The sequence below is a fragment of the Streptococcus parasanguinis genome (assembly GCF_032163505.1).
Classification (GTDB): domain Bacteria; phylum Bacillota; class Bacilli; order Lactobacillales; family Streptococcaceae; genus Streptococcus; species Streptococcus parasanguinis_V.
The window spans coordinates 267843-325513 of record NZ_CP134147.1 but is presented as its reverse complement, the minus strand read 5'-3'; the positions used below and the strand labels follow the sequence as shown (position 1 = coordinate 325513).

The following is a 57671-nucleotide window of genomic DNA, read 5'->3' as shown; positions in this document are numbered from 1 at the left end:
AGTGGCAGGTTTGGCATATCCTGCTACCAAGAAAGAGTTAGTTGTCTATTCGACCTTCTTATTCTATCAAGATTTCATCTTTCTGTCAAACACTTATGTTTCCTTTGAGAGGAGCTTTTCACTTTTCTAAAAAGAACCTTGGGAATTTGGACAGTTTGATGGATCATTCTTCAAGCAACTTATTCAAAAAGACAAATATCTTTTGGGATATTTGCCTTTTATCGGTATGAAGCTTATTTCTCTTTCCGTTTACCACGCAAGAGCAAAGCCAAAGCAAAAATTGCTAAGAGTGCACCGAGTATGGTCAACCCGTAAGCAACAACTTCACCAGTTGATGGAAGAATTTTTTTCTTTCCTTCTTTTGGTGTGGTTGGAGTTTCTGGTTTTTCCGGTGTGCTTGGCGGCGTTGTTGGTGGTGTCGTCGGTGGCGTTGTAGGAGGTGTTGTTGGCGGTGTCGTTGGTGGGGTTGTAGGCGGTGTCGTTGGCGGTGTCGTTGGTGGGGTTGTAGGCGGTGTCGTTGGCGGTGTGCTTGGTGGTGTGGTAGGAGGTGTTGTTGGTGGCGTATGACGGTTGGTTACCGTGAAACCATCAATGTTGCTTGTATAACCTGCTACTGGATCCTCTGTAATCGTGTAGGCAATCTTCTTACCTTCCTTGTATACGGGTAGATCCGTGAAGCTTGCCTGCCAATTATCAGTAGCTGTGATTTCTTTTACAGCTACTTCTTGACCATCCGCAAGGAGACGAACTGTGATTTTTTCAGGACGAAGATCATCTTTATTGTCTGCATCATCCCAGATCTTCTTGACCGCTACTTCTGTTACTTCTGGTGTGCGGCTATTGGTGATCACTACATTTCCCTTGTTACTGTCATCGACCGTACTAGTATAGCCTTTGACTGTCCCAACTTCTTTCACTTGGTACTGAATCTCTTTGCCTTTCGCTTTTAGAGGCAAATTGCTAAAGGTATGGGTCCAGTTATTTTTAGCAGAAAGTTCCACTTCTTTTCCTTGAGCTTTGCCATCTGCATAGAGCTGTACCTTAATGGCGCTTGGACGTTTGCCATCTTGGTCATTGTTGTCTTCCCAACGTTTTGTAACAGTAACGCTGGTTTTACCTGGCTTGTAGCTATTGGTAATGGTTGTTCCATCAATCGCAGCAGAGTAATTGGCTACTGTGTCTTCTGTGACTGTGTAGACAATTTGTTTGCCGTGATTGTATTTTGGAAGATTGGTAAAGACTGTCTTCCAATCAGTCGCTGCACTTAGCTCTTGGCTAGCTACTTCTGTACCATCTGCAAGGAGACGAACAGTGACCTTGTCAGGACGAACGCCATCTTGGTTATCATTGTCTTTCCAAACTTTCGTTACTGGAATCTCAACAACTTCTGGTGTCCGACTGTTGGTAATATTGGTTCCTTCAATAGTCGCTTCATAGCCTTCAACAGGTTCTTCTGAAACAGTGTAGGCAATGACATTGCCAGCATCATCGACCACATCGAGATTATCAAAATGATAAGCCCAAGTTCCTGTAGCATCTGGTTTCACTTCTTTAGAAGCAACTTTAACTCCATTTGCTAGGAGGTTGACGGTGATTTTTGATGGACGCTTGCCATCTTGGTTATCATTATCATTCCATGTCTTTTGACCAGCAACGCTTGTTTTTTCTTTTTGGTTTACGACATCACGAGAAATCGCGAGGTCATTTCCAAAATCATCCTTGCTGATCTTGATAGGTTTTTCAGAGAGCACATAGCCTGTCGGAGCTTGAATTTCTTTAACCGTATAAGCTTGTTTGATCAAACCAGTAATGGTGCCAACACCATTCTCATCTGTCGTAATGGTTCCCACTTGCTCACCTGTATCATCTGCTGTCACAGCAAAGACAGCACCTGCAAGAGCCTGACCATTTTCACCTTTTTTATGAATAGTGAAGGAGTATTTCTCACCATTAAATTTTCCATCAAGGAACTGATACAGAATATCTGCAACCTTATTTTGCTCCTTGATTTCTGTAGCTGTCATGCTAGCATTGTTTTTGTAGGATGTATTGATGGCTGGGACCTTGTCCAAATAAACATCATAACGAATCGTCATTCCTTGTTCTGGAGCTAGATCTCCAATATGAACCGTTAGAGAACGACCATCGGCACTGACAACAGGGGAATAATTCTTCGTGACATTTGTGGTGTCTCTTAAGTGATAGGCGCCATCTTCGTTATCGATCTGCCAAGTTCCAGTATGGATGTTGATAGAATCTGCTTTGATTTTTCCATCTGTAAAGGCCAATTGGTCTTTAATATCAATATTATGAAGAGCTGTGTGACCTTGATTGATGTTCAAGGTATAGGTCAATTTTAATTTATTATCTGAGTTGGTCCAGCCCCATTTGCTAAAGACTTCCGGAGTAGGAGGATTTTCACCCGGATTGACCCCTTTGTAATCGATATTCCCACCTGAAATCACTTTCTTATCGATCGTAAGAGTAAAATCAAGTGTCTTTTGCCCTTTGACGACTTGGTGGTCTACACGCGCAAAGAAACGCAGTTTCCCTGTCACATTGGCCATTCTTTCAGGATAATCCGTGTAGGTTACAGTGATGACTTTTCTTTGATCATCTACCGTTGCTGTCGCAACTTTTTGACCACTTTGATCCAGCAGGTCGATGGTGTCCGTTTCAAAGACCTTAAAGTCATCTCCAAGTTGGATAACAGTCTGATCTCCCTTTTTTACACGTCCATTTGGCAACACAAAGTTTGCTTCAACTTGAAAACTTTCCCAAACACCGAGTGGATCTGTAATGGCCCCACCAGTTGATTTCGAGATGTTTACAGATGTCACAACATCATTGATCGTATCTGCATGGACTTTAGCCGGACTATTGGGTTTGGCAAATCCTAAAGCCGCTAGTAAAAATAGGGCAACTGTTGTCACAACAGAATAGAGCCACTTTTTCATAAACGATTTTTCTCCTTTTTCTACGTTTACTAGATAAGGTATGTGAGTCGAAAAATTATCACTACATATTGTGATTTTATGCACAACCCATCTTTTTTCATTATAATCGATTTACTTTGAGAAGACAAGCTATTATATATGCTTTTTTGTATTTTAAGTACATTTTTTTGATACAAAAAAATAGAGAGTGGGACAGAAATCGGTAATTCGTTAGAATTCGATTTCGTCGTCCCACCTCCGCACAGTTGAGTAGGGCTGTAAAAGCTGATGAAATCAGCGTAGTAAAGCCCACTCAACCACTGCGTCTTGCTCGACAATCCAAATACAATTGAGAGGCTAGGACTTTTGTCCCAGCCTCTTGGTTTTTTGCTTATAAGGGAACTCCGAAGACCTCTAGGGACTTGAGTTCAGAAGGTTGGAGTCTCCGCCACTCCCCCAATTCAAGAGTTGGATCTAGCGTTAGAGGACCCATAGAGATCCGCTCTAAATCCACCACTTCCTTGCCACAGGCAGCGACCATGCGCTTGACCTGATGGAATTTTCCTTCTGCAATTTCAATTTCGACATAGGAACTGGCGCTGGCCTCATCCACCTCTAAGATCTGCAATCTCGCAGGCAAAGTCGTGAAATCTTTGAGGGCAATGCCTGCTTCAAAACGGGCTACATCTGTCTCATCCATGATCCCATCCACCTGGGCACGGTAGATCTTCGACACATGCTTCTTCGGCGAAAGCATGGCATGAGCGAGCTTGCCATTATTGGTCAAAAGGAGCAAGCCATGGGTATCGATATCCAGGCGCCCGACAGGAAAGACTTCCTTGTGACGGGCTGTCTCATCCAATAAATCCAGCACAGTTTGGTGGTGATCATCTTCAGTCGCTGAGATGACTCCAGCTGGTTTATGAAGCAGATAGTACACAAAGGTTTCATGGACCAGATTTTCCCCCATAAAGGTCACCTGATCCTTGTCTGGATCAATCTGTAGCTTCCCTGCTGTCTCTTTTTTTCCATTCACTGCGATTTTATTTTGCTTGAGAAGCTGCTTGACCTCGGTCCTACTCCCCACGCCACAATCCACTAAAAATTTATCTAGCCGCATGATGTCTTCCCGCTCTTTCGCACAATCCAAAGGCTAAAAAAGGAAATCAGGATCATGAGGATACCAGAAAATCCAAAAATAAAGGCAGGAGTTGAGGAGACAGTTCCTAAGAGGCTGAGAACAAAGGTCGTTGCGATCGAACCTGCACTACACCCCAACACCGCAATGGATGTTGCCTGACTTAATACTCCAGCTGGCATCTGATCAGATAAGACATTATAAACAGTTGTAAGAGCTACACTGTAGGCGAAGCCTGCAAGGATGGTCACAATGGCGAGCATCCAGAGATTGGTAGAAACCCCGATCAACAGTTGGGTCAAGCCATAGGCCACTCCCGAAACTACCAACAAGCGATCGCGGAAGAGCTGGGTTAATGGGGAGAAGGCTAATCCTGCAAGGATTCCGACAAATTGCATAGCTGCTAAAATAAGCCCTGCAGTTTGGGCAGTGCCATGACCAACTTGCTCCACTACACTTGGAATCCGGATGGTTATCATGACATTAGACAAGACGATTGACGCCGCGACGACTGCTAGGCCAAGCGCTGTCCGCCATTGACTAGCTGTCATTTGATCATTCCGATGTTTCTCCTCTGCATCCACTGTTTTCGAACCATAAGGGACAAATAAGAGATACAAGAGCAAGATAGGAATACTGATTCCATAGACGAGAAAGGCAGCCTGCCAGCCAAAGCGGATCAAAAGGCTAACCCCAAAGGTCAGAACTGCTGTCCCGACAACTTCTGCAGAGCCACGAATGCCAAGTGTTTGGACACGTTCTTTTCCTTTATAGCGCTCACTGATAATGGCAATGGCAGAAACATTGAGTAAGCCAACCGCCATCCCGAAAATAATCCGAGACAAAAAGACAACCGGATAAGCTGGACTGATTAAGGGAATAAAGCCACATAGAGCGTAAGCGACTAGGCCTATCACAATCATCTGACGCTCTGAAAATAGTCGCCCAATCCATTTATTGAAAATGAGTGAAACCATGATCCCTGCAGAAGGAAGCGAGACCAAGAGCTCAATCATGCTGTGAGGAATTTCCTTGTAATAGGCAAACATGGCCGACTGCGCACTCGAAATCGAAAACGAGGTCGTCAAAATAAATGAAAGCGCGAGAATACTCACTTTCTCCATGATTCTTTTCATTATTTTTTCCTTTAAACTAATCTTTTTTTCACACTCCTCCTATAATAACACGAGCTAGTGACAGGACGCAATAGATTGAATTAAAAAAACGAAATGATTTCTCCATCATTTCGTTCGTGCTAGTAATTGTGAGGCGAAGACTCCTGTTAGGAGCATCAAAGCACCAATCCAGACAAAGAGCAGATGATTGGAAGGAGCTAGTGGCGTCACCAACTGGATGAAGAAAGAAGAGACGGCTGATCCGAGATTGCAGCCAATCAAGACAAGCGAGGTCGCAAGATTCAGGAGATTAGTCGGAATTTTTTCAGATAAGTGATAGAAGATACTGGTGACCCCCGTACTGTAGGTAAATCCTGCCAAGAGGGTTCCTAGAACCAGGCTCCACAGCTGTCCAGACAAGCCAATCAAGGCTAAAGCTAGACCGAAACCAAAGCACATGATCATGAGCAAGTTCTTTTTGAAAACATGTGTCAAACTAGCAAATCCCACTCCCGCTACAATCCCTGTCAATTGCATCAGACTTAGGACTGTTCCAGCTGTTGTCGCCGTTCCCATACGAGCGTCAACAATGATATCCGGCACGCGCAGGCTAATGATAGAATTGAAACAAATGATGATACCAGCAATCACGGCTAGCATCAGACTAAAACGCCATTGAGGGGAGCGAAGGCGTGCGGAACCTTTCTTTTTCTCCTTCAAGCTAGCCTGTTTTTTCCCCTTAGGATAGGGGACAAAAAGGATATAGAGGAGTAAAATCAAGTAACCACCTCCATATACGGCAAAGATCGCTGGCCAGCCTAGGGGTAAGAGTTGTCCAACAATAAAAGTCAAGATGGCAGAGCCCACCACTTCAGCAGACCCCCGATAGCCCAGCATCCGAGTCTTGTCATTGCCTGAGTACCGTTCACTGATAATCGAAATAGCCTTGGCATTGATCATTCCTGTCCCCAAACCAAAGAGAATACGACTCAGAAAGATGAGAGGATAGTCCTGCACGACCAAAGGCACAAGGCCGCTAGTTGAAAAGAGCAAGAGCCCTGCGACAATCATCTGGCGCTCACTCATCCACCGCTCGATCAGGCTATTTAAAAAGAGCATGACCACAACCGCAAAGGCCGGCAGGGAAACCAAGAGTTCCACCTGGCCTGCTGAATATCCGAATTGGCTAAAATAGGCCTTCATAGCTGGCAAACCGGCTGTAATTGAAAAAGATGAGATCAGCATGAGCGACAAGCTCAAGAGACTGATTCTTTCCATTGTTTTTTTCATTTTTTTATTTCCTACACTTTACTGGTAACATTTGACTTTACTATTTTTTTAGAAAAGATTCAAACTAGTATTTTCAATAGAATCCTAGTATAATCAATTTAGAAAGAGAAAAATAGGACATTTGTCCTATTTTAGGAGATTGAGATGAAAAAAATTTCCCCATCTACGAAACTCATGGAGATCATCACTGATTACCAATTGGATCAGATCTTTCCAGGTGACTGTCTTAGTCAGCTGGACCTCGTTCTCTATCAGGCTGGAGAGTATATCTGCCGCCAGGGTTCTGACCAAGATGTCATTCCTTATTTTCTCAAAGGTCGGCTCAAGATCGTCCACAGTCTTGAAAATGGTAGCGACACCATCCTTGAAATCCAAGAAAAACCTGGACTGTTAGGAGAGATTGAGCTCCTGCTCGATCGGGTCTGTATCACATCGGTCATTACAGACCAAGACTCACTAGTCGTCCAGCTCTCTGCTCGGCATTTCAAGGACCGCCTCCTGCTGGATCCCACCTTTTTGCGCTCTACGGCCAAGACCTTGGCTGAGAAATTGCACCAGATCAACTATTTGGCTCCTGCTAACTTTCATTATTCGGTCAAGGAGCGCCTCGCTACACATTTTTTGGAACATGGTGATGAAAACGGGATCCTCAAGCCCAAGATGAATCAACTGGCCCTGCGTTTTGGGATCAGCTACCGCCACCTTAGCCGCGTGATCAAGCAGATGATTGACGAGGGGTTGATCCAAAGAGAAGGGCGGGTCTATACGATTTTAGACCAAAAAAGAATGGGCGACTTGTCCATCAAACACACGGAAACAACTGACAGAAAACTTTAATTTCACGTTCTTTTGTGTTATCATGGAAGGTAGAAAGAAAGTGAGAGTAAGACAATGAAAGCAATTGAAAAAGTTACAAGAGCATCCCATTTGATTGATATGGATGACATCATCCGCGAAGGAAATCCAACACTTCGAGCTGTTGCGGAAGATGTGACCTTCCCTTTGTCTGATCAGGAAATTATCCTGGGTGAAAAAATGATGCAATTCTTGCACCATTCTCAAGACCCTGTTATGGCTGAAAAACTTGGCCTCCGTGGAGGAGTGGGACTCGCTGCTCCTCAGCTGGACATCTCGAAACGCATTATCGCTGTTTTGGTGCCCAATCCAGAAGATGCCGATGGCAACCCACCAAAAGAAGCCTATAGCCTTCAAGAAGTCATGTACAATCCAAAGGTTGTTGCCCATTCTGTGCAAGATGCGGCACTTGGAGATGGGGAAGGCTGTCTCTCTGTAGACCGCAACGTCCCAGGCTATGTGGTTCGACATGCCCGCGTGACGGTTGAGTATTTCACAAAAGATGGGGAAAAGAAACGCATCAAACTCAAAGGCTACAACTCCATCGTCGTTCAACATGAAATCGACCACACCAACGGCATCATGTTCTATGACCGCATCAACCCAAACAACCCATTTGAAATCAAAGAAGGCCTTTTGATATTAGAATAGCGTAACCGACAAAAATACCTAACTGAGAAAACTCTCGGTTAGGTATTTTTTTGTTATTTTTTGCCTTGCTTTTTATTCGAAAACTTACGCATGATGGTACGCGCTATGCTAATGAAGAAGTCCAAGACGATTCCTAGGGTAATCATTCTGACAAACCACACTAATAAAATTGGTCGTCTTACCTTTGCATCAGCATATCCTAAATGATCAAGTGCTACAATTATCAATAGATAGCTCACTATTTCTAACGGAATACGAAGTTTAGCTTTTTTCAGACTGAAGCCTTTCAACCAATTCCATAGTAAATCCCACAACGTCGGATTATTCTCAGGTTCATCCTCCCAGTATTCCTTGCTTTTTGTTTTCAAATACAAAAGGTAGCCCACTTCTGTCAGCAACTGAGTAAAGGCGTAACTGAATAGTATGCTTACGGATACTCCTAGCACCACTCCATAATAGCCAGTAAGGGCCGCTCCTATCATGGAGCAGACGAAGATGATCGTTAGGGCATTGCTACTGTAACTACTTGATTTTGCGAAATAATTTCCCAAGGTTCTAGTTGGTGAAAAGCCAATCTTTAACTGCTTCTTAAGCCAAAAATAATGATAAATAAAGCCCAATAAGGTACAAATCACAAGAAAAGGAATGACGATGAAGCCATATTTTGGGAAACCTACCTCAAATTCTTTATTTGCCAGAGCAGAAACAATGATGAGCAAGCCCATGACTTGGAGCGATAAAAACATTCCTGCATAGGTGAATAAGAGTAGAGTCGTTGACAACACTTGTCTTCTATATATAAATGCCCCCATTAACGACAAGAAAAATGCAATGATATGGTAAAGACAATAGATGACAAGGATATCAAAAAACCAATGACTAAATGGTTTTATACCTTTCGATACATCATACGAATAAAAACAAAGGATTTCAAATGCGAACAGTAATACGCCTGTCCACGAATTGATCATCATAGCCGCTGAAGCGCGTGTATTGGCTAAACTTTTAAAGTAGACTTTGTTCGCCTGCTCAATATCGACTTTCTTTTCGTTTTTCATGACATGCTCCTTTCTAAAAAATTGTTTTAAGGTCCAAAAGCAGATGGACGCTGCTCTTACTTCTGAATTTCACTTGACTGGATCTACTTGACTTTAGCTTTGAAAGAGATAATTGGGGAATAAAAAATTAAATTCCCAGAGATAAAAAACAGAAATGATGAGATTAATAGACCAAAATGTATTATAAAATTGGGCTCAAAGTTTATTAAAATTGCATAACATACTGCAATGAACATGACTATAAGAAAAGTTACATATATTAAAAGTAATAGTATGTTTTTTATATATTCAGGAAAGCAATACACTTTTCGAGGTGTTTTATCTGCCACAATTTCCTGCATCCCTTCCCCTCTACCCATCCAAATCCGAAGTCCCACTACAAAAATTAAAATCAACATCATCAAGGATAGATTAAGCAAGTGAGAGGTAAAATTGAGGTATTTTTCTATTGGAAACGCCCTTGCCAATAGCATGGAGGTTACACCTAGACCAAGGGATGTCTTCCCAATTTTGTTATTCACTAAACTCTGACGCTTCTTGTCTCGTTCAAATACTTTTGGAGCTATGGTTTCTACTTCATCCTCGGTAAGTTGATAGGCTTTATGAGGGATAAAATAAACAAACCACGGAAGAAAATAGGTAATGATAATCGGCCGATCGACTTCCATCAAATACCACTCTCCATCAACTTTTAATAAATGGTAACGAAAGTTCATTTTGGGCAACCGTTCGATTTTTGCTGGTTTAAACATAGATTGATCTTTCTTGATAGTTATAATTTTCAGCAGAGAAACAAGTCCTTACTGAATATTATTTTTCCTATTTTTTTATTTTTACCTTATAATCCTCGCCTGGAGCATATAAGCCTAAAATAGCTGATGCTAAATACATAAATGAAGTAATAAATAGGACCATATGAACAATTAAATTTGGTTTAATTTTACTCAAAACTGAGTAAATCATTGCACTTGACAAAAACAAAGGAACTATCAACAATAAAAGATTTCTTAGTACTATCCTAAATTTTACGGGGCGACAATAGATTCTATTAGCTTTTTGAGAAGCTATCATTACCGTCTCTATTTTCCTAGTACTCAGCCAAATACGAAGTCCAATAACAATACATAGAACAAGGATCATTAGCACTAGATTAAGTAGATGGGAGCTAAAATATAAATAATCCTCTATTGGAAAAGCTCTGCCTAGTAAAACTGCTAAGGAACCAGCACCAAGAGCTGAAATCCCTGCTTTAGTCTGACTTGAAAGTATGTTCTTATCTCTTTCAAGCACTTTTGGAGCTATTGTTTGTACTTCATCCTCTGTCAGCTGATAGGCTTTATGAGGGACAAAATAGGTAAACCATGGGAGAAAATAACTTGTCATAATTGGCCGATCGACTTCCATTAAATACCACTCATTCTCTACTTTTAACAAACGATAGCGAAAATTCATTTTCGGCAAATACTCGAGTTTTACTGGTTTAAACATAGATTGATCTTACTTTCTATACTGTTTCATTCTTAGACGGAGAAACTAAACTAACTTTTCACCAGTCTACCACAGCCATAATTATCTTATTTAATCATAACAGAACATACCTTCCATCATACCTGATTTTACTTTGATGATCAAGTTTTGACTAAAAAAGAGGTTGGAAGATTTCCAACCACTCTATCTGTTTTAGCAAGTTAAACCTAGCTTCCTCTTTCCCAGAAGATGGCTAATAAAATCATGGCACCGAGAATCGATGGGATAATTGCTGTACCGTTTAGGCTTGGTCCCCAAGCACCAAAGAGTAATTGTCCTAAAAAGGCACCAATCCAGCCCAGGAACATTTTCCCAAAACATCCCATGCGTTCGCCACGATTGGTGATAGCTCCAGCTAGAAGTCCGATCAAAAGACCGACAAACATACTTCCAATCATAGTTTCTCCTTAAATTGCCCAATCTCCATTACGGAAGAGTGGTACGCGTGTTCCATCCTCACGGATACCGTCGATATCCATTTGGCTTGAGCCGATCATGAAGTCGACGTGGACGTCTGATCGGTTGAGGCCGGCTGCTTCGAGTTCTTCTTCTGTGAACTCTGCACCACCTTCTACACTAGTTGCATAGGCTGCTCCGATGGCCAAGTGGTTAGAGGCATTTTCATCAAAGAGGGTGTTAAAGAAGGTAATGCCTGATTGGGAAATTGGACTTGGATCTGGTACGAGGGCACATTCACCCAAGGCACGCGCTCCCTTGTTTTTGAAGACCAAATCTTTCATAACTTGATCGCCTTTTTCTGCTGTGATATCTACGATTTCTCCACTTTCAAAGGTCACTTTGATGCCTTCGATGATGTTTCCATTGTAGCTAAGCGGTTTTGTAGACGTTACATAGCCTTCTGCGCGACGGAAGTCAGGAGCTGTGAAGACCTCTTCTGTCGGCATGTTTGGCAAGAAGCTTTCACCTTGGGCATTGATGGCTCCGGCAGATTCCCAGACGTGGTTTTTCGGCAAGCCAAGAGTCAAATCTGTACCAGGCGCTGTGTAATGAAGGGCTGAGAATTGTTCCTTATTCAGTGTATCTGCCTTGCTCTTGAGAATAGCAGCATGCTCTTCCCAAGCCTTGACTGGATCTTCCTCATAGACTCGGCAAGTCTTGAAGATTTGATCCCACAGGAGATCCACTGCTTCTTCATCGCTCGCCGCATTTGGGAAGACCTTTTTCGCCCATTCTAAACCTGCTGCTGCAGCCACGGTCCAGCTGACCTTGTTAGATTGAGTAGCGATGCGCATTGGTTTCATGGCTATACCCAAGGCCTTGGCAGAGGCAGAAAGCTTCTCTGCATCAACACCATTTAAGGCACCTGGATCAGACGAGCGCACACCCAAACGACTAGCCTTGTGGTCTAAGAGGTAGTTCATTTCCGCGATCTTATAGTCTGGCACATTGTCCAAACGATCCATCGGTGCATGGAGGAATTTTTCCCGGGTAGTAAAATCATCTGCCCATTGGACAATCACTTCGTGCGCCCCCAATGCATAGGCTTCCTTCACAATCAAGTGGGCCAATTCTCTTTGTTCCACATCAATGTTCAAGACCAAGGTATGACCAGGTTGCACGTTGATACCGTTCGCCACCAACAATTTGGCATATTTTTCAAGGTTCTCTTTAAAATTTGGTAAAACCATTTTTTTCTCCTTCATAAGTGTATGATCTCCTCCTAGTATACCATAAGTTCATGCAAAAAGAGAGCGGGACAGAAATCGGTAATTCGTTAGAATTCGATTTCGTCGTCCCACCTCCGCACAGTTGAGTAGGGCTGTAAAAGCTGATGAAATCAGCGTAGTAGAGCCCACTCAACCACTGCGTCTTGCTCGACAATCCAAAAATAATTGAGAGGCTAGGACTTTTGTCCCAGCCTCCTTTTTCTTGTTCCTTCTAGCTTAAGGAAGAACATAGCCTTGATCATCCACGGTATGGGGTTGCTCTGAACTGCTATTCTCTCTCAAAGCTTCCAAATCTTGATCCAAAATGGAATTGTAGTCTGTACTACCTTCACGGGTTACCCGAGTTGATACTTGGCGCAAGAGTTTTTCATTGAGATTGCGGACCCAGCGACCATTACTATGGTCATTGGCACGCATATAATTCCCTTTCACAATCTCTCCATAAAGGGCTTCATTGACCTGGTAACCTTGCTTACGCAATCCCAACAAACCGATCTCCACGATCTCATCTGGGCTGTAGTCTTCAAAATCAAATGTAGTTGGGATCCGGCTTTGTAGACCTGAATTGACCTGCAAGAAGTCGTGCATCTCTTTCGTGTAACCAGCAAAGATAATAACGATATCGCGGCGGTGGTCCTCCATAAATTTGAGGACTTCGTCCAAGGCTTCTTTCCCAAAATCGTCATTTAAACCGGTATAGAGCGTATAGGCCTCATCGATAAAGAGGACTCCACCCAGTGCACTTTCTAGGACTTCGCGCGTCTTCAAGGCTGTTTGACCTTGGTAGCCTCCAACCAGATTGCTCCGGGATACTTCGATGAACTTCTTCTGCTTGATAACCCCCTTTTGGAAGAGGATATTACCCAAAATGCGGGCCACAGTCGTTTTCCCTGTACCGGGGTTTCCAAGAAAGAGAGAGTGCAAGGTCGTATCTTCAACGATGCCACCTTGTTCAGCCCGTTTTTGGTTGAACTCAGCCATGGCCACGAATTGTTCAACTTGCTCTTTCACCTTAGCAATTCCAACCAATCGGTTGAGGGCAGCCATCCCATCTTCTTCCTTGTCGGCTCCTGCTTGATACTTGCCTTGGTTAAGGACAGCATCGATGTCGCTATTGAGGATGGTCTCAATATCGTCAGAACCTTGGGCCACCACCCGATCTGCCATGGTCTTGGTCAATTGCTCATCCAGGTTACGGATCCAGCGACCATTGCTCTTATCTAGCGAGCCATCATAAGCCCGTTTAACATGCCGCGCATAGTAATCCCGGTCTTCGAGTTTGTAGTCACCTTTGCTCAGGATCATTTCACCTAGTTGGACAATCTCATCTCCTGTGAAATCTTCAAAGATGAAATTATTTGGTACCCGAGAACGAAGGCCTGGATTGGTCTTTAAGAACTCCTCCATTTCCTTGGTATAGCCGGCAAAGATAATCATGATGTCGTCACGATTGTCCTCCATAAATTTGAGAATGGTATTGATCGCCTCGATCCCAAAGTCCGCACCGCTGTCCTTTTTATCCAAGCTATAGGCTTCATCAATAAAGAGGATGCCTCCTCGCGCTTTTTCAAGCAGGGCTTGGGTCTGTTCAGCCGTTCCTCCAATATTCGAAGAGATCAGATCGGACTCCGTTGCTTCCACGAAACGGAATTCCTCCCCTGAGAGAACACCTGCATCAAAAAGCACTTGTCCCAATAGACGTGCCACAGTGGTTTTCCCTGTACCAGGATTTCCCATAAAAGCAGCGTGCAAGGTTTGCTTTTCAGGTGCCTTGCCACTGGCGATTCGTTTCTTGTTAAATTCCACCATGTTGATCATTTTCTTGATCTCATGTTTGACTTTTTCAAGACCAATCAGGCTATTGAGTTCTTGAAGAGCATCTTGTTTCTTCTCTGGACCAGAGTCTCTTGCGGTGGTTGGAGCCACCGTTGCATCCGTCGCTTGTCCCGTAGGAACGACTTGCGCATTGCCCTTGGCCACTTCTCTACCGACAAGATAATCACAGTCATCCTCAATTTCCTTGGTCAGATCACGCGCATCCCCTTGCTTATAGGTCATGGTGCCCACCTTCGCAAAGGCTCCACCTTGAAGCCGTATATTAGGATCCGCAATCTTATGACAAATCATATGCTCAGCCATCAGCACACCATCATCAAAAACGCCAAATGAAATGGTTTCGGCATTCTCATTCAAGAAGGTTGTTTCTCCAGTCAGGGAAGCAAAGGACTCTTCATAGACGCATAAAAATTCTGTAAATGTAGCCTGGTGAGCTCGGATCATACTATTGAATGAATTGAGGGAGGTGATACGATCCGAATCCGAATTGAATTGAACATTATTGTCAAGACAGACTCCAGTTCCAGTAGGCAACTCAATTTTACAGTTTTCAGACTCCCAGATGACATTCCTCAACCAAACTGGTGGAAAATCCTTTTCCAGATCCCCGCCTGTAATCGTTGAATTTTTTGCGATCACTTCTGAGTCCTTGGCATGGATCGTATTATTCCCAAATTTTTCAATATGGACATTTTCTAAGGTCAATTTAGATCCTTCTGACAGATCAATCTTAGAAAAAATCGTTGAATTGCGAATAGTCAATTCCGAAGCGGACATACCGATGGCACTTTGGTGTTTTTCCGGAACCTTCATCCCGACTCCTTCCAGTGTCAACTTCGAATGCGTATCCATATAGATAAAAAATTCACTATTTGTCGGAGTGGTTGCTTCAAAATAGACCTGTTTACAGGTGATATCTGAGCTATTCCATAAGAGCAAGGCAGTATAATTCCCACCAACTTTAAACCACAGATCTTCAAATGTCACCTGAGCTCCCTCTACAAATCGGAAGGAAGCCTCAATGATGTTGTTAAACATGCGCCCATTGCCATTTGGATTTGGAACCACATGCCCCACAAAATGAAGGTTCTTGTCGATCTCGATCACTTTATTTGTCGGCCATTGAAAGACATACCCATTTTCAAACTCGATGGTATCCCCATCCTGCGCTTTTTCAATCGCATCCATAAAGTTCCAACTATTGTTGTAAGGCCCTACTAAATATCTTGCCACGCGCATTTCCTCTGTTTCATCTTTTCTGTTTCCTTGTTATAAACACTTGTCACTAAAAATTGTAACACAATCTAGTGCCAAAGAAAACACTTATCAGATCTGAAAGGACTGAAAAACCTCTATTTTCAACAGGAAAATAGAGGCTATCAGTTAATCTTTCAAGGCTGAAAATAAGCCGGCTAGAGCAATCGCTCCTGAGATCATGGCGGTGGAAAGGAGCAGCACATTGTCTGCCACTTCTAGCTTGTAGACAAAGACTTTTTCAGCTGGTTTGTCTTCCGCAAAAATGTCAACCTTTATGTTCTATTCCTTTGTTTCTAGAACAAATCATCAAAGAGGCTCAACTGGTTATCCTCTGGCATATTGCCAAGAATGCCCATCTCATCCATCTTTTCAACTAGGGTAGACGAAACACCGCCGCGCTTCCGGAGCTCGGTCTTAGAGAGGAATTCTCCTTCTTCACGCGCCCGCACGATTTGCTTGGCAACGTTCTCTCCCAGACCATCCATAGCAACAAATGGCGGAATGAGGGTATCTCCATCGATCAAGAATTCTGTTGCCTGACTGCGATAGAGGTCTAGCTTGCCAAACTTGAAGCCGCGCTCCCACATCTCATTGACAATCTCAAGGGTGGTGTAGAGATCGATCTCTACGTTAGAAGCTTCGTTGTTCTTGCGTTTTTCAGCAATGTCCTTCATCCGCGCTTTCACGGCCTCAAGGCCTGCCCCCATAGTCTTGATGTCAAAGGCCTTGGCCCGAATCGAGAAGTAAGCACAGTAGTAATAAAGTGGATGATGCACCTTAAAGTAGGCCACACGAAGGGCCATCATAACATAGGCCGCCGCATGGGCTTTAGGGAACATGTACTTGATCTTCCCACAGGACTCGATGTACCATTCAGGAACATTGTTTTCCTTCATGGCTTGGATGTAACCGTTGCGCTCTTCTTCTGAGATCTTGAGCCACATCCCTTTCCGCACGCGCTCCATGATGGTAAAGGCCATCTTAGGCTTGAGTCCCGCGTGCATGAGGTAAACCATGATGTCGTCCCGACACCCGATAACGGTCGATAGATCGGCAATGCCCGCCTTGATCAAGTCTTGGGCATTTCCCAACCACACGTCGGTACCGTGAGACAGACCAGAAAGCTGAAGTAACTCTGCGAAGGTCGTCGGATGGGTCTCTTCGACCATGCCCCGAACAAAGTTGGTCCCAAACTCTGGAATCCCCAACATCCCTGTCGGTGTTCCGATCTGCTCGGCTGTCACCCCTAGCACTTCTGTCCCAGAAAAGAGGGCCATGACCCCTGGATCATCCATAGGGATATCATTTGGATCAATACCTGATAAGTCCTGGAGCTTGCGAATCATGGTCGGATCATCGTGTCCCAGGACATCAAGCTTGAGGACGTTCTCATCAATATCATGGAAGTTAAAGTGAGTGGTCTGCCATTCAGCTGTCACATCATCTGCTGGGTACTGAACAGGAGTGAAATCATAGACGTCCATATAGTTTGGAATAACGACGATTCCCCCTGGGTGCTGACCGGTCGTCCGCTTGACCCCAGCGGCACCTTGCGCCAGACGTTCTACCTCTGCATCCCGGTAATACTTGCCGTAGTCTCGCTCATAGCCTTTCACAAACCCATAGGCAGTCTTGGCCGCAACTGTACCTACTGTTCCTGCCCGGAAGGCGTATTCTTCCCCAAAGATATCACGGACATCCAAGTGGGCACTCGGCTGATCCTCCCCTGAGAAGTTCAAATCGATATCGGGTACCTTGTCCCCATCAAAACCAAGGAAGGTCTCAAAGGGAATGTCTTGGCCGTTTTTGCTGAGCTTGTGGCCACAGTTTGGACAATCCTTGTCCGGCATATCAAAACCAGATCCATAAGAACCATCTGTGATGAACTCACTGTACTGGCACTGGCTGCAAACATAGTGAGGCGAAAGCGGATTGACCTCAGTGATCCCGATCATGGTCGCGACAAAGCTAGATCCAACAGATCCACGCGATCCAACCAGGTAGCCCCGCTCATTAGAACGGTGCACCAGCATTTGCGATGCCAGATAAATCACGGCAAAACCATTCCCCAAGATAGAGGTCAATTCCTTTTCAATCCGCAAATCGACAATATCAGGAAGTGGATTACCATAGATCTCAAAGGCTCGCTTATAGGTCAATTCCGCAACCGTTTCTTCGGCCTTGTCGATAAATGGCGTATAGAGGTCACCCTTGACCACTTCGACCGGCTCAAAGGTCTCTGCGAGTGCATTGGTGTTTTCAATAACAATCTTGCGCGCCAAGTCTTCTCCCAAAAAGGCGAATTCATCCAGCATTTCATTGGTAGTTCTAAAATGCGCTTTTGGCAGAGGCGCTGGCTGGGCATCTTCTCCGTGCCCAATGGTCCGGTTGATCATAGCCCCTTGACCGAGACTACGGACAATGATCTCCCGATAAATCTCATCTTCCGGCTCCAGATAGTGGACATTTCCTGTCGCAAGAACAGGCTTGCCGAGACGATCTCCCACTTCGATCAAGCTCTTGATAATGGTCTGGAGCTCGTCCATGTCCTTGACCTGCTCCTTGGCAATGAGGGGCGCATAGATAGCCGGTGGCATAACCTCGATAAAGTCGTAATACTTGGCCACTTCGACTGCTGCGTCAACTCCTTGAGAGACAACCGCATCAAAGACCTCTCCTTCAGAACAAGCCGATCCCAGGATCAAGCCCTCGCGGTGGGCGTCCAGCACGGTCTTGGGAATTCGTGGGACTCCTTCGAAATACTTGGTCCCAGAAAGTGAGACTAGTTTAAACATGTTCTTAAGGCCAGTCTGATTCTTGACATAGAGGGTCGCATGCTTGACTCGGGCCTTCTTATAAGAATTCTCATCGATCAAATCGATATTCAAATCCTTGAGATTAGTCACCCCGTGCTTTTCAGCAACATCTTTGATGAAGATAAAGAGCAGACGCCCCGTCGCTTCCGCATCGTAGTTGGCCATGTGGTGGTGTTCCAAACCTACCCCAAAGCGCTTGGTCAATGGCCCCAAGCCATGCCGTTTAAAATCTGGATAGAGGTTGCGGGCAAATTCCAGGGTATCGATGACTGGCTGGGTGATCTTAGGAAGACCATGACGCTCGTAGTTGACATTCATGAAGCCCACGTCAAAGGTGGCATTGTGGGCGACGAGAACCGTTCCCTCACAGAAGGCCTGAAACTCCTTCAAGACCTGTACCAAGGGCTTAGCCCCACGGACATGCTCATTGGTAATCCCTGTCAATTGGGTCGTAAAGGCTGACAGAGGATGGCCTGGATCGATAAACTCATCAAACTCCTCAATGACATTGCCCTTGTACATTTTAGAAGCAGCGACCTGGATCAAGTCATTGTAGATGGCTGAAAGTCCCGTCGTTTCCACGTCAAAGACCACATAAGTCGCTTCATTGAGGTCTAGATCCACCTCGTTATAGGTGATAGGTACCTTGTCCTCTACGATATTGGCTTCCATCCCATAGATCAGCTGGATTCCAGCTTTCTTGGCTGCTTTAAAGCCATGCGGGAAACTCTGCACATTGCCATGGTCGGTGATGGCCACCGCCTTGTGGCCCCACTCAGCTGCCTTAGCGATCAGTTCTTCTACTTCCGGCAGGGCATCCATAGTCGACATATTGGTATGCGCGTGGAATTCTACCCGGCGCTCCCCTTCTGGCATCAGGTCTTTGCGGGCATAATGCACAACTTCCTGGATGTCTTGGACATTCATGGTCAAGTCGCGCGTGAAATTGTTCATTTCGATATTTCCCCGCACCCGAAGCCAGCTGTTCTTCTTGATCATGTCAAACTTCTGGGCTTCTTCCTCATTTTTGACCCATTTCTGAAGGGAAAAACTCGAGGTATAGTCAGTCATCTTAAAGCTAATCAAAACCCGACCAGTTCGCGTCACCTTGTGCTCCACGTCAAAGACCACACCCTCAAAGACAATTCGGTTCTCTTCTGTCGTGATCTCGATCATCGGAGTGATCTCAGCCTTGTCTAGCTTCGGTTTAGCCGCAGCTTTCTTAGCCTTGAAATCAAAGGCAGGCTTTTCTTCAACTGCTGGTGGCGGAGCCATCTGGGCCAAGGATTCCATAGCCCGCAAGGTCTCTTCATTGGCTGCTTGGAAGATCTTTTCATTTTCCTCCTCAAAGCGCGCCACTTCTTGCTCTGTCAACTCCTCATCAGACTCCACTCGACAGGTGAAATGCGGAAAACCAAAGGCTTCCAACTGCTTGGCAAGGTTGGGCAAATGGTTCTTACGAAAATGCTCCGTATCAACCGAAGAAGGCCCAGAGATGATCAATTCCTGTCCTTCTGCTCGCACCTGCAAGTCTTGGTAAAGTCCCTTAAAGCCTTGACTAGCACAAGGTCCTTCCTCAAAAACCTCCCGGTAGTAAGCCCGCAATAAATCAGCAGAAAAATCCTGATTGGCCACTTGGATGGTAAAGGTCGCCTGGTTTCCTGTCTTTGAAAATTCGTCCTTCAAGCGCTGGCGCAATTCCTTAAACAAAGTAATGGGCAAGATTTCCGCAAAAGCAAAGCGGAACTCCCAGACCCGACTGACCTTGTGCACCACGACTTCTTGAATCTCCGCATGCAAAAAGGCACTGGAAGATCGCATTTCCAGCGGCATATCCAGCTGATTCATTAAAATTTCAAAGGTGTTGGACATTGTTTCTCCCTTGATATTGATTCTTTTGCTCGCTTTTGAGTGGCCCGCTTCTAAGCAAAAACAGACCAGTCAAAAACATTCGTAACCTTTATTTTATCACAATTTAAGGATTAATTCGAGAGAGAAGTGAAGACAAAAAAATCACCGATAGGACGGTGATTTCTTTTCGTCATTTATTCAGTTAGGGCTGATCTATCATTTATACTTCATCCCCATGATGATGGCCACAACTGCTAAAATAGGCAATAAAATTAACATCCAGATTCCAATCCACATTTGCCGTTTAAAAAGCCTGTCTAGTCCACCATAGCGTTCAACGTATGATTCTTTTGGACAGGCTGGATTATACCAGACCGTCATGGTCGATCCCAGTGGAAAAACATCTTGAAAAAGATTACCCTTTGAGTCTGTAGAATTGGTGTAGATGGTTATCCTTTGCGCCATCAAATCGATGTCGCTAGCCACTTGATTCGTTTTCCAAGGAAGTGTTGCCCGCACCACCCAATAATATTTCAGGCTATTTCGATAGGTCTGACCATCCACTCTATATTCTACAATTGGAGCCGCTACAATTTGTGTCCTCTTACAGCCAACTACCACTCCCTCAACGCTCTTTGACGAGAGGGTCTTAATCCTAACTTCTCTTCTATAAAAATGTCTAAAAAAGAGTACGACAAACAAAGGAAATCCACTAACAGCCACAGCAATGACTAGAAGCATTCTGATATCAGGCATCCCCATCACCTACTTCATCAAAATATCTGTGATACTCAGACTCATCTTCGTTTCATCTGATATCTTCTCTACGATCGAGCTTTGTTCGCTCGTCAAAGGAAGCAACAAGAGAGTCGCTGATTGGGTAGGTAACTTAGGATTGTTCGATAGACTATACTGGACTACTTGATCTTGATAAATCGAGTGGCCATCATAACTCCAGCTAATTTTAAAGGTCGCATCATGGTCAATATTCATTGTCGTTTTGTTGACCAACATAAATACTGCATATTCCTGTTGTTCTACAGTATAGGTGCTCCCTGTATAATATACAGTGATATCCCCTTGATCACCAACTTCCGGATGCTCCTTAACTAACTTCTTCCCCAGTTCCATCAAATCCGATGCCTTTCCTTCAAATTGAGGCGCAACTACAAATTTCAAGCCCTTTTCCTCTTTAGTAGATGAGGAGGCTTTTGTAGTTTGCTCCGTTTTGCTTGCAGTTGCCTCCTTGGCCTCTTTTTTCGGCTGAGCACAGGCTGTTAAAACAAGTACACTCGCCAGCAATACCATCATCTTTTTCATGGAACATTTCCCTTCTTTTGTGATTGAGTGAGATTCAAAAAACATTTTCTACTATCATACCCATACCGAAAATTAGTTTGAAGAGCAAGTTCGTCACTAGGTGGAGAGAGTTGAAGGAATGAAAAAGAGAGAACCGTGGTTCTCTCTTTTTAAGAGTTGGTTTAGCTACTTTCGTTAAAAGAGCATGCTATGCTGGAAAATCATTGAATTGTGAATTATAGAAGTCAATATTTTTTTGACTAATATGTTGTTTATCCAACATTTCTGTCTCACTTTTATTATTTGCAAACTGCTGCAACATACCTCCATCTATAACATGTCCCATTTCATTATCAACTCTTGAGAATTCATCAGCAACAGCATTCAAATACTCATCAAATGACTGAATGATAGGTACTAAATCTTTAGCTAATGTTTTTACTTCATGTGTTGCTGAAGAGAAATTTTGAGTGGCAGACGATTCTATCAATGATTCACTCTTATCTTCTAAACGACCACTCAAATCATCAAAACTAGTTTGAATACTTCTTATATGTTCTGGTAATATTCGTTTTCTTCCCATAATTATCTTCCTATAATCTTATAATATTTTAAAAACTCCTCTTCACTTTGAACAACATGTTCTTTGTTATCTGTAGAGTTTTCTGCCGGTATCGTGATATCTTTAAAAATATTTGTGCCATATGGAAATGCCAATTTAATAACATTAAGAGTTGTTTCTAATCTATTTTTAGGATTGAGAACATAAATAAAATTGTTATCTATATTATTTAATAATAATTTTCTTGTTTTTGGATACTTTGTATCTAGGAGCCAGTTATTTCCTACATTCCAAAAATGAAATTTATTATCTTCAAAATCAAACCCATTACTTTTAAATAACTTAGAAAAAGATTCAAGCCATTCAATACCAACACTTAGAGAGTGGGTTTTAATTTTATCATTCTGATTATCTATTATTTTACCCGTTTTCAAATTAATTAATTTTTGTTCCTGAAAAGATTTATCTCCAATTTTACCAACTATTAAAGTTATATACTCATTTTCTCCATCAACGATTATTTTCTGAGAGTTCGATATAAACATCGGAAAATAATTTTTGTTAAATTCTCGAGTTATTTTAAATACATCCAATTCTTTCTTTTTTAATTTAGAATTTGAGGTATCATAAACGTTAATATGCCAATATTCACCATCCTTAGGTATATTTCGATTTAAATAAGGAAAGTTATTACGCGTTATATCTCTTGACGGTTCGGCTTTCAATTTCGCACCTTGAGAAATAATAAACTTTTGTCCTACAGCATGACCCGGACCGCCTGTTTTAACTTTATCTCCTAGAATTCTTAATTCATCTGTCACTTTCTTTTTCGCAGCCCATGAAACACTGATTGCTTCCCCATTTTCAAGAAATTCATAATCTGTGATTTCTGTATCAGCAATCCAATACTTGTATTGAAATAATTTATTTTTATCAAATGAATGTTTAACAGATAATATAACTAGAAAGATAATCGTAAATAGTCCAAAATAAATTAATTTACTCTTAACATTTTTTTTCATCCTTTATACCTTCTTATTTTAGTAGTTGTCATACTTTTCATCTAAGTAATTATAGAATTTGGAGCCATTAGAATTATCATTATACAATTTATCTAGATCTTTAATAGCATGTTCAAGTTCTTTTGTCTGTTCTTTATCAAGTTTTTCAAAAGTTAAATAATTTTCACTCTTTATATCTTGTTCACCAAGTATATATTGGATAACCTCTGGACTGTAGCTTTTAATTTCATATTTCCCAGTTCTCTCATTAAAATCATCACTCTCATATTTTGTTTCTAATATTTTTCTAAACTTATCAATTTTTTTCTGATATTCCTCTTGGTTGCCTCCAGCAGTCTCTCTTATGTATCCCGTGATACCTTGAGTATCCAATTCCTTTTTTTTCTGAGTTACATTGAATTGATAGTAAGTATCTGCTGATATCTCTACTGTACCACGATATTTAAACATCCATGCCCCTCTATCTAAAATATTGTTCTTCAATTCAAATAGAACTTTTCGTTCATCCTCATTTAAATCTTTTGTAGTCGTAGCAAAATCAATTGTACTTTTCAAAATAGCTGCTAACCCAGCATTAGTTGCTTTAATTCCATTCACATCCTCAGGTACTAACTTAGTAGCCCCTCCATAGTAATCCCCTGATGAGATAGTTTTAAGTGCATCAAATATGAACTTAGCCTCTGGAGCCGCTACTGTAACATAACCGTCTATAAAAGCTAAACTAAGATTCTTAGCAAATTCCAATCCTGCATCTCTCCTTTGCTGTTCAATTTCAGCAAATCTTATTTTGTACTTCTCATTATTTAATGTCTTTGCATCTTGAAGGAAGTCACTCGAATATGTTCGTCTCGCACCCAAGAACGAGTCAATAGTTGTAAATTCAATTTCACCTGAATTTTTAAACTTAAACTCAATTGTCTGGGTGTAAGGAACTTCTGTCTCCATTGTCCCAGGTCTTACTCGAGTAGTACCCTTTCCAAATTCAACAATATACAATCCCCTGGTGATTCCAATAAGTTCATTTAATACTGTTTCTTTTTTCTTCAAAGATTCAAATTTGGATGTTTTACCATTGTTACTATTTTCTATTTCCATTTCCAACTGGTTTGATATAGCTAAATTATTTTGAGCTTCAACCATTCGTGAAAGTATATTACTACTATCTTTCTGCTCCTTCTTCCCAATAACGTTAAAAAATGAATTTAACTTATCACTTGATTTATCTTCAACCCATTTAGCTACCCCATCAGACATTATAAATAATACAATATCACTAATTTTATCAAAGTTAACATTATTTAATTCATCAATATTCCCTCCATAAACAGCCGTAATTGCTTTCGCCTCATCTATGTTAGTTACAAATTCCATAAAATATGGCTGACCACGAGAGATAACCCCAAAAACTGCTTTAGGAGATACGTTTAACAAGATTTTCATCCGATTTACAATCTCTCTTAATGCAGAAACTTCTTCAATTGTTGTTTGAAGGTCTTTATTAAACAGATCATGCGCAAGTTGAAAAGGTTGATGTGTCGCCTGTCTAGTTAATGAACTTGCATTTAAGCTCAGAATCGCTCCACTCTTTACGGAAGAAATACTAATTTCAGGTTCTTCTAATGCATCAGTAGCAATATTTAATGCAGATTGCAATTTTTGATCCACTTCTGACACTTTATCCACTTGTTCGCCAGTCAATTTTGATTGAACAGTCGATAAACCAGACTCGCTTGTCCAAGCTTCTTTTGTGAACCCTCCTCCTGACACCGCTGAGCTAAATTTCCCAACATTAGCAGAATATTTATTTAAAAAAGCTGGGATCTGGTTGAAAACCTGATTCTGTATAGTATTTAGTTGTCCTAAAAAGGCTGCAATCGCTTCCCCTTCCGATCCTTCTATTTTAACGTTAAATGTTCTAGCCGTATCCTGTGTCGCCGTTGTTAAAGATTGAGAAAACTGTTTTATTGACTCACTATATTGAGCAAGCCCCGGTAAGTCATGTACTTTAATCACATCATTACTCATACTAATCCTCCTTCGATCTAGCAATTGCTTGACTCAACATATTTATACCACTTCTTAAAGATGCTACTTCAGATTCTAAACTACTAATTTTACTACTTAATCTAGAAATCATATTCTGTTTATATTCATCATATTTTTCCACAGCCTTATCTACTGTATTTTTTTCTGTTTGGGCTTCTTCATCATATGGATGACCCGCAAGATGATAATTAGACTTAATACTTTCTGCACTAACTAAAACATACTCTATTGCTGTTGAAACTCCTTGTAGATTAGATAATGCTGCTCTTAATTTCCCAAGTTTCCCATTTACTTCTGACAGTTGCCCAAGACATCTATTTAAGTCTGCTTGCAATGCTGCTTTTCCCATATTTCCTCCCCCTTCTATTTCATTAATACTTTCACTTTTCTTACAAATCCATCTTCTACATAGTAGTTCACCTGGCTATCAAGTGGTTCTTCACGGACTGGTCGATTGATAACATTTAGGACACTTTGGTCTGTAATCCGCATGGCCACGATCGCTTGTTTATAGAGTTTGATAGATTTTGATACTTCGTCAATTTTTCGATTCAACTGACTACCACTCATGGCTACTGTAGCATAGCCTGCACGCGCCCCTTTTTCAAGGACATAGTTTAGACTAGATTGCAGATCCATACCTAGATCATTCATAAGTTCTAGCTGATTGTATAGCACAATCGTTGCTTCATGTTGCGATTTCTGCTGTTCCAATCTCAATTGGATATTTTCTTCCATTTTCTTGATTCCAGCTACATAGTCTTCCTTCGTAGAGAGAATCGTCACACCTTCCATCTCTGGCAATTCATTGTAGGCTGGCACCAACACAATCACCTTTTGCTTACTATGAGCAATTTGTTTGACGAATTGTGTCATTTGTTCTTCTTTGTCTGTCAGATAGAGAAGGTTGCCTTTCTTGAGATCCCATGTTACCGGTTCAACTGTCTCCAGATCCAAGCCGAGTGGTACTTTTCCTTCATCCAGCAAGGCTGCTACATCCTCACGTCCATAGAAGGCTGCTTCTGTCAACTCATCTGGCACCATTGGAATGCCTACTGGTGTGCGGCCAGTCCACATCTCTTTGAGGCTTTGGACTTGGTCGCGGAGGTTGTTGATGATTTGGATATCATTGTCCCCTGCGACGGGTAGGGCGAATTGGACGACATCGACTTCGTCACGTTTCATGAGGGCCCGTCCCTTGATGTCTTCCATGGTAGACGCCAGTGGGGTTGCTCCCACGATACCGCGGACTTCAGAGATATCATTTTGTGGCAAGGTCAGCTGGTGCTTGAAGTTGGAATAGAGCTGAGCTCGTAGGTTGTTCTGACGGCTAGCTGTGATGATCAAGTGTACACCGATGCTGAGACCTTCACGGGAGATCCGCATGAAGAGCTTGAAGAGGTCAGTCTCATAGGGCTCGTCCTTCATGGACTCATAGCTATCCATGAGGATGACCATAGTTGGCTCTTGCTTACCGGTCACTTCACGGTAGAGGGCGATGGTGCCGACCCCATGCTCAGAGAGGAGCTTCTTACGACGATCCAACTCGCGGTTGATGATCCGGATGAATTTCTGGATTTTCTCCGTCTGATCGAGCAGCAGGCTATCGGCCACATGTGGCAATTGGCTCAAGGGTGCTAGACCGTTAGTTCCGAAATCAAGCAGATACATGGTCAGATTTTCTGGACTCTGCTTGCGGGCCAGATCCATTGCGACTGTCTGAAGGAAAGTCGTCTTTCCTGTACCTGGACTTCCGTAAAGGAGGATATTGCCATCTTTTGACAGATCGATGGCGACAGCTTCTTGCTTTTGCGCTTGCGGGATATCGGCGACCCCGATCAGGACGCTTGGAGCTGTCCGTTTTTGCCAAGCCTCGATTGGCACGACCTTGTCCAACTCATCCAGCGTAATCCGCTCTTTGAGCGGTGGCAACCATGGTTGGGCCACAGCTGCGATACCTTCTTGTTGATGCAAGTGGTTGATTTCCTGTACGATGACATCCAGCTCTGTTGGCACTTCCTTGATTTCTTCTGCCATATCCAGACCAGAGAGGTCTTGGTTAAGGACTTCGTATTGGCCCAGTTCATTGATCAAGTAGATGGTATGGTCTTCGATCCCTAGCTGGTCCTTCTCAGGCTGGTAGTCTGCTCCTGACCAAGCGGTTTGGAAGAGTTCATAGACTTCGTTATTCCCGACTTGGAGGTAGGCCCGACCGGTCTGGGTGATCTCAGCCGCATCTGCTGTCCGCAGCATCTCCATAGAGTCTCCACGGTCTGCCACCTTGAGGGCTAGCTTGAAGCGGGAGTTGGACCAGATCTGGTCATCCACGACCCCAGAAGGTTTTTGCGTCGCAAGGATCAAGTGTACCCCGAGGGAACGCCCGACACGCGCGATAGAGACCAATTCCTTGATGAAGTCTGGTTGGTTGACCTTGAGTTCGGCGAACTCGTCACTGATCAAGAAGAGGTGAGGAAGCGGTTCTGTCGCTTCACCCAGTTTAAATTTCTTTTGGTATTGGTTGATATGGTTGACCCCATATTGGCCAAAGAGGCGCTCCCGACGATGGATCTCCGCATTGATAGAGGCCAAGGCCCGCATAGACTGGGCACCATCCAAGTTGGTGATGGTCCCAAGCAAGTGAGGCAGATCCTTGAAGAGGTTGGCCATTCCCCCACCCTTGTAGTCGATGAGAAGGAAAGCCACATCGTGGGGGTGGAAGTTGACAGCAAGGCTCAGGATATAAGACTGAATGGTTTCAGACTTACCAGAACCGGTTGTCCCTGCGATCAAACCGTGGGGGCCATGAGCTTTTTCATGGAGATTGAGATAGACCAAATCGTCCTTCCCGCGCAGACCGATCGGCACGGCCAAACTTTGGTAAGGGGCATGGCTCTCCCAACGACTCAAGACCTTAAGGTCATTGAAAGTTTCCGCTTGGTACATTTCAAGGAAGGTCACCGAGTCTGGAATTGAGCTCTTGAGCTGTTGGATATGCTTAAGAGGGGCTAGGCCACGCGAGATGGCTTCCTTGTCATAACCTTCAGGGAAGTGATCCAATTGGAAGTCGAGTTCCCGAAGAACCCCTTCTTGCAAGAGCAATTGCCCTTGGTTGCGGTCCTTGATAGAGATAACGGTTTGGATATTTTCAGAAAGAGATGAGAGCACGTCTGCCACATAGATGATGGAGCAGCCGAGCTCTGTCGGATCCTCACGGAAGAACTCCATGCTGACATGGTCCAAAATCAAAGTCTCATCGGTGATGAGGACCACATAGTGCGGGTGGAAGATCTTGGTATCATTGGCTTTTTCTTCCTCTTTTTGCGCCTTGCGGAGCTTGAGGATCTGGTTGAGACTGTTCAAGACCTGATCACGTGTCCTCTGATTGTAGACAAAGCTACGGACATTCATGTCTTGTAGGGTCGCATGAGGCAACCAGCGCATCCAATCCCAGTTTTCTTTTTCTTCTTCTGGAATGATCGGAATAATGGTCAGATCATGGTAAGAGTGAAAGACAGCCAATTGGGCAACGAGGAGTTGCAACTGCTCGAGCACGATGGGACGAGGGCCGACATACCCTACGGGACCCCGATTGAGGCTGGCTACAATCGGAAGATTGTCGATTTTTTGATGAACTTGGAACAGGGCGTAGCCTTCTTCTTCCAAGACATCTTTCTTCCCACTGCGTTCTTCCTGACCATATTTGAGCTCATAGCTGGTTGGAACCTTGCCCAAGCCCAAACGATAGGCCAAAAAGTCAAAATGAAGCGGTGTTTTTTCGTAGATCCGCGAGTCATAGCGTTTGACCATCTTAGTCAAGTCTGCAATCGCCGGGAAATGGTAAAACATGCCTTCTCGCTGTTTCCGAGATAGCTGTTCCAAGTCCTTGGCCTTGTCCTTGAGATAGAGATGGTAGAGCTCCACGCGCTCTTTCTTATCTTCTTTATATTTCTTACGATTCTTGAAAAATCCTTGTACTGAAAAGATCACACTGACCACAGACATGGATACCGTCGCGATGATATAGAGCCCCCGCGGTTGGAAAATGGTGATCAAGAGGGTCACCCCAACCATGATGAGGGGGGGCATGATCAACTTCAAGAGTTCATCGGAAGGTTTTTGGGGTTCCGCACCCGGAGGATTGATCAGGATCTTGTCTTCTGAGCTCCGGTAGATGATCCGCGGAGACCGGTGGTACTCTGGGTAGTCCTTGTATAAGTCGTAACGCGAATGCAAGCGAGGCACCAGATAAGGACTCACTTCGACAGTCCCTTCCACGCCAAATTCTTCCGGATAGAGCTTAAAGGTCACATCTTCAATAGCCAGCTCATCCCCAAAAGCCAGTGGAAACGTCGCTTCAGTGACGAGTTTGTGGTTATGGTAGAGTTTTCCTGATAGGAGCTGACAAGCCCAGGTCTGGTCTTTTTTCACAAGGAGAAAGCGCACTGGATAGTGCAAGCGCACATCCGCACCTTGCTCATCTGCTACCAGGATTTCTTCCTTGTCGAGCAGCTCATAGGTATGGACTTCTCCTGTCGCTAAGTAGCAGACCACATCCCCAAGGATTTTGCTATTTTCAAGCACGCCCTTATCTTCCCCATACTGGTAGAAGATTTCTCCTTGACTCCATTGGAAATGAAGGGGATTTTCTTGCGAAGCCAGGGTCAACTGAGCTGTTTCTTGATTCGATACGGTCGCTGTTTTCCCCTCTTCTAGCGCTAGCTCATAGCGAAAACCTTTTTTATAGAGTATGATACGTTTTTTCATAGACTACTCCTTGTGGTCGCTAGACTCAGTCGAGCTTGCAGTTGTAGAAGACGAACTTTCTGTTGAGGAGCCTTCTGTAGATGAAGCTGTTGTTGAGCTGCTAGTGGAAGATTTGGTTTCATCTGTCTCTGCTTCCAAGAGTTTAGAGCGGGCATCCCAGTATTTCTTGTATTCGCCCTCAAGCTCAGAGAGTTTCTTCTCGCGCTGTTCACCAGAGAGTTTTTCGCTATCACGTGTCGCCTTGATTTCTTTACGAAGGGCATAGATAATCAAGTCTGAATCGTCGATCCGCTTGGCTGTATCCAGCGCTTGGGTAAAGTCATGACGTCCGATATAGATCCAGTAGTGGAGATAGAGGCTATCTGACTTGAGCGTGACGTTATTGAGGATGACCTTCTTTTGATCCTCTGAGAAATTCAAGCCTTGCAAATAAGACGTTGCCAACTCATATTTCTGTGTCGTTGGAAGACTGCTTGGAGCTACTCCTTCCAACTCATCGATCACACCGGTGTAGTCTACTTTAAGAAAAGCTGTATCCGCTTGAAGCAACTTTTCTTTAAAGGGTGCTTGGAAAAAGACCAAATAAATCAAAGGCAAGAGTAAGAGGGCCACTACAGCTGAAAGCCATACTGTTGCCAACTTAAAGATTCGGTGTTGACGGCTTGAAACCAAGGTCAAGGTTTTTTCTTCCTCTTCCTTGCGTTCTTGGTAGGCTTTCTCTAAGAGAGCTTTCATCTCTTCTAAGCTAGCGGCATCACGGATTTCCACCAAGAAATCTGGCAGATCTTCTAATTCAAGCGTGCCTTGATAGAGCTCCATGAAATCCCAGTCCCCAAAAAGAGTGACCGCATAGCACTTGGCCTGACGCAAGAACTCAACCTGATCCCACTTGCGTGGCACCATCATTCCCGGAACCCCGCGGTAAGCGATCTTGACTTGCGCATCCTTGGTCACAAACAAATTGATGGGATGCAACATAAAGGTCACTGGAAGCTCCAAGGCTGGCGCCAAATCCAAGACATTGATAGCTAGACGCAGACGGTCTGAAACCGGTAATGCCTGGATTTCTTCTGCACTCAAGCCCAGAGCATCTGTCTGATAGGTCAGATGAATCTGGTCTTGATCCGCTGTCATACTTTGCTCTAAAAACAAGGGATGATGGAGATCCAAAATCCATAAATTGCGTAAATCCTGGCTATCCACTTCTGAACGCTTAAGGTCCAGCTGCCAGCTCGTGTCTTCTTTTTCAAAACGGAAGACTTGTTCTTCCAGTGTAAATTGTTCTTCTTTCACCTTACCACTCCTCAATCTCGATCAGATCACCACTCGTGATCGGATACTCTTGTACCACCTTGCCTTCATCTAGCAAGATGCCTTTATTTACCACGCGCAACTGATACTTGCTTCTAGGCTCCATGGCAGACCCAAAGATCTGATCCAATTCCCGAATCAAGCGTCGCACCTCCATCCGCGTTGGGATTCGGAGGTCATGGCTTGCACCATTCATACGGAAGGTGACATTGATATGTTGGTCCATTTAGGCCTCTTTTCTATAGATTCGATAGGAAATATAGCCAGCAATCCCAAAGAGAAGAGCACTCCAAGCCAGCATTTGCAAGGCTGGAATATAATCCGACAAGCTGGCCGAATTGTCCTCCACATTGGACTCGAATTTAGATAATTTTTGATTTTCAGGCTGGAACAGGTCCGCTTCAGGCCCCGTTTTTTTCTTTCCCTTTATAGCAGAAAACAACTGGCCGTCTGAATCGGTCAATTGTTTCTCTTGCTTGCGTTTTTCATCTGCTAATTTTTTCTGATCCTTCTCATTGAAAAGAGACTCAGTCGCATCCAATTGGCCCCCAAGTGTCTTTTCCTGCTCTGTCTCAAGACGTGAGTTGTTGACCTGCAGACGATTATCAATAAAATCATCTGCAGAAACAGCAACTACTGGAATGAGACTAAAGACAAAGAGAAGATACATCATTTTTTTCATAAGCTTGATTCAATTTCCTTTGTTTGAGTAAACTTCTTTGGAATGAAGATATTGGCAACCGCCAAAAGTCCGAAGAAGACCAACAATCCGAAGAAGACGCCGATACCGGCTGTTTGTCCATCAAAGTAACCCGCAAACTGTCCTTCTAAAATAGAAAGGAGGTTAACATTTTTCACCAGTGCTGGAAGGCCTGACAAGGTCGCGGTCGTTCCGATCGCACTTGATAGGTAGACATAGCTGATCAACATGAAGAAGGCCAGTCCCATTCCAATCACACGGAAGTGTTTCAAGAGAAGGTATTGCAGTTGTACCAAGACAAAGCTTGCTAGAACCGCTAAGAATACCCATGAAGGTACATATTCACGACCAACAGAGAGTTGAATACTTGAAATCATTCCGATCACCAGTCCAAGGATGAGAGAAAGTCCCACAAGGACACCGACAGACAAGAGATCTGATTCTTGCAAGCGATCCAATTTGAAACGATCCTTAACCTTACGGATGATTGGCTGAGTCGCAAAAAGATAAGCTGTAAAGAGGCTCAAGACTTCCAACATAAAGATCCAGATAAATGGACGGTAGACGTTGATGGTCGCTTTCACAGAAGACGATTTCTCTGCAACTGGATTTGACAAGAAGTCAAGCAAGACTTCATTCGGCACTCCGTTTTCATAGGCATTGTTGAAGACCTTACGGAAGGCTTCGACGAAGTTCCCGTTTTCAGACAATTCCTTGTCGAATTCACCCATCAAACTTTCCGCATTGCTAGACAATTTCTCTGTATTGCCTTGGGCTTTTTCCAATTCTTTGTTCAATTGACTAAAGATTTCATTGGTAGAGTTAGCAGCTTCTACATTGCTACGAGATGAGCTCTTAACGCCTTCTGTCGAGCTCAATAATGACGTGTATTCAGAACCAAGGGCTGACAAATCTGCATCGGTCTTGGTTTGAGCCTGTGTCACTGTTTCTTGTGATTTTGAGATCTCTTCTAAACGTTTTTGAAGCTCTGCATATTGCGTCAATTGATCGTTGATATTTTGGGTTAGATCCTTGTTGGTGTTTTCGATCGCTTGAAGATTGGCCTGCAATTGTGGTCCCAAGTCTTGCAACTGTTGGAGTGTACCATCTAACTGGGCTTTCACACTCTTCGTTGCATCCCCAGATTCATCCGTTTCAATACTCTTACGGTAGTCCTTCATGTTACTTGAAACAGCAGCCTTCACGATGTCGACCAAAGCGTTTGTCAAATCCATATCTTCGATTGGATCATAGAGCGAATGACGATCTCCCTTTTCATCTTCTGGATAGTAGGCATCGATCAATGCTCCTGCGCGTTGATAATCCAAGGCGATTTCACTAGCTTTCGATGCATAGTTGGCGACAGCTGTTTTCAAATCTTCTGCAGATACGGTCACACTGGTTGAAGAAACTCCATTCACAAGAACTTCAACATCAATCGTGCTTGGCATAGTTCCCCCATCTTCAGCGAGGTGAATTTGAATTTGTTTGCCATCTTTCAGTTCGACTTCCTGCTCGCCGCTACCTGCATAAGTATGTCCATCATAGGTCCAAGTATCAACCTTGACTCCTGCTGGCACTTGGATGCTAACCTTCTGTTTTCCAGATTTAGCATTGAGGACATCCGCAACTACCGTTGATTTGGCATCCACTTCTGCAGCCAATCGTTTTAATTCATCGGCATTCCCTTTTGCTTGCGCCTTCGTTCCAGCAAAAGCACTATCAAAATTAATCGCTGCGTTGAGATTCCCATACTTATTCAGATTAAGACTAGCAGGGTCTAAAGACGGAAGTTTTTCAATCGCTTGACGAATGTCATCATCCGCTTTATCTCGAGCCTTGCTGATAGTTTCGATTTTTGGTTTTCCAAGCAAGGTACGAAGAGTGACTTTGTCTCCTTCTTTTAGACCATAGTAGTCAAGGATCTTCGTTTTTACAGAAGACTCGATGTTCTTTTCGTGCTCATCTAATTTGTCGCGTTCTGCCTTGATCCCTTTTTCGAGGTCTGCCACACGATCATTCACATCTTTTGTCAAGCCTGCATAAGTCTTGGTACCTGAAGCATCTCCTTCTGTTTCAGTTGGTTGACTCAATTGTTTGGTAATTGCTTCTTGGTTTTGTTGTAGATTCTTATACAACTCTTGGGTCTTTTCACTGACAACAGACTGGTTCATAGACATCAGCTGGTTCATGAACTCTTCATGGCTGATCTTGTCCTCAGAGCGTTGTTTGATCAATGTGTCGAAGTTTTGACCGTACTGATCCTGAGATTGGGTCAATTGATCAAAAGCCTGTGTATAAGACTCAAGGACTGTCTTCAAAGCATTGTTCGACTCGACAGAAGACGTAGACAAGCTATAGAGACTTGGAAAGATATTCTTCGAATCTAAAGCCGAATCCAGCAAGTTGCTTCGGTATGAACCAATGTTGGTAGATTGAATTTTGTTACTTGTTTCCACGTTCTTCTGAGCTGTATAAAGGTTGCTCAAAATGCTGACCATATACATATCAACCAACTGGCTATTCAAGTCTGAAACGATATCTTTAGCGACTTTATTGGCCTCGTTTTCAACCTGAGAATTTCCAGCCGCATTGACCTTATACGTCACCGTGGTCTTCTCTGCATTAACCGCATTCACTTCCAAGACCTTCTCTGAGAAGTCACTTGGAATGACAATCATCAACTGGTACTTGCCATCTGCAAGCCCTGACTCAGCGGCTCCACGAGGGAGTACAGACCAGTTTTGCGAATTATCCCGTTCGATATTCTTTACATAGCTAGCCCCAAGGTTGTATTCTTTATCATTCAGTTTGACCGCTTTGTCTTCATTGACAACCGCAATATTAAGCTTGGTGTTTTCTGTCGTTTGTACGGTCTTGGCTTCGTTTTGCTTTTGGTCCTTTTGAACCGTCGTATAAAGACCCACTACAGATCCCATCAAAAGGAGCACAACTGCACTCTGACCGATGTATTTTAACCATTTTTTATTTTTAACTTCCATACCTTTTCCTTTTTCTAATTCATAGATACAAAATAGGGGTTAGGAATTAAGAATCTAACCCCTATTTTCTATATATCAAAAGACAAAAGGGTGATCTACCTACAAGAAGTAAGATCACCTCCAAGACTATCTTAGTGGATTTGTGCAGCGATATCTTGGTCAGTTTGTTCAACGATATCAGCAACTTTGATCAATTGAGCGTTGATGTCTTCCAACAATTGAGCGAATTGTTTGATTTTTGGAGACAATTCGTTGAATTGTGCTTCAAAGCTATCAAATGCAGATCCATCCCAGTTTGCGTCGATGACTTGTTGTTCATGAGTCAAAGTGTTAAGGATTTGATCGATTTCTTGAGAACCTTGTGCATAGCGTTGTGCTGATTGACGTAGTTCTTCTGGAGTTAATTTAATTTGAGCCATATGTTTCTCCTTTTGGGCTGATACCCTTATATTTTTTTCATAAACAATACATTTTAGTACGAATTAGTAAAATGCCAGATAACTGTATATTTTACCTTTTGCTCCCTTTTTGTATTATTTACTTAAAAATATCTTAATGAAATATTGCCAGAATGTCAAGTTTAGAGGGCTAACTGATAAAACATTGTAACTTTGTTACAATTGTGTAACATTTTGTCACAAACCTGTAATATATTTTCTGAATTCCTTGCCCCAGTAGTCTCCAACTAGTATTATTTCTGGAAAGAAAAGAAGACACTCTGTCCTTTTACATTAACTCAACACATAGATAAAAATTGTTGATTTTAGGTGTTTTTAAAAGCAAATTTTGAAGATTTTTGTATATTTTTTCATTTTTAAAACTTTTATGGTATAATGAAACCTGTTCAAAACTTGTTTCATACAAGATCGAACACCATTAACCTATAAGGAGTTTCTATGAAAAAAATATTATTGACCTCTATCTGCCTCCTAGCCCTCACTGCATGTAGCCAGGGCCAAGCAGAAAAAGGAAAAGCTTCAACAACATCTAGCCAAAGCACTTCCCAAGTGAAAAAAGAAAAAGAAGAGAACGTTCGAACCAAAACTTTCTCCACAGAACTTAACGATCACCATCAAAACAAAATTCAAATCGGCTACAAAAAAGATGAAATTGTCTCTTTTACTTTTCTTAGTTTTGAACCCATTTCCTCAGATTTGCAAGACATGGATCTTTCCGAGTTAAAGGAAATCTACCAAGAAGAATTAGAACATAGCGATATCTATAAAAGCTTAAATGGCAAGCCTGGTCTTAGCTTCCGCATTCAAATTTCGAAAGATAAACAATCCTATGCCAAGGTCTTACAAGCTGACTTCTCAAAAATCAAGAAAGATGAGTTTGCTTCCATCTACGGGGATCAAGGGGAGGAAGAAACAGCTGAGTTCAAGAAATACCTCAATGGCAAACCTCAAGATCTCTTTACCTATTTCAAAGATCAAGGCCTCAAAGAAGAAAAATAAATAGAGCTTCCTGAGTTTCATCACCACACTGGTGAGAGCTCAGAAAGCTTTTTCTTATTTGTTCAAGATTGAAAGGGTTTCAAGGAGATTGTCCGCATGAACTTCGATGGTATCTCCTGTTGCTTTGATTTTCACTTCTACGATACCTTCTGCTGCTTTTTTACCAACTGTGACACGAATTGGAAGCCCAATCAAATCACTATCGCTGAATTTGACACCAGCTCGCTCATTTCGGTCATCCACCAAGACTTCGTAACCTTTATTAACCAAGGCTTCTTCAATCCTATTGGTCAAAGCAAGACTTGCTTCATCCTTGACATTGACTGGAATCAAATGCACATCAAATGGCGCCAATTCTTTAGGGAAGTTAATTCCCCAAGCGTAACGGTATTCCCCTTTTGGAGTCTTATTGACAAAGAGGCGTGCATGTTGCTCCATAACAGCTGAAAGAAGACGGCTGACACCGATTCCGTAGCAGCCCATGATGATTGGAACTGCACGACCGTTTTCGTCCAAGACATCTGCTCCCATGCTAGCTGAGTAGCGTGTGCCGAGTTTGAAAATGTGACCGATTTCGATCCCACGTGCAAAGTTCAAGACCCCTTTCCCATCTGGTGAGATTTCGCCTTCACGAACTTCACGAATATCCACGTATTCTGCAGTAAAGTCACGTCCTGGGTTGACACCAATCAAGTGGTAGCCTGTTTCATTGGCACCGACTACTGCATTACGGCTGTCTTGTACCTTGCGGTCTGCGATAATCTTAACATTTTCAGGAAGATCAACTGGACCGAGAGAGCCAAAATCAGCTCCTAATAATTCTTTCACTTCCACTTCGGTTGCAGGTTCAAAGAAATCTGCGCCGAGGTGGTTTTTCAACTTCACTTCATTGAGCTGATCATTGCCTACAAGAAGGGCAACAACTGGCTCTTCATCTGCAATGTAAACCAAAGTCTTGATAGTCGCTTCTTCTGGAACATTCAAGAAGGCTGCCACTTCATCAATGGATTTGACACCTGGCGTTTCTACGCGTTTTACTTCTTCTTCCGCTACAACACGGTTGCTTGGTTTGTATTCATTGGTAGCCATTTCCAAGTTGGCAGCATAGGTTGATTCACTTGAATAGGCAATGGTATCTTCCCCAGAAACCATCCATTTGAGCAATTCTGCTTTGATTTCTTCTTGGACTTCTGCTGGGATCTCATCAAAGGAAGCCACTGATTTGTCTAAAACAACCCAACGATCCAAGTCTGTACGAGCAGGTGTAACAGCCATAAACTCTTGGCTATCTTTTCCGCCCATGGCACCACCATCACCGATGATGGCTTTGTAGTCGATGCCACTGCGTGTGAAGATCCGCTCATAAGCTGCCTTGTATTCATCATAAGTGACATCCAAGCTATCGTAGTTCGCATGGAAGCTATAACCATCTTTCATAATGAACTCACGGGTCCGAAGAAGACCGTTCCGTGGGCGTTTTTCATCGCGGTATTTTGGTTGAATTTGGTAGAGATTCAACGGCAATTGTTTGTAAGATTTTACTGAGTCGCGCACAATAGCGGTAAAGGTTTCTTCGTGAGTTGGACCTAAGATAAAGTCAGAGCCTTCACGGTTTTTCAACTTATAGAGGTCTTCCCCGTAAGTTTCGTAACGACCAGATTCACGCCAGAGATCCGCACTCAAAAGGGCTGGAGCAAGCATTTCTACTGCTCCAATTTTTTCGAATTCTTGGCGCATGATGCCTTTTGCTTTTTCAATCACTCGATTTGCTAATGGCAGATAAGAATAGACACCAGCTGATACTTGGCGAACATATCCTGCACGCAACATCAAAGCATGGCTAATGACTTGGGCATCGCTTGGCATTTCGCGAAGCGTTGGAATCAACATTTTACTTTGTTTCATGGACAATATCCTTTTCTATTTCAAAAATAATTTCATAATATCATTCCAGGTGACAGCAATCATCAAAATAACCATTACAGCTACACCTGCAAGCGTCATATAGGTTTCTACTTCTTGTTTCAGTGGCTTTCTCCGGACGACCTCGATCAAATTGATCAAGATTTTTCCTCCATCCAAAGCGGGAATCGGGATTAGATTGAAGATCCCAATATTAATAGAGAGCATGGCCATAAGAGACAAGACTGCTGGAATTCCTAATTGAGCAGCTTGTGAGCTGGCATTGTAGATGGCAACCGGACCACCCAGTTTATTGAGACTAAAGTGGAAAATGATATCTTTCAAAGCTCCCAAAATCCGTGTCGCTGTATTCCAGGTATCTGTAAAACCAGACAAGAGTTTATCCACAAATCCTGTCTTGAGGCCATTTGTCACACCCAGATAGTAACGATTCCCTGACTTGGTTGGCTTTACTTTAACTTCTTTTTCTTGGCCGTCTGTTTTGACTTTCAGGGTCAATTCAGGAGCCGTCTTGCTGTCCTTGGTTGCTTTCTCGACAGCATCAGTCAGCTCATCCCAGTTGCTAACGGTATCGTTGTTAACTTGAAGGATCTGAACGTTGCTTTTGACACCGACCTTAGCCAGCGCCCCATCGGGTGCCACCTGAACATTGTTGCTGTAGTAGTCAATCGCACCACCGCGCATAAAGGCTAGAAGTGAGTAGACGACAATACTGAGGATAAAGTTGTTCATAGGACCCGCAAAGTTGGTGATCAACCGTCCCCAAATGCTGGCATTCTGATACTGAACATCTCTCGGCGCAATCCGCACTTCTGTCCCATCTTCCTCAACAATGGTCGCATCATGATCGACATCATAAGTCTTAGTCTCATCGAGAACCAAGCCCGTAATTTCCAGTTTGTCTTCAAAGTCAAACTGGGTAACATTCATGGGAAGGGCTGTCTGATCCAGATTCTTTCCTGAAAGATTGATCCGGACGACCTTACCAGCCTCATTTAGCGTCAAGCTGACAGGCGTTCCGGTTTTAATCTCAGTTGTATCCTCACCCCAGCCAGCCATCCGAACATAGCCACCTAAAGGTAGAATGCGAATCGTATAGGCTGTTCCATCTTGACCAATATGGGCAAAGATCTTTGGACCCATCCCGATCGAGAATTCTCGCACCAGGATGCCCGATTTTTTTGCAAAATAGAAATGACCAAACTCGTGAACGAGAACGATCACTCCAAAAATAACAATAAAGGCAATAAACTGCATCGTTCTATACGTGGTTTCCTTTCTATCTCTTCTGTCTTAGAACAAGCCCAAGAAATGCATCAAGGGAAAGACAAAAATCAAACTATCAAAACGGTCTAGAACACCGCCATGTCCTGGAATAAATTTCCCAGAATCTTTCACACCGAAGTGGCGTTTAATCGCACTCTCTACCAGATCTCCAAACTGACCTGCGATACTAAAGAGGATGGTAAAGAAGATCATAGCAAGAAAACCATGTCCACCCGCCACAGAACGATCCACGATCATATAGATCACAGTTACCGCAACTGCAGACAAGATTCCCCCAAGACTGCCTTCAATCGTTTTATTAGGAGAAACCGCAGGCATGAGCTTGCGTTTCCCAAACCGACTTCCTACTAAATAGGCACCGGAATCTGTCGCCCAAACAATAAAGAGGGCTAAAAGAACCTTATCAATACCAGCAATTCGCGCATCTACTAAGGAATGGAAACCAAGTCCAACATAAAAGCTAGACGCAATGGGATAGACCACATCTTCATAATTGTAATTCTGAGCAAGAACAGTTGTTCCCATGAGAATCAAGACAACCAAACCATAAGCAATCATATTGCCATCTGCTGGAAGGTAAGGGAGGTAGTCCTCGATCGGCAACGTCAGGACAAAGGCCGCTAACATGGCTAGCGCTCCTTCAAAGGTCGCTGTCTCAAGCCCCTTCATCTTGAGCAATTCATGAACCCCTAGCATGGCGATCAAGCCAATCACAATCTGGAAGAACACCCCTCCAACCATTACTGTTGGAATGAAAAAGAGCAGGGCAATTCCTCCAAAAATCACACGTTTTTGTAAATCTTTCGTCATCATCTTCTCCTAAACACCACCAAATCTCCGATGGCGATGGCTATATTCTACTATGGCACTTCGTAGTGCTTCCTCTCCAAAATCTGGCCACATCACATCTGTGAAATACAACTCACTGTATGCAGCCTGCCAAGGGAGGAAATTACTCAAACGGATCTCTCCGCTGGTACGGATAATCAAATCCGGGTCCCTTAGGACGCGTGGCAAACTCTCGGTATAGAGAGAATCTGCGATCATCTCTTCTGTGATATCTTCTGGACTGAACTTCGCATCCAAGACTTCTTGGGCGATCTGCTTCACTGCCTGAGTGATCTCAGCACGTCCACCATAATTGAGTGCGAAATTCAGGATCAAGCCTGTATTGAGATGGGTCATCGCTTCTGCTCTTTCCAAAGCCTCTAGCGTTTCTTTTGGTAATTTCTTGGTATCACCGATCATTTGAATCTTGACATTGTTGCGATGCAATTCGGGGACGAAACGATCATAAAACTCGACCGGCAAGTGCATGATGAACTTGACTTCATCTTCAGGGCGTGTCCAGTTTTCCGTAGAAAAGGCATAGACCGTCAAGACCTGAACCCCCATATTTTTTGCTGCAATCGTCACTTCTTGGAGAGCTTCCATCCCTGCCTTATGACCGAAGACGCGCGGTTGCATCCGCTTTTTCGCCCAGCGACCATTGCCATCCATAATGATCCCAATGTGTTTCGGGACTTCTAAAGGTATCTCGATTTTTTCTTTTTTCTTAAAACGAAACATGTTTTTCTACCTATTTCAATATTTATCGCTTCATTATACCATAAATCCCCATAAAATAGGGACTCTGGCCTCTTTTTTGAACCAGCAGGACTTTCCTTCATCACATCGTCCTATTTGCCCACCAAAAAAGAGGCCCTTGCCTCTTCTTTGATGATTATTCTTCGATGGCTGAATCAGCATCTGAGCTAGCACCTTCTGTCGCAGTAGCTGAGATTCCTTCTGATACAGGAAGAACTGTTTTGATCGCTCCCAATTCAAAGGTCAGGTAGACACCATCAACATCCAAGACAACGGTCTTGCGGTCTGTATCGACTTCATCGATGGTTCCGTACAAGCCACCAATCGTGATGACTTCATTTCCTTTTTGAAGTTTATTCAAACTTTCCATCCGTTTTTGGTACTGTTTCTTTTGGCTACGGCTCATGAAGTACATCAAACCGACCATAAGAACGAGCATAATTAGCAAACTTCCGCCTTGCATATGTTTCTCCTTTAATTTTCATATATGCTATACTATATCAAATTTCGCCCGTCTTTTCAAGTTTTCCCATCCTCTTCAAGTAAAATCAGACTCCAGTCTCAGAGAGGAGGCAAGTTTTGCTGAAAAAGAAAAAAACCACGAAAAGTGGGCTACTGACTAGTCAATCGTAATGCCATACTTTTCATGATTCTCATCATACCAATCAATCAAGGCCAAAGCCGTTTGATAGGTAATATTTTTGATTTTACTCGTTCCCTTCGTCAAAGTCGCCAAGCTCATTTTGCTGATGTTTGTTTCAGTTGCGACACGATAGCTCGTCAAGCGACCGTCAACCATCAGTTGAACAACGGCTTCCACTTTTCTGTATTCGGGAGTTGAGTAGATATCAATTGTATTGCTCATCTTACTTCCATTCCTCAAATTTTATTCTTGTATAGATTATATACTTATTTTCTTTATTTATTAATAATTTTGCTCAAATTGGATTAATTTCACTAATTATTGATGTTTTTCCACCCCAAATAGGAGGATTTTGGCCTTATACGGCGAATAATTTCCCCCAGGTGGGAAGAAAAAATAAAGACTGCTATATGATAGCAGCCTCTATTTTTCACAAACTAATTCGCCTTAGTCTGCTTGTTTATCAGTGTTTTCTTCCTTCTTTGTGTCTTTTTCTCTAATCACAAGGACACCATCTTCCATGTCTGCTTCAAGATGTTTAGCATCCAAGTTATCCAAGTGGAAGTCTGTGACTTTGTCACGGATTTGTTGTTCAACTACCCGACGGAGTGGACGAACTCCCATCACTTCATCATAACCTTCTTCAGTCATATATTCTTTGGCTGCATCGCTCACTGCCAAGTCGATTTCTTTCTTAGAAAGGGTCTTATTGACATCTACCAACATCAAATCAACAATCTTAGAAAGGTCTTCCTTGCTCAAGTGTGAGAATTCAATGACAGCGTTGAAACGGTTCAAGAATTCTGGACGGAAGTAAGGTTTCAAACGATCCATGAGTTCTGGTTTATCCGCATCTTCTGTCAAGTTGGCTTCGTAACCAAAGCCAGCGTTTGAAGTGGCGATAATCACAGTGTTCTTGAAGTTTACAGTGTTCCCTTGACCATCAGTCAAACGACCATCATCCAAAACTTGGAGAAGAAGTGTGATCACTTGAGGGTCAGCCTTTTCAATTTCATCGAGAAGGACGATTGAGTAAGGGTTACGGCGAACACGTTCTGTCAAAGTATTGCTATTGTCATCGTAACCAACATAACCAGCAGTTGTACCAATCAATTTAGAAACGGCTGTGCGGTCGCTATATTCTGACATGTCCAAACGGATGATCGCATCTTTGGTTCCGAACATATCAAGAGCCAATTGTTTAGCCAACTCAGTCTTACCAACACCAGTAGGACCTACAAAGAGGAAGCTACCGATTGGGCGGTTACCTTCGTCAAATCCTGCACGGTTCCGACGGATAGCACGTGCCACTGCTTCAACGGCTTTATCTTGACCGATAACCTTGGTTTGCAAACGGTGACCCATATCTTTCAAACGTTCGATATCAGTTGCACCCATTTGTGACACTGGAATACCCGTCATCCGTTCTACAGATTCGGCCACATCGTTGATTGTTGCTGTTACTTTATGGTCTTCCGTATGGTTTTCAATTTTCTTTTCAAGTTCTTCGATACGAACTTTTGCATTAAGAGCTGCTTCGTAATCTTCTTTAGCAGCTGCAGCTTCTTGTTTAGCTTTTTCTTCTTCAATTTCATGTTCCACAGCATGGACATCTGTTACTGGATGTTGGGCTGCCAAGTGAGCAGCTGTCACATCGACCAAGTCAATGGCCTTATCAGGCAAGCTACGTTGTGGAATGTATTGGATCGAATAATCAACCGCTGCTTTCAAAACTTCATCTGGCAAGATGACATTGTGGTGTTTTTCATAAAGATCACGGATCCCTTGGAGAATCTTGAAAGTATCTTCAGCTGATGGAGCATTGACTTTCACTTCGTTGAAACGACGAGCAAGAGCTGCATTCTTCAAGATGGTGTTACGGTATTCATCTTGAGTAGTTGCCCCAATGACTGTCAATTCCCCACGTGAAAGAGCAGGTTTGATGATATCCGCAAGACCTTTAGAGCCTTGACCATCACCTGTGCTACCTGCACCAAGGATTTGATGGATTTCATCAAAGAAGAGAATAACATTTCCCATAGCTTTGACTTCTTGGATCAGATTTTGAATATTTTCTTCAAAGCTACCACGGTATTGCGTACCAGCTTCTAGACCAGAAATATCAATCGAGATGATTTCTTTGTTTTTGATAGCCGCTGGAACATCCCCGTTCACAATAGCTTGTGCCAAACCTTCTACAACTGCTGTTTTACCAACACCGGCATCCCCTACAAGGACAGGGTTGTTCTTGGTACGACGAGACAAGATTTCAGCAGTTTCTTGAATTTCTTTATTACGTCCGATGACCGGATCCAATTTTCCTTCACGAGCTTCTTCGGTCAAGTTACGACCAAGTTTTGCAAGGATCCCATCTTGTTTCATTCCTTTACCTTGATGGTGTTGCACTTGCTCACTTCCTTCATTTGGAAGTTGACCAGTTTGGCGGTAAATAGCGAATTCTTCTGGTGTCACTTCACGACCGTTGATCATGTAGCGACGGCTTTCAGAACGAAAACCACCCATGTTTCCCATTAGTTGATTGAAAAGATCATCCATATTGTTAAAGTTGTTGTTCATATTGTATACCTCTAATTTACATAATTTTAATTCATTCTTGAAAATTAGCAGACCAATTGGCTGCTGTTTGATTGTTTACATAATTTTAATTCATTTATTTAATAATAGCCCTACAGGCTAACAGTTTCTATTTTTCCTTTTATCAATTAGTTGTCTTAATTCTGGAAATAGCATATCACCATCTCCTTTCCACTATTGATCTTGTAAACCAGTAGGCTTTTTCAACCTCTTTTTGTTTACATAAATTATTATAGCGCAGACTGAATTCTTTGTCAACACTTTTTTACATAATTTTTTAAATTTATTAAAAAAATCTGGAGTCACTCCAGATTCCATATTTAAATAGAAGTTCTTGGCTAGATAGATTTAAATTTACCAGCTTTTTCTTGAATAACCGTCTGTACATTTTTAGCAAATTGACCCACCATGGACTGATCCAGTTGCTTTCCAACGACCTGGACGTCTTCTTCGGCTACTGTTGCAATCGCAGTCAAGCCATCATTGTAACGTTTCTCAACTCCTGCCTTGCAGGTCAATAAAACGGGCGCATAGACAACCCGGATTAAATCTTTTTCAAGTTTCTTTCGGCTTTCGATGATCTTCATCTTATCTTTCATATCTAAATCAAAGAAATCTTTGACTGGACTATCACCCATACTTCCTCCTCTTCTATACTATGAAACTTTATCTTGTTCAAACTCCTCTTCCAGTTGACGTCTATCTTTCCTGTAGGATTGCCATAAATTTTCTTCCTCGATTTCGATCTGTTTTAAGGCTACTTGTGCAGCTTCTCTAGCTTCGAGATCATACTCTTCTATACAGCGATGGAGGGACTCCCATCCACAACTGTTATCAACTTCCTGCTCTTGTAAGAAGGAAGCTGCCATCGCATACTCTTCTTCCAGCATCTGGGTGAAGAGCTGCTGTTTTCTTTCCACTAGACAACGCTTTTCATCTAGCTCCAAGCGCGCTTTTTGAAACTCTCTTTCCAAGTGATCCAGTTTCTTTTCCTTTTTCGAAAAAGTAGATGAAATTAATAAGCTAGTTGTTCCCACTGGTTCATTTCTCCTGCTATTTCTTGATCTTTTGCTTTTAAGAGCTCAATTCCTGCATTCACTTGCTCGTTTAATGTATGGAATTCATTCGATAAGGACTGATATGCAGCCAAACGGTTGTCGAACCTTTCTCTTACTTCAGTGACAACTGTTTGCCTTGTTGCACCAGCCTGTGCATAAGCCTCTTCTACTTCCGCAAGATTGAGAATGAAGCCTTTCGGAACGGTCTGTAATACTTTCTCCAAAGCTTCTAAATCTGTATCCAGTTGTACCTTAGATTTCTGAGCTTGCTCCAGCCCTTCATCCACTACTCGAATCAGCTCATCAGAAGCCAAGCGCGCCTGCAAAGCATCCAAATAGATCCGTTCACTTGAGCTCAGTCCACCACCTGTTTTTTGCAATTTATCCTTTAAGCGATAGTAAACCTTCATCCGCTCTTCAATGATTTCCTTGCGAGTGATGGCTTCCGTTCCCTTTTCAAGAACCAAATTCCCATCCTTATCATAGATATAACCATGCATCATGTGCTGCAGGCCAGTATTTTTCAAATTCTTAGTTTTGAGGTGCTTGACAATCCCACTGGATTCCTTGCTTCCAGAATCCTGATAGCCCAAGCTAACCAAATCTTTATGGTCAATGTGGTTATAGATTTTGTACTTCAGCGAATCTATGCGCGCTTTTTGCTCGGGTGTTAAGATGGAATAGGCATTAGGGCCATTGTATAGATGGACGGTCCCAATATGAGAAGCTTCCTCTTCCGTCAAACAGGCAAGCGCATACTGAATATTCATAGACCCCAGAGAGTGACCGTATAGATCGATCTTGGCATTAGGGTATTTTCGGATCACCTCTTTCAAATGAGCTGCAGCATCTTTAAACTGCGGAGGCGGGAAATTACCGTTTTCATCATTGTATTTTTTTAAAAAAGCAGCTCCCATTAAAGCAGGAAATTTAACCTGTTCTTCGGCTGTTCTTTCTGCAAAAAAGCCGACCGCATCTGATGCTTTTTCCTGTATGAAATTGCTGACAGGATTGTCCATCGCTTTTTGTATGAACCTACCTAAGGGAGTGGCCTCCGGTGGAAGATTAACAGATGTAGGAATAATTGCATCTTCAAAAGCTTCTACAGCATTGTTAAAACCATCTTTAGCCTTATCTCGCGCATAATTCTTCGCATATTCTGTTGCATACTCGCTTGCACCACCAGGGTTCAAAATATTGGAAGCTGCTGGCAAATCTGTCTTTACCCAATCCGTATATGTATCATGGAGTAATTTTTGTGTACTTATTTCAGTTTCAGATCCCTTCATCAAGACAGTCACGTCATGGATTTGGGCACGCGCTTCATCAGAAGCAGTATAGGGGACTGCATTTTGTTGCGCGCCTTGGCCATTATTAGTAAGAACGAAGACCTGCTCCTCATTGTCATTTACGTTATCATAAATATGGGCAACATTACCAATGTATTCGTCTTTCTTCGTCCCAATTTTAAACTTTCCATTTATTTTGACATCTTTTTCGTATTCAAGTAGAGCAGCTTTAACATTTTGTTGATCATTGAAATTTAAATTATTAGCCATTATCACTCCTTATCTAATAAATCACTTAACTCCTCTGTTTCCCCAAAATAGGTCTCTTCATATTTCCCTGTTGTAGCGTCCTCTTGTATAGTTGTGCTTAAAACTAATTTTTCATCATTATTTATAACTATTTTTACTAATAGCCCTCCCATCGGATTATAATCTAAATCATCTTTAGAGATTTTATATGATTTTATTTTTCCTTCTGGAGTAAGAGCTTTAGGATCTAATTTTTTCAACATATTTTCAATCGCCACTTTCATCTTCTTACTCTCTGCGATTTGAATCATTTCTTGTTTCTTGGCAGATTGTCCATTAAAAAAGCTACAACCTCCCAAACTTAAACCAAATAGTATCATAACTAATACAATAAATTTACTTTTTTTCATCTTCTTCCCATTCTTTCTTCAGGTTTCTTAGAATTTATTATACAAAATTCTATTCATACCTGAAATGTTACTTTTGTTAAAAAATGTTGCCAAATCGTTACAAGCACTAGCTATTAATGTAACATATTGGTTTTGATACAGAAATGTTTCTATTTACCTATATTAGGGGTATTTACCTAATTGAGTCTATTTTCCAGTCTCTTCTGCTTTACTTAACAGATCATCTAATTTTGCTGAAATACCGTAACTACCTGCTCCGAACTGTCCTGAATCTTCCATTTGAACAGTCGTATCGATCGTTAACTTTTTATCGCCATTGATCACAAGATAGACATTCATCCCTCCCATTGGATTGTATTCCAATTCACCTTTTATCAGGGTATAGGAGTGAATGACTCCTTCTGAAGTGAAAGCTTTAGGATCGATACTGATTAACAAGTGTTTTATCGCTCGCTCCATTTTCGTGCTTTCTGCAATCTGAATCATTTCCCTTCTCTCAGCAGCTTTATCCGTAAAAAGACTGCAACCTCCTAGAAACAAAGTCAGTAAGAATAGTAGTACAAATCGTTGTTTTTTATCAGTCATATTTCCCTCTCACTTATATTATTCGTAATGATTTTTAAAAAATGACCCAATTTTTAAAAATTTTTTCCAGATCCTAAAAAACACACCCTTACTGGGTGTGTCTCCTGTTAAATCATGTATTCAACGCTATAAGTGGCGTCGGATAAAATCCGTGAAAGGAATTGTTTGGTTCGCTCTTCTTTTGGACTGTTGAAGAATTCATGGGGTTCGTTTTCTTCGATGATGTGTCCGCCATCCATAAAGATGACGTGGTTGGCCACATCACGCGCAAAGCCCATCTCATGGGTTACGACAACCATGGTCACTCCTTCTTGGGCCAATTGCTTCATGACATCTAAGACGTCACCGACCAACTCTGGGTCTAGCGCTGAAGTCGGCTCGTCCAGCAAGATCACGTCTGGTTTCACTGCGATGGCACGCGCGATTCCGATCCGTTGCTGCTGGCCACCTGACAATTGAGAAGGATAGTAATCCTTATAAGCAAGAAGACCAACTTTTTCAAGGGCTGATTCTGCCCGTTGGATGGCTTCTTCTTTTGGAATCTTACGAGCTACAACCAGTCCTTCTAAGATATTTTCAAGCGCTGTTTTGTTGGCAAAGAGATTATAATGCTGGAAGACAAAGGCTGTCTTTTGGCGGATTTCTAGAATCTCTTTTTTGCTGAGTTTTGAGAGGTCGTACTCTTTTCCACCTAGGGTGAGGTGCCCTGTATCTGCCTTTTCCAAGTGGTTAAGGCAGCGAAGGAAGGTTGTTTTTCCTGATCCAGATGGACCCAAAATAACGACGACATCCCCTTGGTTGACCTTGAGATTGACATCTACCAGGACCTGGTGGTCCTTAAATTTTTTCGATACGTGTTCTACTTCTAACATCTTTTCATTTCTCCTTCTTCTATGCGAGTGTCAGGCGTTTTTCTAAGCGATTGAATCCCCATTGAATCACCCCACAAATGACAATATAAAGAATAAAAATCACTAGATAGGATTCAAAATATTGATAGCCATAAGAGGCTTCGACCTTGGCAATGGCGGTGATATCCTTGATGGTCATGACAAAGACAAGGGAGGTTCCTTTGACCAAGTTGATAACCAAGTTACACAAATTGGGAAGGGCTGAACGCAAGGCTTGTGGAAAAACAATGCGGATGTAGGCTTGGCGATTAGTCAAACCAATGGCTTGCGCTGCTTCTAGCTGGCCCTTATCCACCGTCAGAATGGCTGACCGTAGAATTTCAGCAAGACTCCCCGTTGTCATCAAGCTAAAGATGATAAAGGCATAGTAAATGGGATTGATCTCAAAGACATTAAAGTGACTACCAATACTCTTAAAAAAGCTATTTAAGAGACTGGGAAAGAGACTATAAAAGAAGAGAATCAAGAGAATCGGAGGTGTCGCGCGGATAAAAGCTAAGTAAATCACTGAGAAACTGCGAACACCTTTGACCTTATAAATCTGACCGAGTGCCAAAAAGAGGGCTGGAAAGAAACTCAAAAGAATTGATACGACCATGATCAGAAGGGTCACTGGAACACCACCCAAGGTGGCTAGAAATGCTTTACTAATAAAATTGAAATCCATAAGCTACCTTTCTGTTACACTGAGTCGTTTCTCAAGGAGTTGAGCGGAGAAGGAGATCACAAGGGCAATTCCCCAGTAGATCACTGCGACAGCTGTATATGTTTCGAGGGAATAATTCCCAAGATTGCGGCTGATCAAGTTGTTGCCTGCTCCCATGATATCGATAAAGCCAATGGTATAAGCCAAAGCGGCATCGCGCATGAGGTTCAAGATGGCAGTTGTCATATTTGGAAGAGCCACGCGAAAGGCTTGAGGAAGGACAATCCGCCAAATGGTTTGAGCCGGCGTCAAGCCAATACTCAAGCCCGCTTCCATCTGACCTTTTGGAATGGCCAAATAGGCTGCCTTGAAGACCTCAGAGATCATCGCAGCAAAGAGAAGAAACATGGCAACAAGGACAAAGACAAACTTGGACCAGTGGTCAATGTCAATGCCCAACCACCAGTTCAAAAATTGGGGCAGTCCATAAAAGACCAAAAAGAGCAAGACAATCGGAGGGGTACAACGCAAGGTAAAGACATAACCTTTTGCCAGACCTGCTCCTACCTTATCTTCTGATACTTGTGCCCAGGTCAAAACCAAGCCAAATGCAGAACCGAGAACCGTCGTTAAAACCATCAAAGCTAGGGTCGCTGGTAGAGCTTGGACCAAGGTTGGAAGAAATGACCAAACCTTGGAAATGTCGTATGAGACCATGTTTCTTTTCCTTTCTGTATCCGTATAGAAATAAGGAAGCTGGGGCTATGCGCACCCAGTTCCATCTTATTTCTCTTTATCTACATAACTGAAGACATCTTCACCGAAATATTTTTTCGACAATTTAGCAAGTGTCCCATCTTTTTCCAATTCTTTGATAGCCTTGCTGTATGCTTCCGCAAATTTTTCGTTTTTCTTATCCTTATGGATCAATGGGTAAGTTGGAATTCCTTTGTAGGCAAACCAGCTAAGTTTGTCCGCATATTGGTGGTAAGAACCATCTTTATCTGTGACAGCTTTTTCAAAGGAAAGTTTGATGTCAAAGAAGGCATCGTAACGTCCTTCAAGAACCCAAGCATAAGCATCTGCGACTTTGAAAGATTCCGCAGCTGTTAATTCGATTTGTTGGTCCTTATGCTTTTCATTGTATTCTTTAATAACATTCCATTGTGCATTTTGTGGTGAAATTGGAACCAATTTTCCTTTTTCTTTAGCGAAGTCATCGATGTTCTTGTATTTATTCGCATCTTCTTTCCGGACGGTAAATCCGATGATACTTGCACCGATTGGTTCTTTTGGAATGATAAATTTCTTGGCACGTTCTTCGGTATACCAAGCTCCTTTGGTTCCGATATCGTATTTACCAGATTCTAGACCGATCAAGAGATCGTCATCACTTGTTCCAGTGTACTCAAACTTGTAGTCTGGTAGTTTTTCGTCAATGGCTTTGAGAACGGCTACTTCATAGCCATCTGATTCTCCTTTTTCATCAACGAAATCATACGGTACATAGTTTTGAGTGTGGGCTACTTTCAAGGTTGTTACCTTGTTAGATCCTGTTGAGCCTTTGCTGTCGTTTGCATGGTTCAAGCTCCGTCCAAGAATGGTTGCACCTGCAATGGCAAGAACTGCCACCCCACCGATAATCCATGTTTTTTTACTCATACTTTGTTCTCCCTTTTTCTATTTTCCTTATTCTGCTGCAGCTTCACGAACCCATTCGATTCGTTCTTCATCAATGTCACTTGGAATCGTACAATCGGCACCAATGACCAAGCCTGTGGTTCCTGTTTCTGCGATGATGCGTTTGGTTTCTGCTTGGATCGCAACCTTGTCTCCTGTGTAGAGAAGACCATTTTTGCCATTTTCAAAACCACCAAGAACCGTGCGTCCACCGAAGATTTCGCGTCCTTCTGCTAGGCTGATGCCTTCTGGTCCGACTGCCCAGTTAATGACTTGGGCTGGGTAGTCTGTGAAGAGATGGATATCATTGCGGGCTCCTTCGTAGCCACAGATATGAAGAATATTTACGCCACCGGCTTCATTGGCTGCCTCTAAGACATGGAGTTCACTCGGTGCAATAATGTTTTTATAAACTTCTTGTGTAACTCGCGCATCTTGGATACTTTGAACACTGAGGTAGATCCCGTCTGCTCCTGCTTCTTTAATAATTCGTTGGCTCAAACTTGCAATGTCTTGGCCAATTGTATCCAATACTTTTTTAAGAGTTGCTGCATCTTGATCGATGAAGTTTGCGATCAAGTCATCTCCTCCTGAAACTTCTCCGACCAACCATTTGAAGTAGGTCACCGGAGCAAAGATATTGTAGATAGCCACAATGTCTTCTTCAAAACCGGCACGGATTTTTTTAACCAGCTCTACTTGCTCTGTGATCCATGGATGATCTGCTCCGAGTGGTTCAATCCCTGCTAAGTCAGAGATATTTTCAAGGCCTTTGTGAATGGCTGGGTTTGGATAAGCAAAGTAACCATCACTCATGAGTTTGACAAAGTCTGGTTTGACCTTGTGAAGGAAGTTTTTATGGCCATTGAGGTTTTTTTCAATAATTTCCGGATTAGAAAATCCTTTCAACCATTCTTCTTCTGTTGTAAAATGATGCCAAAATCCAACTGGCACACGGTCAACTGCTTCTCCTTTGAAAGCTTTTAACACTAATTCTCTTTTTGATGACATGTTCTTACCTCGTTCTATCTTTTCTTGTTTGTTATCTTATCACTTCAATGATGCTTTGACTAATATATATTTTTTATCAAGCTCTTCATCTTTTTTTATCACTGATCTTCGAGAAGAAGAATTCCTGCTAGATCAGACGGGCGAAGGAGGGAGAGACTATGGGCTGGAATTTTCTCCAGTCTTGCCATATCTGGATCTTTCTTTGCTTTCCCCTGACTACTTGCAAGAGCGACTTTACTAAGCCCTAAAAGCAAAAACAAAACGGTTACCAGGATGCACCATCCACTGATCTTTTTCATCTCCCTCTCCTTTCTTCTTACAATACAGCTGCTTGACGCACCCAATCTAAGCGTTCCAATTGGAAATCATCTGGTACGGTACAGTCTGCTCCAAGGATCAAACCACGACTTCCGGCTTCAGCCACCAAGCGACGCGTTTCTTGCTCAATAGCTTCTCGTTCCCCTTGATAGAGCAAGCCTTTTTTGCCGTTGACAAAGCCACCCAAAACGGCACGATCGCCGAAAAGTTTACGACCTGCGGCTAGGCTCAGACCTTCATGATGGGTCGCCCAGTTAATGACTTGAGCTGGATAATCCTTGAAGAGCTCCACTTCATTGCTGGCCCCTTCAAAACCACAAATATGAAGGATATTGATGCCTCCAGCTTCATTGGCTGCTTCTAGGACAGCGATGCTGCTAGGCTCAATGAACTTGCGGTATTCTTCATCTGTCACACGCTCATCTTGGATCTGCTGGGTTGAAAAGTAAATACCTTCAATACCTGCTTCTTGGATCAAGCGACGACTTAAAGTAGCGATGTCTCCTGCAATCACGTCAAGGACATGAGCTAAAGTTTCTGGATCTTCCTTGATAAAGTCTGCAATCACTTGGTCTCCACGAGATTGGTCCGTACGGAACCAGCGTTTCAAATAAGAAATGGGCGAGAAGATATTGTAGAAAGAAGCAATCTCTTCATGGAAATGAGAACAAATTTCCTTGACCACCTCGATTTGTTTTTCAATCCATGGATGATGCTCTCCAATCGGTTGAATATCCTTCAATTCTCGGATCGATTGGATCTCTCTCGAATAAAGAGCACTCGGATAGCGGAAGAAGCCATCACTCATGATCTTGACAAAATCAGGTGAAATTTCTTCTACATAGTGTTGGTGGCCCTTAATACTTTTTTCTACTACAGCCGGATTGTCTAGACCCAATTCTTTTTCTTCTTGGGTCACATAATGGAGCCAAAATCCTACAGGGATTCGCTCTACTGTTTCGCCTCGAATGGCACGAAGAACCAATTCTTTTTTACTCATACTGTACATCCTCCTCAATATTTCTCCAACAGAAAGACTGACTGCTTTCCTTCTGGAATTTGTAACCATGATATCACCTCAAAAAGTAGCTGACTAATATATTTTCCCTATCAAGGCCTTAAAATTTCTTTATTGAGAAAGGCATCAAAAAAACGCAAGCCCTTGAAAATAGGGACTTGCGAGTATCTTTCTTTATTGTTTCATTTTAGAAGAAAAGGGATGCTTTGATCTTTTCTTGATCCGGTTATAGCAGAAAACTATATCCCTTCTTTTAAAGGAAAAAATAGCATATGTTGAGGCGAAGAAACCTTTCATAGCAGCGTTTTTCCTTCTTTTTTCTTTTCACCGATTCCTAGACACCTTCTTCTCTTTCTTGTCAGGCAAGATTGAAAGGAGTATAATTTTTATAGAATAATTTTAAGGAGTGTACGGTTTATGAAAACAACAAAAACCACCTTTACCATCGTTTCTGCTCTTGCTTCTGTCATTTTACTGACGAGTTGTGGAAGCAACACCACTAAAACGCAAGAGACAAAAGCAAGTAGCACTAAAAATCAGGTGACGATGACCTATGATCAGCAGCGCTCACAAGAAAATACCATGTCTGTTCTCTGGTACCAAAAGGCAGCAGAAACCAAGGCTTTGTATTTACAAGGCTACAATGTCGCTACTGACCGTTTGAAAGAGATCCTCCAAACTCCTTCTGATAAGCCTTATTCCATCGTCTTGGATTTGGACGAAACTGTTTTAGACAACAGCCCTTACCAAGTTCAAAACGTCAAAGATGGTACGGCCTTCAATCCTAAAGATTGGGATGTTTGGGTGAAAAAAGCAGCCGCAAAAGCGGTGCCAGGTGCCAAAGATTTTCTTCAATATGCGGATCAAAACGGGGTTCAAATCTACTACATTTCTGACCGTACAACCTCTCAAGTAGATGATACCATCAAGAACCTTGAAAAAGAAGGCATTCCTGTTCAAGGACGTGACCACCTCATGTTCTTAGAAGATGGCGTCAAATCAAAAGAAGGCCGTCGCCAAGCTGTACAAGAAAAGACCAATCTTGTCTTGCTCTTCGGGGACAACCTGGTTGACTTTGCAGATTTTTCCAAGACCTCTGAAGCTGATCGCGACAAGAAATTGGACGAATTGCAAAAAGAATTTGGTGAAAAATTCATCATCTTCCCAAATCCAATGTATGGATCATGGGAATCTGCTGTTTACCAAGGTAAAAAACTAGATGCCAAGGGACAAACAGAAGAACGCCTCAAAGCCTTGCAAGGTTTTGACAAATAAAGCAAACATCCTCGCTAGGAAAAACCTAACGAGGATGTTTTTTTCTATATAGATAATTTTATTCAACGGTTACAGACTTAGCAAGGTTTCGTGGTTTATCAACATCGAGCCCACGATGAAGGGTTGCAAAGTAGGCAATCAATTGGGTTGGCACCACCATTGAGATTGGAGAGAGGTAAGGGTGAACCGCTGTCAAGACCAAATCATCTGTCTCTTTAGCGACATTTTCTTCTGCAATGGTTAAAACATGGGCCCCACGTGCTGCCACTTCTTGGATGTTCCCACGTGTGTGGCTGGCTAGGACTGGATCTGACAAGAGGGCGATGACCGGTGTACCCTCTTCGATCAGAGCGATGGTACCGTGTTTCAACTCACCCGCAGCGAAGCCTTCACATTGGATGTAAGAAATTTCTTTTAATTTCAGACTGGCTTCCATGGCAACATAGTAATCTTGGCCACGTCCGATATAGAAAGCATTGCGGGTTGTTTCCAACAAGCCACGAACTTTTTCATCGATCACTTCTTTTTCTGAAAGGGTTGATTCGATCGATTGGGCAACGATAGACAATTCGTGCACCAAATCAAAGGCTTTGGCCTTCTCATTGCCATTAGCTTCCCCAACAGCTTTCGCCAGAAAGGCAAGGGCTGCGATTTGAGCCGTATAAGCCTTAGAAGAAGCTACCGCAATTTCAGGACCAGCATGGAGCAACATGGTCATGTCTGCTTCACGTGAAAGAGTTGAACCTGGAACATTGGTCACTGTCAAGCTTGGAATGCCCATTTCATTGGCTTTGACCAATACTTGGCGGCTATCGGCTGTTTCACCAGATTGGCTGATAAAGATGAAGAGTGGTTTCTTGCTGAGAAGTGGCATACCATACCCCCACTCAGATGAAATACCGAGTTCTACTGGGGTATCCGTCAACTCTTCCAACATTTTTTTAGACGCAAATCCAGCATGGTAAGAGGTACCAGCCGCAAGGATATAGATGCGGTCTGCTTCTTGAACAGCCTTGATAATAGCTGGGTCTACTACTACTTGACCAGATTCATCTGTATAGGCTTGGATCAACTTACGCATGACAGTTGGTTGCTCATCGATTTCCTTGAGCATGTAGTATGGGTAAGTCCCTTTTCCAATATCAGAAAGGTCAAGTTCAGCCGTGTAGCTAGCCCGTTCTTTGACGTTTCCATCATAGTCTTGCACTTCAACGCTATCAGCCTTGACAATGACCAACTCTTGGTCATGGATTTCCATGTATTGGTTGGTTTCACGAATCATGGCCATGGCATCAGAGCAGACCATATTGTAACCATCGCCAAGACCGATCAAGAGTGGTGATTTATTTTTTGCCACATAGATGGTGCTTGGATCTTCCGCATCCATCAAAGCAAAAGCATAGGCCCCACGGATGATGTGGAGGGCTTTTTTGAAGGCTTCGAGCGTAGACAAGCCATCTTCTTCAGCAAATTTTCCGATCAAGTGGGCGGCGATTTCTGTATCTGTTTGCCCCTTGAAATGGTGACCGGCTAGGTATTCTTCCTTGATTTCAAGGTAGTTTTCAATCACCCCATTGTGGACCAACACAAAGCGACCTGTTTCAGAGCGGTGTGGGTGAGCATTGTCCTCAGTTGGTTTTCCATGAGTGGCCCAACGGGTATGTCCAATCCCAGCTGTCCCTTCGACACCTTCCGCCTTAGTTGACAATTCTGCAATACGGCCAACTGCCTTTACCAATTGGCTCTTGCCTTCACTAGCCAGAAAAACACCCGCAGAGTCATAGCCTCGGTATTCGAGTTTTTCAAGTCCTTGAATCAAAATATCAGTAGCATTTGTATTTCCTACAACACCAACGATTCCGCACATAGTTTTTACGATATAGCCTTGCTATACTTTCCCCTTTACTTAGTCAAACGACCCATGGTCGATTTCTCAGTTACTTTAAAATTGGTCTAGTCTAATTTGACCAAAAAGCAACCAGCGGAGTCAGTATACAATGTTTCTTCCAGTTTGTCAACTAGGAAATTCAAGAAAATTGGTCTAGTTAAGGGAGGGTTAAGAAAAACCTATCAACATCTTGGTTGATAGGTTGCTTTTTCTACTCTTCAAATCCATTCCGCTGACTCAACTTACGGAACCAATGACCAGATTTTTTGAGGGTTCGTTTTTGACTTTCGAGCTCCAACTCAACTAAACCATAGCGGTTCTTGTAGCCATTGAGCCATGACCAGCAGTCAATAAAGGTCCAGATCAGATAGCCTTTACAGTTGGCACCATCTTGAATAGCCCGGTGGAGCTCGCGAAGATGGTCTTTGACAAAGTCAATCCGGTAATCGTCTTGGATCACTCCATCCTTGCGAAATTTTTCCTCTCCTTCAACTCCCATCCCGTTTTCGGTCAGGATCCACTCGATATTGCCATAGTTTTCCTTGATATTTTGGGCAATGTCATACAAGCCTTGCTCATAGATTTCCCAACCTCGGTGGGGATTGATCTTGCGACCTGGCATGACATAGGGTTCATAAAATTGTTCAAAGAGTAGGGGAGATGCTGGATTTGGAGCATAACGAGGAGCCGCCACACGGAGTGGTTGGTAATAGTTAACCCCTAGGTAATCCACCGTATTTTCCTCGATCAAGCGCAATTCAAAGGGATCATAATCCGGTAAGAGATCGCGCTCCCGTAGGATCTCCACTAATTCTTCAGGATAATGACCAAGAACAGATGGATCTAAAAAAGATTTGGCTTGAAAGAGCTCGGCAATACGCGCAGCTTTCACATCTTCTGGATGCTGGCTCCGAGGATAGGCTGGTGTCAAATTGAGCACAATCCCGATACGGTAATTAGGATCCACCTCATGACAGGCCTTAACTGCTAGAGAGCTTGCTAGCTGGGTGTGGTAGGCTACTTTAACAGCTGCTGCTGCGTCTACCTTATGAGGAAAATGGGCATCATAAAAATAACCAAATTCTACAGGGACAATAGGTTCATTAAAGGTGATCCA

The 57671-nt window shown here is 42.8% G+C and carries 48 protein-coding genes (1 of these 48 only partly in view); 4 read left to right on the top strand and 44 right to left on the bottom strand.

Going from position 1 to position 57671, the window contains the following annotated elements; all coding sequences use genetic code 11:
- Nucleotides 1–233 precede the first annotated feature (233 nt).
- The 4 genes from RIN70_RS01745 to RIN70_RS01730 all read right to left on the bottom strand — a co-directional run bounded on the left by RIN70_RS01745 (nucleotide 234) and on the right by RIN70_RS01730 (nucleotide 6479).
- Nucleotides 234–2957 (bottom strand): Cna B-type domain-containing protein, encoded by a 2724-nt coding sequence (locus RIN70_RS01745; RefSeq protein WP_313790630.1) that lies wholly within the window; start codon nucleotides 2955–2957, stop codon nucleotides 234–236.
- A gap of 370 nt (nucleotides 2958–3327) precedes the next feature.
- A complete protein-coding gene (locus RIN70_RS01740) occupies nucleotides 3328–4056 on the bottom strand; it encodes a pseudouridine synthase (RefSeq protein WP_313790629.1) in 729 nt (242 codons plus the stop codon).
- The gene (locus RIN70_RS01735; RefSeq protein WP_313790628.1) at nucleotides 4047–5210 is read right to left on the bottom strand and encodes an MFS transporter; all 1164 of its coding nucleotides are present in this window, start codon (nucleotides 5208–5210) and stop codon (nucleotides 4047–4049) included. Before RIN70_RS01735 ends, RIN70_RS01740 begins: the two co-directional genes overlap by 10 nt.
- 105 nt (nucleotides 5211–5315) lie before the next feature.
- A complete protein-coding gene (locus RIN70_RS01730) occupies nucleotides 5316–6479 on the bottom strand; it encodes an MFS transporter (protein ID WP_251457201.1) in 1164 nt (387 codons plus the stop codon).
- Nucleotides 6480–6623: 144 nt separating this feature from the next.
- Here RIN70_RS01730 and RIN70_RS01725 point away from each other — a divergent pair, with 144 nt between their 5' ends.
- Nucleotides 6624–7316 (top strand): cyclic nucleotide-binding domain-containing protein, encoded by a 693-nt coding sequence (locus RIN70_RS01725; protein ID WP_251457198.1) that lies wholly within the window; start codon nucleotides 6624–6626, stop codon nucleotides 7314–7316.
- A gap of 54 nt (nucleotides 7317–7370) precedes the next feature.
- Nucleotides 7371–7985 (top strand): peptide deformylase, encoded by a 615-nt coding sequence (gene def, locus RIN70_RS01720; RefSeq protein WP_003004253.1) that lies wholly within the window; start codon nucleotides 7371–7373, stop codon nucleotides 7983–7985.
- Between the two features lie 53 nt (nucleotides 7986–8038).
- Here def and RIN70_RS01715 read toward each other — a convergent pair whose 3' ends face one another.
- From RIN70_RS01715 to RIN70_RS01625, 19 genes are all read right to left on the bottom strand, one after another.
- Nucleotides 8039–9043 (bottom strand): NADH-ubiquinone oxidoreductase chain 4L, encoded by a 1005-nt coding sequence (locus RIN70_RS01715; RefSeq protein ID WP_251457192.1) that lies wholly within the window; start codon nucleotides 9041–9043, stop codon nucleotides 8039–8041.
- A gap of 83 nt (nucleotides 9044–9126) precedes the next feature.
- On the bottom strand, nucleotides 9127–9795 hold the full coding sequence (locus RIN70_RS01710) for a DUF443 family protein (protein WP_251457190.1): 669 nt from the start codon (nucleotides 9793–9795) through the stop codon (nucleotides 9127–9129).
- Between the two features lie 67 nt (nucleotides 9796–9862).
- Nucleotides 9863–10531, bottom strand: coding sequence for a DUF443 domain-containing protein (locus tag RIN70_RS01705; RefSeq protein WP_254733055.1), 669 nt, complete (start codon nucleotides 10529–10531; stop codon nucleotides 9863–9865).
- 206 nt (nucleotides 10532–10737) lie between these two features.
- Complete coding sequence (locus tag RIN70_RS01700; protein ID WP_003010011.1) at nucleotides 10738–10968, bottom strand: GlsB/YeaQ/YmgE family stress response membrane protein; 231 nt, start codon at nucleotides 10966–10968, stop codon at nucleotides 10738–10740.
- 9 nt (nucleotides 10969–10977) lie between these two features.
- The gene (locus RIN70_RS01695) at nucleotides 10978–12219 is read right to left on the bottom strand and encodes an aminopeptidase (protein WP_201088189.1); all 1242 of its coding nucleotides are present in this window, start codon (nucleotides 12217–12219) and stop codon (nucleotides 10978–10980) included.
- Between the two features lie 255 nt (nucleotides 12220–12474).
- The gene (locus tag RIN70_RS01690) at nucleotides 12475–15327 is read right to left on the bottom strand and encodes an AAA family ATPase (protein WP_254733052.1); all 2853 of its coding nucleotides are present in this window, start codon (nucleotides 15325–15327) and stop codon (nucleotides 12475–12477) included.
- A 317-nt stretch (nucleotides 15328–15644) separates the two neighbouring features.
- Nucleotides 15645–20039, bottom strand: coding sequence for a PolC-type DNA polymerase III (locus RIN70_RS01685; RefSeq protein WP_313790627.1), 4395 nt, complete (start codon nucleotides 20037–20039; stop codon nucleotides 15645–15647).
- A gap of 195 nt (nucleotides 20040–20234) precedes the next feature.
- Complete coding sequence (locus RIN70_RS01680; protein ID WP_446677372.1) at nucleotides 20235–20639, bottom strand: DUF3592 domain-containing protein; 405 nt, start codon at nucleotides 20637–20639, stop codon at nucleotides 20235–20237.
- Between the two features lie 144 nt (nucleotides 20640–20783).
- Complete coding sequence (locus RIN70_RS01675) at nucleotides 20784–21338, bottom strand: hypothetical protein (RefSeq protein ID WP_125826722.1); 555 nt, start codon at nucleotides 21336–21338, stop codon at nucleotides 20784–20786.
- Nucleotides 21339–21525: 187 nt separating this feature from the next.
- Entirely contained in the window at nucleotides 21526–21900 is a 375-nt protein-coding gene (locus RIN70_RS01670) for a hypothetical protein (protein WP_125826721.1), read from the bottom strand.
- A gap of 2 nt (nucleotides 21901–21902) precedes the next feature.
- Entirely contained in the window at nucleotides 21903–22901 is a 999-nt protein-coding gene (locus RIN70_RS01665) for a hypothetical protein (protein ID WP_125826720.1), read from the bottom strand.
- A gap of 18 nt (nucleotides 22902–22919) precedes the next feature.
- Complete coding sequence (locus RIN70_RS01660; RefSeq protein WP_125826719.1) at nucleotides 22920–24926, bottom strand: hypothetical protein; 2007 nt, start codon at nucleotides 24924–24926, stop codon at nucleotides 22920–22922.
- A 1-nt stretch (nucleotide 24927) separates the two neighbouring features.
- Nucleotides 24928–25296, bottom strand: a complete 369-nt coding sequence (locus RIN70_RS01655; RefSeq protein WP_125826718.1) for a DUF5082 domain-containing protein — start codon at nucleotides 25294–25296, stop codon at nucleotides 24928–24930.
- A 14-nt stretch (nucleotides 25297–25310) separates the two neighbouring features.
- Nucleotides 25311–29711 carry a type VII secretion protein EssC gene (gene essC / locus RIN70_RS01650; protein WP_313790626.1) on the bottom strand — a complete coding sequence of 1467 codons (4401 nt, stop codon included), beginning with the start codon at nucleotides 29709–29711 and terminating at the stop codon, nucleotides 25311–25313.
- Between the two features lie 3 nt (nucleotides 29712–29714).
- Nucleotides 29715–31004 (bottom strand): type VII secretion protein EssB, encoded by a 1290-nt coding sequence (gene essB / locus RIN70_RS01645; RefSeq protein WP_313790625.1) that lies wholly within the window; start codon nucleotides 31002–31004, stop codon nucleotides 29715–29717.
- Nucleotide 31005: 1 nt separating this feature from the next.
- Nucleotides 31006–31248, bottom strand: a complete 243-nt coding sequence (locus RIN70_RS01640) for an EsaB/YukD family protein (RefSeq protein WP_003013697.1) — start codon at nucleotides 31246–31248, stop codon at nucleotides 31006–31008.
- Nucleotides 31249–31704: a type VII secretion protein EssA gene (gene essA, locus RIN70_RS01635; RefSeq protein WP_313790624.1), complete on the bottom strand. Its 456-nt coding sequence runs from the start codon at nucleotides 31702–31704 to the stop codon at nucleotides 31249–31251. It abuts the gene before it with no gap.
- The gene (esaA, locus tag RIN70_RS01630; RefSeq protein WP_313790623.1) at nucleotides 31701–34724 is read right to left on the bottom strand and encodes a type VII secretion protein EsaA; all 3024 of its coding nucleotides are present in this window, start codon (nucleotides 34722–34724) and stop codon (nucleotides 31701–31703) included. The genes essA and esaA overlap by 4 nt, the downstream gene beginning before the upstream one ends.
- A gap of 131 nt (nucleotides 34725–34855) precedes the next feature.
- A complete protein-coding gene (locus RIN70_RS01625; protein ID WP_031576577.1) occupies nucleotides 34856–35143 on the bottom strand; it encodes a WXG100 family type VII secretion target in 288 nt (95 codons plus the stop codon).
- Between the two features lie 477 nt (nucleotides 35144–35620).
- Here RIN70_RS01625 and RIN70_RS01620 point away from each other — a divergent pair, with 477 nt between their 5' ends.
- Entirely contained in the window at nucleotides 35621–36181 is a 561-nt protein-coding gene (locus tag RIN70_RS01620; protein WP_031576579.1) for a hypothetical protein, read from the top strand.
- Nucleotides 36182–36235: 54 nt separating this feature from the next.
- Here the strand turns inward: RIN70_RS01620 and RIN70_RS01615 are convergent, their stop codons facing one another.
- The 19 genes from RIN70_RS01615 to RIN70_RS01525 form a co-directional block, all read right to left on the bottom strand.
- Nucleotides 36236–38086, bottom strand: coding sequence for a proline--tRNA ligase (locus tag RIN70_RS01615; protein ID WP_251457133.1), 1851 nt, complete (start codon nucleotides 38084–38086; stop codon nucleotides 36236–36238).
- A gap of 15 nt (nucleotides 38087–38101) precedes the next feature.
- Nucleotides 38102–39361, bottom strand: coding sequence for an RIP metalloprotease RseP (rseP, locus tag RIN70_RS01610; RefSeq protein WP_021154371.1), 1260 nt, complete (start codon nucleotides 39359–39361; stop codon nucleotides 38102–38104).
- A gap of 36 nt (nucleotides 39362–39397) precedes the next feature.
- A complete protein-coding gene (locus RIN70_RS01605; RefSeq protein WP_023919527.1) occupies nucleotides 39398–40201 on the bottom strand; it encodes a phosphatidate cytidylyltransferase in 804 nt (267 codons plus the stop codon).
- Between the two features lie 9 nt (nucleotides 40202–40210).
- Nucleotides 40211–40960 carry an undecaprenyl pyrophosphate synthase gene (locus RIN70_RS01600; protein ID WP_003009971.1) on the bottom strand — a complete coding sequence of 250 codons (750 nt, stop codon included), beginning with the start codon at nucleotides 40958–40960 and terminating at the stop codon, nucleotides 40211–40213.
- 154 nt (nucleotides 40961–41114) lie between these two features.
- On the bottom strand, nucleotides 41115–41441 hold the full coding sequence (gene yajC, locus RIN70_RS01595; protein WP_003004444.1) for a preprotein translocase subunit YajC: 327 nt from the start codon (nucleotides 41439–41441) through the stop codon (nucleotides 41115–41117).
- A 156-nt stretch (nucleotides 41442–41597) separates the two neighbouring features.
- Nucleotides 41598–41843, bottom strand: coding sequence for a hypothetical protein (locus tag RIN70_RS01590; RefSeq protein ID WP_003009969.1), 246 nt, complete (start codon nucleotides 41841–41843; stop codon nucleotides 41598–41600).
- Nucleotides 41844–42068: 225 nt separating this feature from the next.
- Nucleotides 42069–44198, bottom strand: coding sequence for an AAA family ATPase (locus RIN70_RS01585; protein WP_070845809.1), 2130 nt, complete (start codon nucleotides 44196–44198; stop codon nucleotides 42069–42071).
- A 356-nt stretch (nucleotides 44199–44554) separates the two neighbouring features.
- Nucleotides 44555–44854, bottom strand: coding sequence for a hypothetical protein (locus tag RIN70_RS01580; RefSeq protein ID WP_272144392.1), 300 nt, complete (start codon nucleotides 44852–44854; stop codon nucleotides 44555–44557).
- An 18-nt stretch (nucleotides 44855–44872) separates the two neighbouring features.
- Entirely contained in the window at nucleotides 44873–45253 is a 381-nt protein-coding gene (locus RIN70_RS01575; protein ID WP_272144396.1) for a type III secretion protein, read from the bottom strand.
- Nucleotides 45232–46833 carry a lipase family protein gene (locus tag RIN70_RS01570; RefSeq protein ID WP_272144398.1) on the bottom strand — a complete coding sequence of 534 codons (1602 nt, stop codon included), beginning with the start codon at nucleotides 46831–46833 and terminating at the stop codon, nucleotides 45232–45234. The genes RIN70_RS01575 and RIN70_RS01570 overlap by 22 nt, the downstream gene beginning before the upstream one ends.
- Nucleotides 46834–46835: 2 nt before the next feature.
- Nucleotides 46836–47222, bottom strand: a complete 387-nt coding sequence (locus RIN70_RS01565; protein WP_070594768.1) for a DUF1310 family protein — start codon at nucleotides 47220–47222, stop codon at nucleotides 46836–46838.
- Between the two features lie 186 nt (nucleotides 47223–47408).
- On the bottom strand, nucleotides 47409–47807 hold the full coding sequence (locus RIN70_RS01560; protein ID WP_070594767.1) for a DUF1310 family protein: 399 nt from the start codon (nucleotides 47805–47807) through the stop codon (nucleotides 47409–47411).
- 107 nt (nucleotides 47808–47914) lie between these two features.
- Nucleotides 47915–48679, bottom strand: a complete 765-nt coding sequence (locus RIN70_RS01555; protein WP_003016067.1) for an amino acid ABC transporter ATP-binding protein — start codon at nucleotides 48677–48679, stop codon at nucleotides 47915–47917.
- Nucleotides 48680–48698: 19 nt separating this feature from the next.
- A complete protein-coding gene (locus tag RIN70_RS01550) occupies nucleotides 48699–49385 on the bottom strand; it encodes an amino acid ABC transporter permease (protein ID WP_013904552.1) in 687 nt (228 codons plus the stop codon).
- A 3-nt stretch (nucleotides 49386–49388) separates the two neighbouring features.
- Nucleotides 49389–50081, bottom strand: coding sequence for an amino acid ABC transporter permease (locus RIN70_RS01545; RefSeq protein ID WP_003004525.1), 693 nt, complete (start codon nucleotides 50079–50081; stop codon nucleotides 49389–49391).
- A gap of 66 nt (nucleotides 50082–50147) precedes the next feature.
- Nucleotides 50148–51026: a transporter substrate-binding domain-containing protein gene (locus RIN70_RS01540; protein WP_003004175.1), complete on the bottom strand. Its 879-nt coding sequence runs from the start codon at nucleotides 51024–51026 to the stop codon at nucleotides 50148–50150.
- A gap of 27 nt (nucleotides 51027–51053) precedes the next feature.
- A complete protein-coding gene (locus tag RIN70_RS01535) occupies nucleotides 51054–52055 on the bottom strand; it encodes a uroporphyrinogen decarboxylase family protein (RefSeq protein ID WP_247919804.1) in 1002 nt (333 codons plus the stop codon).
- Nucleotides 52056–52153: 98 nt separating this feature from the next.
- Nucleotides 52154–52354, bottom strand: coding sequence for a hypothetical protein (locus RIN70_RS01530; protein ID WP_070674749.1), 201 nt, complete (start codon nucleotides 52352–52354; stop codon nucleotides 52154–52156).
- A 17-nt stretch (nucleotides 52355–52371) separates the two neighbouring features.
- Nucleotides 52372–53373, bottom strand: coding sequence for a uroporphyrinogen decarboxylase family protein (locus RIN70_RS01525; protein ID WP_023919550.1), 1002 nt, complete (start codon nucleotides 53371–53373; stop codon nucleotides 52372–52374).
- A gap of 435 nt (nucleotides 53374–53808) precedes the next feature.
- Here RIN70_RS01525 and RIN70_RS01520 point away from each other — a divergent pair, with 435 nt between their 5' ends.
- Nucleotides 53809–54666 carry a 5'-nucleotidase, lipoprotein e(P4) family gene (locus RIN70_RS01520; RefSeq protein WP_003004374.1) on the top strand — a complete coding sequence of 286 codons (858 nt, stop codon included), beginning with the start codon at nucleotides 53809–53811 and terminating at the stop codon, nucleotides 54664–54666.
- A gap of 58 nt (nucleotides 54667–54724) precedes the next feature.
- Here the strand turns inward: RIN70_RS01520 and glmS are convergent, their stop codons facing one another.
- Entirely contained in the window at nucleotides 54725–56533 is a 1809-nt protein-coding gene (gene glmS, locus RIN70_RS01515) for a glutamine--fructose-6-phosphate transaminase (isomerizing) (protein WP_155169344.1), read from the bottom strand.
- 232 nt (nucleotides 56534–56765) lie between these two features.
- On the bottom strand, nucleotides 56766–57671 hold the 3' portion of the coding sequence (locus RIN70_RS01510; protein WP_155169346.1) for a glycoside hydrolase family 1 protein. The gene runs 480 nt beyond the window's last position; the window shows 906 of its 1386 coding nt (coding positions 481–1386); its start codon lies beyond the right edge, outside the window; its stop codon occupies nucleotides 56766–56768.

Coding starts and splice junctions, on each gene's coding strand:
- RIN70_RS01745 (WP_313790630.1), bottom strand. CDS start 2,957: ATGAAAAAGTGGCTCTATTCTGTTGTGACAACAGTTGCCCTATTTTTA.
- RIN70_RS01540 (WP_003004175.1), bottom strand. CDS start 51,026: ATGAGTAAAAAAACATGGATTATCGGTGGGGTGGCAGTTCTTGCCATT.
- RIN70_RS01570 (WP_272144398.1), bottom strand. CDS start 46,833: ATGGCTAATAATTTAAATTTCAATGATCAACAAAATGTTAAAGCTGCT.
- RIN70_RS01560 (WP_070594767.1), bottom strand. CDS start 47,807: ATGACTGATAAAAAACAACGATTTGTACTACTATTCTTACTGACTTTG.
- essA (WP_313790624.1), bottom strand. CDS start 31,704: ATGAAAAAAATGATGTATCTTCTCTTTGTCTTTAGTCTCATTCCAGTA.
- RIN70_RS01555 (WP_003016067.1), bottom strand. CDS start 48,679: ATGTTAGAAGTAGAACACGTATCGAAAAAATTTAAGGACCACCAGGTC.
- RIN70_RS01670 (WP_125826721.1), bottom strand. CDS start 21,900: ATGGGAAGAAAACGAATATTACCAGAACATATAAGAAGTATTCAAACT.
- RIN70_RS01585 (WP_070845809.1), bottom strand. CDS start 44,198: ATGAACAACAACTTTAACAATATGGATGATCTTTTCAATCAACTAATG.
- RIN70_RS01640 (WP_003013697.1), bottom strand. CDS start 31,248: ATGGACCAACATATCAATGTCACCTTCCGTATGAATGGTGCAAGCCAT.
- RIN70_RS01655 (WP_125826718.1), bottom strand. CDS start 25,296: ATGGGAAAAGCAGCATTGCAAGCAGACTTAAATAGATGTCTTGGGCAA.
- RIN70_RS01695 (WP_201088189.1), bottom strand. CDS start 12,219: ATGGTTTTACCAAATTTTAAAGAGAACCTTGAAAAATATGCCAAATTG.
- RIN70_RS01665 (WP_125826720.1), bottom strand. CDS start 22,901: ATGAAAAAAAATGTTAAGAGTAAATTAATTTATTTTGGACTATTTACG.
- glmS (WP_155169344.1), bottom strand. CDS start 56,533: ATGTGCGGAATCGTTGGTGTTGTAGGAAATACAAATGCTACTGATATT.
- RIN70_RS01605 (WP_023919527.1), bottom strand. CDS start 40,201: ATGACGAAAGATTTACAAAAACGTGTGATTTTTGGAGGAATTGCCCTG.
- RIN70_RS01525 (WP_023919550.1), bottom strand. CDS start 53,373: ATGAGTAAAAAAGAATTGGTTCTTCGTGCCATTCGAGGCGAAACAGTA.
- RIN70_RS01535 (WP_247919804.1), bottom strand. CDS start 52,055: ATGTCATCAAAAAGAGAATTAGTGTTAAAAGCTTTCAAAGGAGAAGCA.
- RIN70_RS01530 (WP_070674749.1), bottom strand. CDS start 52,354: ATGAAAAAGATCAGTGGATGGTGCATCCTGGTAACCGTTTTGTTTTTG.
- RIN70_RS01740 (WP_313790629.1), bottom strand. CDS start 4,056: ATGCGGCTAGATAAATTTTTAGTGGATTGTGGCGTGGGGAGTAGGACC.
- essC (WP_313790626.1), bottom strand. CDS start 29,711: ATGAAAAAACGTATCATACTCTATAAAAAAGGTTTTCGCTATGAGCTA.
- yajC (WP_003004444.1), bottom strand. CDS start 41,441: ATGCAAGGCGGAAGTTTGCTAATTATGCTCGTTCTTATGGTCGGTTTG.
- RIN70_RS01590 (WP_003009969.1), bottom strand. CDS start 41,843: ATGAGCAATACAATTGATATCTACTCAACTCCCGAATACAGAAAAGTG.
- RIN70_RS01520 (WP_003004374.1), top strand. CDS start 53,809: ATGAAAACAACAAAAACCACCTTTACCATCGTTTCTGCTCTTGCTTCT.
- RIN70_RS01715 (WP_251457192.1), bottom strand. CDS start 9,043: ATGAAAAACGAAAAGAAAGTCGATATTGAGCAGGCGAACAAAGTCTAC.
- RIN70_RS01705 (WP_254733055.1), bottom strand. CDS start 10,531: ATGTTTAAACCAGTAAAACTCGAGTATTTGCCGAAAATGAATTTTCGC.
- RIN70_RS01565 (WP_070594768.1), bottom strand. CDS start 47,222: ATGAAAAAAAGTAAATTTATTGTATTAGTTATGATACTATTTGGTTTA.
- RIN70_RS01625 (WP_031576577.1), bottom strand. CDS start 35,143: ATGGCTCAAATTAAATTAACTCCAGAAGAACTACGTCAATCAGCACAA.
- def (WP_003004253.1), top strand. CDS start 7,371: ATGAAAGCAATTGAAAAAGTTACAAGAGCATCCCATTTGATTGATATG.
- RIN70_RS01710 (WP_251457190.1), bottom strand. CDS start 9,795: ATGTTTAAACCAGCAAAAATCGAACGGTTGCCCAAAATGAACTTTCGT.
- esaA (WP_313790623.1), bottom strand. CDS start 34,724: ATGGAAGTTAAAAATAAAAAATGGTTAAAATACATCGGTCAGAGTGCA.
- RIN70_RS01620 (WP_031576579.1), top strand. CDS start 35,621: ATGAAAAAAATATTATTGACCTCTATCTGCCTCCTAGCCCTCACTGCA.
- RIN70_RS01615 (WP_251457133.1), bottom strand. CDS start 38,086: ATGAAACAAAGTAAAATGTTGATTCCAACGCTTCGCGAAATGCCAAGC.
- rseP (WP_021154371.1), bottom strand. CDS start 39,361: ATGCAGTTTATTGCCTTTATTGTTATTTTTGGAGTGATCGTTCTCGTT.
- RIN70_RS01685 (WP_313790627.1), bottom strand. CDS start 20,039: ATGTCCAACACCTTTGAAATTTTAATGAATCAGCTGGATATGCCGCTG.
- RIN70_RS01600 (WP_003009971.1), bottom strand. CDS start 40,960: ATGTTTCGTTTTAAGAAAAAAGAAAAAATCGAGATACCTTTAGAAGTC.
- RIN70_RS01550 (WP_013904552.1), bottom strand. CDS start 49,385: ATGGATTTCAATTTTATTAGTAAAGCATTTCTAGCCACCTTGGGTGGT.
- RIN70_RS01580 (WP_272144392.1), bottom strand. CDS start 44,854: ATGGGTGATAGTCCAGTCAAAGATTTCTTTGATTTAGATATGAAAGAT.
- RIN70_RS01545 (WP_003004525.1), bottom strand. CDS start 50,081: ATGGTCTCATACGACATTTCCAAGGTTTGGTCATTTCTTCCAACCTTG.
- RIN70_RS01700 (WP_003010011.1), bottom strand. CDS start 10,968: ATGATTGGAAGTATGTTTGTCGGTCTTTTGATCGGACTTCTAGCTGGA.
- RIN70_RS01725 (WP_251457198.1), top strand. CDS start 6,624: ATGAAAAAAATTTCCCCATCTACGAAACTCATGGAGATCATCACTGAT.
- RIN70_RS01675 (WP_125826722.1), bottom strand. CDS start 21,338: ATGAAAAAGATGATGGTATTGCTGGCGAGTGTACTTGTTTTAACAGCC.
- RIN70_RS01735 (WP_313790628.1), bottom strand. CDS start 5,210: ATGAAAAGAATCATGGAGAAAGTGAGTATTCTCGCGCTTTCATTTATT.
- RIN70_RS01660 (WP_125826719.1), bottom strand. CDS start 24,926: ATGAGTAATGATGTGATTAAAGTACATGACTTACCGGGGCTTGCTCAA.
- RIN70_RS01730 (WP_251457201.1), bottom strand. CDS start 6,479: ATGAAAAAAACAATGGAAAGAATCAGTCTCTTGAGCTTGTCGCTCATG.